The sequence below is a fragment of the Lacrimispora brassicae genome (assembly GCF_054772055.1).
Genome location: NZ_BRYH01000034.1, coordinates 115,343 through 173,013 on the forward strand (window position 1 = coordinate 115,343; position 57,671 = coordinate 173,013).

The window sequence follows — 57,671 nt, forward strand, 5'->3', positions numbered from 1 at the left end:
TTTTCTTTGCACAGTTTTCGGGAAGCCGGTGGCAGAAGCAGCCGCTTTTTTTTATATAGTAAGCTTATTGAACTCTATGAATTTCAACCTCCTCTGCCATATAAATGCCGTTTTCGGTTATTAGAAACTTTTTAAGCAACATCAAATCCTTAAGGCTGATGTCATTTTTTTCAATCGTCTTTTTTTCGATGATTTTTCCGTTTTGCTGTATATTAACCAACGTAATTTTGCAATTTTCCAAAAGTTCAACCTTAAACTGTTCGTTAGCTCCTGTTGCTGACCAGGTGGTTTTGTCTTCCGTATTGCGGGGGTATATACGGGACACCACAATGACGTTATCGTTTATTTCCTTAACGCCGCCCTGAAGAGCAGGCGCGGGACGATTAAAAAGAAATTTATAGTTATTAGAAGCATAAAATCCTGTACAGGTAAGTGCTATCATTAATCCACTTATTAAGATTGCGTATTTTTTAGGCTCTAAAGATCTTGAAATCAAAATATAAACCAAATAACCTGCCATTCCGCCCAGGACATTCAAAATCAAATCATCAATATCGGTTGAGCCACAGGCAAAAATATACTGGCAAACTTCTATAACCAAGCTGAAAACAAACGCTAATATCAATATTCTTGTTAGTTTGCGCATTTTAGGAAACAATAAAGCAGATATAAATCCAAGGGGGAAAAATATAATAAGATTCCCTAATATATTAGAAATTCCTATAATTTTATTCCCGCTTATTATAAACCGGAAATATTCGGAAATCGTAACAAAAGGGATTAAATTCAGGCTGCGAACCCCTGACAATTCACCTTTTAACATATTAGAAAACGTATTGGGATATTTGAATACCGTTATTTTGAAAAGCGCAATAAGGTATATCACAAAGAACCCTAATAAAATAATTGTCCTTGTCTTATGTTTTATTTTTCTCATAATTAATCCTCCAATAAAGAAAGCTTGTTCTTCGTAGTTATACGATACCTCAGAAGAGCAAGCCGTTTTTTAGTATTAACCTATTAATTTATTAAGATAAAATAAGATTATATTTAGATTTCACTAACCTCGTTTGCAGGCAGCTCAACTGTAAATATCGTATGGCCATTTTCACTGTCAGCGTAAATGCGCCCGCCGTGTAAAACGACGATTTCTTTCGCAACTGCTAACCCAAGACCCGCACCGCCGGTATTGGAGGAACGGGCAGCATCTAACCGATAGAATTTATCAAAAATGGTTGTGAGTTTATCCCCGGGAATACTTCCGGCATTTATGAAAACGATAGATACCATATCGCCTGAAACTGCTGCAGTTATGTCAATTACGCTGTTATCCGGGCTGTATGCTACAGCGTTTTTAAGAACATTGTTAAAGACCCGTGCCAGTTTATCAGGGTCGCCGTGTACCGTCAAATCCTCGGAAGCATGAATGACAGCCTGTTTTCCATTTGCGGAAAGCTGGGGGTAAAATTCATCAGCCATCTGTACCAGCATATAGTAAAGGTCTATGCTCTTTTTTGACAGCGTAATTGTTTGGAGGTTGTACCGCGTAATCTCGAAAAATTCGTCGATTAGCCCTTCAAGCCGATATGCTTTGTCCAGTGTAATATGCACATACTTTGCCTTTTGCTCCACCGGCATATCCGGGGCTTCATCAAGCAAGCTCAAATAACCGATAACAGAGGTAAGGGGTGTTTTAATATCGTGGGCCAGATACATTACCAGGTCATTTTTTCGCTGTTCGGCCAGCATTGCGTCCTGTTGGCGTTTTTCAAGGGTCTGTTTTAATGAATTTAGCTTTTGTTCCATATAAGCCATTTCCCCGGAAAGTTCAATCTGTTTTCCTTCGTTTTGAATCAGTGAGTCTATGCCGGCATTTACCTCATCAAAATATTTCATAAAGTTAGAGAGTAAGATACGGCATAAAATGAAAAAACAGAAAGCGACTGTAATGTATATGATAAGGTTGATATTGTTCCGTATGACGTTTTGATATATCATCATGGCGTCTTGATGTTCAAAGTGAAAGATTGCTTCCAGGACATCAACAATCCAATCCCCGGCAATTCCCCGCATAAGCTGGCGCAAAAACATTACAAATGCCACCGCTGCTATTACCGCAATCAGAACATAGGAGTAAAGTTTGCGCTCGATCCTGGAGTAATCAGCTTTTCTGTTTACCTTTTTACCTTTCAATTTTATAGCCAACCCCCCATACAGTTTTGATATACTTGGGATTATCAACGGTATCATTCATTTTTTCCCGCAAATGCCGGATATGCACGGTGATTGTATTATTGCTTTTGCTGTAATATTCGTCCTTCCAGATCTCGTGGAATAAATCCTCCGCGCTTACTACATTTCCCTTTTTTTCTAAGAGAATACGCAATATGGAAAACTCAGTTGGTGTCAATGTAAGTGGCTTCTCGTTTAAAAGACATTCATGGGTATTGACATTTAACACTAAACCGGAATGAATAATAACAGGTTCAGAAGGGGTTGTTGAATGTGCAGGATTGTACCTCTTATATCGCCGTAATTGTGCTTTTACTCTCGCTATCATTTCGAGAGGACGAAATGGTTTTGTTATATAATCGTCTGCACCTAATGACAATCCTGTGATTTTATCAATTTCTTCATCTTTTGCGGTTAGCATAATAACTGGATAAGTGTGCTTTTCTCTTATCCGTTGACATAATGTAAATCCGCTGATGTCCGGCATCATAACATCTAATATGGCCAGGTCCAGCTCGGTTGCTTCAATACATCCAAGTGCTTCGTTTGCAGAATAAAACTTAAAAACTGTATAATTTTCATTTTTCAAATACACTTCAATTAAATCGGCAATTTCGTGTTCATCATCTACAATAAGTATTTTATCTGACATGAATCCTATTCCTTTCCCCAAGGGTATCATTTATTATATCAAATCGAAAAACCCTGTTTATTATTTTTCGAATGAGATAGTATTAAGATTTTCCTAAGGCCGTAATTATCTGGGATTACCGATTGGCTTTTTTGCTTTTTTGGGTATCAGCCATACGCCAATCCTCTTTCTGTTTCATAGCATCAATTATATGCGGTCACCCCAACACTCGCAATAGGCAAACATTCTTTTATAATGCAGTACAGATTATATTAGATACTAATATTCTGCACAGCTTTTGCTCTATTTACCCGGTTTTTATCCCTTGCTTATATGGGGAATCTTATCACAAGTAACAGAACCTGTTTTAAAACGGAAAATAATCGGTATTTTATTGCAGAAAACATGAATATGGTTGTCAAACCGTGGTCTTTTTTATATAATTAACAGTAGAACTATGTTAATTTTTAAACAAGAAATTCAGGGGGTTTTACATGAACTTACCACAGTTATATTATTTCCTGAAATTGGCGGAACTTCAGCATTACACCAAGGCTGCAAAAGAGCTGTACATTGCCCAGCCCTCTTTAAGTGATTCCATTGCTTCCCTGGAACAGGAGTTGGGGATATCTTTGTTTCAGAAAAAAGGGCGTAATGTGAAGCTTACAAAATACGGACAGGAATTTTACGTTCATGTGTCACAGGCATTGAACGAATTGGAGCGCGGAATCGCTTCTATGAAGAGGCATTCCGGACAGGGCGGCGGTACGATTGATGTGGGTTGTATCCCCACACTTATAGGAGATTTTCTGCCCACTGCCATCCAGAATTATATGAAGAAAGATGCCCAGATAAAATTCAATATATTTCAGGGAATGTCCATAGAAGTGGCACATGGGGTGGCAGCCGGAAAATATGATCTGGGGTTCTGCTCCATGGTGGATGAAGAGCCGGAGCTGGTGTATGTACCGATCATGGCCCAGGAGCTGGTTTTGATTGTCAATGACGCTCATCCCCTTGCAGGCAGGCAGGAAGTCCGGCTGGGTGATTTAAAAGATTACAAGCTTACTACATATCGGGATTCCATCCCCATAGGAAAAGTGGTGAGGGGGCTTCTGAGTGAACATGGAGTGGAAGCTACCTTTTCCTACGATGATGAAATTTCCATCGGCGGCGTTATTTCCGAGAACCAGTTGGCTGCCATCGTTGCCCGGACTCCGTTTTTAAAACAGTTTGACAATCTGGTCCTCATTAAACTGACCGATGTTCCTCCGGACACGCGCCTGATTTATATGACCTACAGCAAAAAGAATTTTATATCGTCTGCCGTTGAGGCGTTTGCAGATTTTATTGTGGCACATGAAATGAATCTGCCATAAGCATCCGGTTGGATGCTTAAAGAGGGTGCTGCTTTAAGGCACACTCCCAATAAAGAAATATTTGTACAGCAAAGGGCATAGTCATTTTGGCTATGCTCTTTGCTGTTGGTTTCGGTTTTGTCCGGCAGTTCAATCACACCGACACAGTTGTAATGGATTTCCGCCCGCTGTATCTATTTTTGGCTAATTGGTATCCAAATCTCACTAAAGTTAGCTGGCATTATCCATATGATATTCATCCATTAATAAGAAGCAAGATGTAGGCCTTGCTTCTTTGTTTTGCATAAAATAGGTATTTCTGAAATTGAAAGTAATATGCAGTTAGCAGGTATTATCAGCTAAGATTAACTTCCGCTGATAAACATTTTCTACATTCATCCTTTTACAATAAGGTGAATCAAACAAATCTTATAACTGAGGCTATCAATTATGAAGAAATAATTCAAATATGACATACAGTTGACATATTTATTGATGTAAAATGAGTGGTAAATAATCAGAAAAGGAATTGATAAAGTGAACCCACAAGAAATTTTAGATTTTTGCCTTAGTAATTTAGACGGTACGGTTTTCGTAGAGAGCTGGGGTGAGAAGGGCGTTTTCTATAATCCTGAAGGCAAGTTAAAGAGAGGAGTCTATACTCTGACCATAAAAGAAAAAAACGGGGAAAATGATAAGGCATCGGATTTAGACCGTTCCGGCATTTTTCGCATAAATATTGGTTTAAAGAAGCAAACATTTTTAGACTTATTTAAATATATTCCCCATCGCCCTCAAGCAGGTGGAGTTGTAGATATGCCTTACGATTTTACTTGCTTAAATATAATGATTCCACATCCTGTTTATGGGTGGATGGGCTGGGTATGTATGCTGTCACCAGATCAAGATGGTTTTGAACGCCTTAAACCATATATCCAAGAATCTTATTTATTTGCCATTGAAAAATAACAAAAAAGAAATTATAATCACCTTATTACAATAAAGCGAAGGTACAAGTCCGGAATTGCTGGTAATTCTGGCCGATGCGCCTGTCCGGCCAGTCAAGGGCCGGGCAGCATTTTCCCGCAAAAGACGCGGGAAAATCTCTACCTGTAAACCCTTGACTGGCTGGATTTCTGCTGTGTCACCGCCTTACCGAAAACGGGGAAGAGAATAAGGAAAACCTTTAGAACACAATCCCTGCAGTAGCCAAAAGAGCAATGATGAAACCCGCTGCAAACGCCGGAATGGTGGTACCAAGGATGATATGCTTATAGCTTTCTTTCAGGCTGCAGCCGCAGATGGACATGGTCAGGATTGCAACAGAAGAGTTGGGCAGCTTATTTAAAATCAAGGCTGACTCTGTAACGATACGGTGCAACGCCTGGATATTGACGCCCATGTCTACAAACGCCTGGCCAAAACTCTCCATGAAGATCGTCTCACCGGATATGGCGGAGCCGGTCAGACCGGTCAGGACCGTGGTGCCAAAAAAGGCTTTTAAATATACCGGCATATTCATAGCCAGTACTGCCTGCTGGAGATTCTGAAAGGCAGGAGAAGCACCCAGGACCTTGGAAAGTCCCATGACTGCCGCTACCGTAAGCATGGAATTCAAGCCTGAGCTGCTTCCGGTCTTAATTGATGACTTCATATTTTTGATGCGCTTAAATTGTGTGCAGATAATCAAAAGAATACCAAGTACCAGAGAAAACATAATACTGGGTGATGTGCCCCAGCCGGAGGTGATGACTACTGATCCTAAAACCAGGATAAAAGGCAGAACAGAGATGAAAATCCCCGGCAGTTCCTCATCATTTATGGTGCTGCTGTTGTCCTTATACATAGCCAGAAGTTCCTCATCAGTATGGTTCTTATGGCTCTGCTTCTGGGCGTAATTAAAATATACGAAATAGCATACTGCCAGAATTCCGGTAAATATTATGGATAATAAGGGCGCAGAGCCAAGGGAAGTGCCTAAATAGTTGCTTGGTAATACATTACAGATATCCAGGGAATATGCAAAACCGTTGGCAGAGGCGCCGCCGCCCAGAAGAAGGAAGGGCAGCACGCGGCGGTCCATTTTATTCTGACGCAGGAGGTTATCTGCAATGGGATACAGGACAAACACCATGATATATCCGTTAATGCCAAGCAGGGTGATAAAAAAGGTACAGATCAGGATTACCAATCCCACCATTTTTGTTCCAAGTTTTTCTGTCAGGGTCTTGGCGATTTTTGTAGCAAGCCCAGTCTCCAAAACCAACTGCCCAAAGACTCCCCCAAGTCCCAGAATTAAAAACCACGACGCAACGAATGCACCTGCCCCGCCGGAGAAGGTGGTGAGAAGCCCTTCTTTAAAATTCAGTCCGCTGGTTACCAGAATAATAGATGCTGTGATCACCGTTGCAGTAATCATATCTATGCCTTTGATAATCATAATGACCAGAAGCGTGATGGCAATTATCAAACCAATCGTAGCTAACATAAACTTACCTCCAATTTTATATAGTTTTTTAGTGGTTAGAAAGGTGCTGTTTTATGCTTGATCTTTTGCTCCTGACTGCCAATGGGCCGTCATTTTATCAAGCGGAAGAGAAACCAGCCCGGTTCCCCTGGTATAGATATAGATCACAAATCCCCGTTTGCATCGGAAGACACATTCCAGGCATGGATCCTCATCGCAGTATGCGAATGCATCGGTGTCGGCCAGCGCAAATACCACAGGCGGCCGTTTGGTTTCAGCCACATATTTTAAATATCCGCCGGTGAATGTTTTTAAATAGATCCACTCCGGCGCGTATTTAAGTTTTTCTGCCTTCCAGAAAACCTGGACGGCATTGTCGTTGTAACCGCCGGTGATCTGGTAACTGACCTTAATTTTGTTTTCTGCCTGTTCCGGGGCGGACGGAGCCAGGCGTTCTGCTTTATGCTTGCAGCAAAGAATCTCTTTTTCCTCTAATGCCTTTTCTCCAGTGACCGGGAACAGGGTTTTGCATTCCCCGCAACGATAAAAAACAACCTCCGGGCATTGACCTGCCAGTGGTTTTCTTGTATCACGGCATCTTCTTGGTCCGAATTTCTGTTCTGTCATAGCCAGTCACCCCCTCATTCTCTTAATAAGTTCTTCCCTAAGCAGGTATTTCTTCACCTTACCGCTGCCTGTATGGGGGATTCTGTCAATTAGCTCCAGCCTTTCTGGCCAGAATCGTTTTGGTACGTTTTTTTCCTTTAAAAAAGCAATTACATCATGAAGAGTTAAATCCTTATGATCTGAAAGGGGAACCACGAATGCACAGATCCGTTCTCCCAGCCGTTCATCCGGCATGCCGATTACCGTATGCTCCGCCACCCCGGGACAACCCTCTAAATTGTCATTGATTTCATTGGAATTTAAGTTTTCTCCGCCACGGACAATGATATCTTTTTTCCGCCCGATGATTCGGATATTGCCGGCTTCATCCATTACGCAGATGTCTCCGCTGTGAAACCATCCATCGTCATCTAAGGCTTCATCTGTGATCTTCCGGTTTTTTAAATAACCCACAAAGACATTGGGACCTCTGGAAAGCTCCTCGCCCGGAGTGCCGGGAGGGACATCCCTTCCATCGTCATCAATCACCCGGATCTCTATGCCTTCCATGGCTCTTCCTGAAGACGTCCCGTTTAAGGCCAGGACCTGGTCAGGTCTTACATATACATGAGGAACACTTTCCGTGGAACCATACACCTCACAGAGAAGAATTCCGAAATTCCATGCTTTTTGTACCATATATCCGGGGACCGGAGCGCCGCCGCAGAGATAGAACCGAAGATAGGGCAGTGCTCCTCCGTTGGTCTCTAAGTCCCGCAGGATATCGTAAATAAAGGGGGTGGCTCCCATGGAATAGGTACATTTTTCTTGATTCATCAGGTTGATGGCTTCCCGGCAGCAGTATTTCTGCTGCAGCACCAGCTTCGCCCCAATGAGCATGGTTGCAATGATACCATGATGGAAGCCGGTGGCATGGTTTAAGGGTGCCGGCATAAACATGATGTCCTCTTTTGTCAGCCCCAGTTCTTTATTAAATGTTTCCTCACTGTATCTGACATTGTCATGGGTCAACAGTACTCCCTTTGTCCCGCAGGTAGTTCCGGAGGTGCCAAGAATCACGGCAATATCCTGACCGGTTAAGGGGAGGCTTTGCCCCGGTTTAAGCGGCTCATACTGCTTAAGGATTTCATTCATGGTAATATTGTTACTTGCTTTTTCCTTTGCATAGTCCAGCAAAATAATGGTTTCTAAACTGGGAATCTGATCTTTTACCGACAAAATCTGTTTTTCATAATCAGTTTTATAAAAGAACGTAGGTCCAAAGTATGCTTTGGATTCCGTCAGATTTATGCTGTGCACCAGTTCTTTCTCTTCATAGGACATTGCAATGGGGTGTGCCGCTGCACCGGCTTTGAAACAGGCAATGGTGATCATAACAAATTCACTCCAGACAGGGATCTGATAAGAGACTGTGTCCCGTGGTTTTATCCCTTTGCTCAGGAGAAAGGCTGCTACTTTTGAGGCTTCTTCGTCCATTTGCCTGTAGGTATATCGAAAGCCTCTGTCATCCACCACATATTCACGGTCCGGGTGACATTTCACCGACTCCTCCCAGCAGTCCAGTAAAGTTCTGTCCGTCCAGAAGCCTTTTTCCAGATACTGACGTTTCAGGTGGGGATTGATTTTAATTTCTTTAAACATAACCCGCCTCCTTTGGATTAAAGAGAAGCTGCATTCCCCATTACCCCTGTTTTTTCGCTTTTAATTCTTTTACCAGAGCGGGAATGATTTCGAATACATCTCCAACGATACAATAATCCGCAACTTCAAAAATCGGAGCTGTTTCATCTTTGTTAATCGCAATAATTGTCCCTGATTCGCTCATACCGGCCACATGCTGTACTGCTCCGGAAATTCCGCAGGCAAAGTAAATTTTTGGTGCCACGGTGGAACCGGTCTGGCCCACCTGCCTGGACTGGGGCATCCAGCCTGCGTCCACGGCTGCACGGGAGCAGCCAACGGTTCCGCACAATACATCAGCCAGTTCTCTTAAGATGGTGAAATTTTCTGCTGATTTCATGCCTCGTCCGCCGGATACGATGACCTCTGCGTCATCAAGCCGCAAATCATTGTCTTCGCAGGCACTTAAAAAATCAATGACTTTTGTACGGATTTCATGTTCCGGTGTCTTTATCACTTCCTGAATGATGACCGGCCGGTTATCCGGTGTTTTTTCCGGTTTTTTAAATGCGCCGGGCCTGCAGGTTCCCATCTGCGGTCTGGTTTCACTGCAGAGGATCTGAGCGTATAAGTTTCCGCCAAAGGCAGGACGTTCCCATACTACATTTCCTGTTGTCTCGTCAACGCTTAATGCAGTACAGTCTGCGGTCAGTCCGGTCCGGAGTCTGACTGCGATTTTAGAACCTAAATCCCTTCCGTTTGCGGTTGCGCCCACTAAAATGGTATTGGGATCATATTTCTTACATAATTCCAGGAACACGTGACCATAGGCATCCGCTGAATAATGCTCATACTCGTCACCCTGCACCACATAGATCTTATCGGCCCCATACTCACCGGCAGCTTTCACCGCCTCCTCTGTCTCTTTTCCAATGACAACGGCACATAATTCCTGTTTTAAACCAAGGGCAAGGTTTCTGCCCTGTCCCAGGAGTTCAAGTCCAACGCTTTTTGGCTGGCCGTTAAAGCACTCAATAAATACCCATACGTCTTTACATGTTTCAAAACTCATCACTTAAAACCTCCTTCTACAGTATTTTTGCATCGGCCAGTCTGCTGATCAATGAGCATGCGATTTCTCCGGGATTATTCCCTGTTATGGTCACGCCGTCCGCAGACCTTTTAGGGGTAAAGGTTGCCTTTACTTTGGTGGGAGAGCCCTTAAGTCCCATCTTGGTGGTATCGGAGCCGGGAAGGTCCGCCAGTGTGATTTCCGGAATCTCAGCTTTTAAGGAGGCAATTTTATTCCTGATGGTAGCATATCTGGGCTTGTTGCTTTCTTTGGTTGCCGTGCAGAGAACCGGAAGTCCGGCCTCAATGACTTCGATCCCCTCCTCCACCTGACGGCGTGCAATGACCTTGTCACCTTCCAGTTTTAGATCCAGGATATAGGTAAGCCTGGCCGCTCCAAGGTGCTCTGCAATGCTGGGAGCCGTCTGGCCGGTATCCCCGTCAATGGCTTGTTTGCCTCCCAGGATCACATCAAAGGTTCCCAGCTTCTGAATTGCCTGGGAAAGGATATAGCTGGTGGCATAAGTATCCGAGCCCCCGAATGCCCGGTCAGTGATGAGATAGGCCTCATCGGCGCCCATGGAAAGAGCTTCCCTTAACACGGCCTTTGCCTGGGGAGGCCCCATGGAAATCACCGTTACCCTGCCGCCGTACTGATCCTTTAACTGAAGTCCTGTCTCCAATGCATTTTTATCAAAAGGATTCATGATACTGGGGACTCCGGTACGGATCAGAGTGTTTTTTACCGGGTCGATCTTGATTTCCGTGGTATCAGGAACCTGTTTTATACAAACAACGATATTCATTTTTATTCCCCCTTATTTATATTCCTTATCCAGTACGCCTGCAATGGTCATTCTCTGAATCTGGTTTGCGCCTTCAAAGATCTGGAATACTTTGCAGTCTCTCATCAGCTTTTCAACCGGGTATTCCTTGCTGAATCCGTATCCGCCGAAAATCTGCACGGCATTGGAGGTCACTTCCTGGGCGCAGTCAGATACAAAGGTCTTGCAAATGGAGCCTTCCTTTTGAACCATGATTCCCTGATCCATCATCCTCATGGTGTTGTTGACCAGACATCTGGAGGCTTCCACCTTGATTGCCATATCCGCCAGCATGGCCTGAACCATCTGGAATTTAATAAGGGGAGAGCCGAACTGTTTCCGCTCCTTTGCATATTTTACAGATTCGTCAAGAGCTCTCTGCATGATACCTACGGCCAGAGTGGCAACAAAGGCACGGGATAAGTTCAGCGCATTTAATGCAAGCTTAAAGCCGGAGCCTTCCGGTCCTACCATGGCAGAGGCTTTTACCCGGACATTTTCAAAGATCAAGTCCGTTGTGTTGGAAAGCCGGAGTCCCATCTTATTTTCATGGGCACCTACCGTTACGCCGGGGGTATCCCCGTCAATGATAAATGCGGAGATTCCTTTGTGTCCTGCCCCAGGTGTTGTCTTAAAGAAGCCCACAAATACATCAGACAGGGCGCCATTGGTAATAAAAGTCTTTGTACCGTTTAATATGTATTCATCCCCGTCCAGCACAGCAGTTGCCCTCATGGCAGCCGGATCGGAGCCTGCGTTTGGCTCGGTTAAGGCAAAGCCTGCAAATCCGCCGGGAGCAATTTTGTCGGCAAAATACTGTCCCTGTTCCCTGGTTCCTGCCAGGATTACATTTCTTAAGGCAACAAAGGTAGTTACAAAGGTAATGGCATAACCGGCATCTACTTTTGCCAGCTCTTCAAAAATCATGGCGGTGGTTTCATAACTTAAACCGGTGCCGCCGTATTCTTCCGGAATCTCCAGCATATGAAGTCCCATGTCAAATCCCCATTTAAATAATTCTCTGGGACATTCGCCCTTTTCGTCTGCTTCCTGGACATGGGGTTTGATTTCGTTTTCCGCCATATCCCTTACAAGAGCCAGCAGTTCTTTTTGTTCTTCGGTGTATAATAAACTCATGTCATCTCACCTTTCCATTTGATTTATCAAAGCTTTTTCAGTTTTGTTTCGCCGGTGGCCGCACCGGAAGCCAGAATTTCTTCGATCTCCCCGTTGGCATAATCCAGATGCTTCAGGATCTCAACCGTATGAGCGCCCTGGGAGCCGCCGATGTGATATTCCGGTACACCAATGGAACTGAAATTTACCGGGTTTGTAGGCATGTAGCGTTCTCCGGAAGGATAGGGGATCTTTGTAATGATGTTGTTGGCCCAAACCTGTTGGTCGTCATACATATCAAGGGGCTCATATGCTGCTTCACAAGCCAGATCGTTTTCTTTGAACATGGTAAGGAGTTCTTTTCTTGTGAACGTGCCAATGGCTTCATCCAGGATGTCAATGACTTCATGGTTTAAGTTGTCAGCGTTTACCTGGGCACATTTCATATAACGTTCATTTCCCACCATGTCCGGTCTGCCAAGGAGGGTCATGATTTTTTCGTAATCCCGGTCATACTCCGGACAGCAGATGACCACCCACTTCTGATCGCTGGTGCGGTATACGTTATTAAATGGATTGGGGACTTCCTTCCGGCTCTTGGGATACTGGTTTCCGTACTGGGCGGAGATGACTCCCGTGCTCAGTGCATATACCGCAGAATGGTGAAGGCCTACGGTGACCTTGTCACCTGTACCGGATTTTTCCCGGGCGTAAAGAGCCGCACAGATTCCGGACGCAAGTCCTAAGGCCACCTGGAAATCACCAAAGCCGTTGGTGGGGATCATGGGCGCATCGCCCCTGTTTACGGTGGTACCGAATACGCCGCCTCTTGCCATATAGCAGGTGACATCAAAGCCAGCGGTATCTTTTTCCGGCCCGTTTTCTCCATAGCCCAGAACCTGTGCAAAGATCAGCCTTGGAAACTTCTCTTTTAAGGTATCGTAGTCAAGCCCCAGCTTTTTTAAGGATTTTGTTCTGGTATTGGTAACAAAAACGTCTGCTTCTCCTAAAAGCTTATAGGCTATTTCAATTCCCTTTTCTGCCCTTAAGTCCAGGGTAATGAACCGTTTGTTCATATTCGCCACGTCAAATGCCAGATTTTCATCGTCTTCATAGGGCATGTTGAACACGGCCCCCTGTGTTCTGGCCGGATCCCCCTTGGCAGACTCGATTTTGATGCAGTCGGCTCCCCATTCTCCAAGAACACGGACCGTGGTGGGGGCTGCTAAATAGGTGGTTAAGTCGACTACTTTTACTCCTTCTAATGGTTTCATCATTCTCCTCCTTTACAAAAACAGGGTCATTAGGTCCAGACCGAACCTGATGACCCCAAGTCAAATCAATATTAGATGATATATTCCATCTTAGCTCCATGCTTGATGGTGTTTTTTGAGATGGTGATGCGCTGTACGGTAGGAGCACCTTCTTCTAACCACATGGCGCGGCAGTCACGGTAAAGACGTTCCACCGGACCATATTTGCAATCCTCAAAGTAACCAACACCGCCGAAGATCTCCAGCATTTCGTCACTGACTTTTCTGGTGGTGTCAATGCTGAAAAGTTTACACATAGCTGCTTTCTCTTCGACGTACTCGCCGGTTGGGCTTTCTTCGTAAGATTTTGCAAAGTCATAGACCATACAGCGGAGTGCGTGTACCATCATGGACATATCAGCGATCTTACAGCGGATGGCCTGACGGGTTCCGATTGGTTTCCCAAAGGTTACGCGGTCAGCGGCATACTGGAGAGACAGTTCCAGCATTCTCTGTGCCATACCCAGATTGCTTGCTGCAATGTGTGCACGGGAAACGGATAAGGAATGCATTGCGATTTCAAGACCCTGGCCTTCTTTACCTAATAAATATTTCTTGTCGATTCTGCAATCCGTGAATTTAAGATCTCCATGTCCGGCTCCACGGCATCCCATCATATGAGGCATGTTGATGACTTCAAATCCCGGTGCATCCATTGGTACGAAGAATGCGGACAGTCTGTCATCTTTCTTGGAATCAGGGTTGGTGACTGCGATGACATAAGCGAATTCGCAGCAGTCCGTGTGGGAGATGAGTGTTTTTTCTCCGTTTAACACATAGGAATCGCCGTCTTTTACTGCCATGGTATGTAAATCAGCGCCTGTTCCTCCGGTTGCTTCTGTCAGTGCGAAGCAGGTAAATACGGATTTATCCTGGAACTTGTTCATATATTCTGCTTTCAGTTCCTCGTTACCATAGTCATCTAAGATTCTCCAGTTTAAATCCATTGCATAGTGAAGATGCATTCTCATCCCCCCTGGACCTCTGGAGAATTCTTCCTGTACTTGAAGAATCTCCAGCTCGGATAAACCGTAGCCGCCAAATTCTACCGGCAGTGAACAGCGGTATAAATCATTCTTTATGCCCAGATCGTAGAATTCCTGGGGGAACTTGTTGGTGACTTCCACTTCCTTCTGGATTTCCTCCAGCGGGCCTTCTGCCAGCTCACGGATTTGCATCAGATACGCCTGAAATTCTTCTTTGGATAACTTACTCATGTTTGATTCCTCCTAAAAATTTTACTTAATATTTTTTTAACAATCTTGATGCTTTAATTATAAACACCGGGTCTTCAAAAATCCAATCGGCTGTGTTCGGCTTTTTGTGCATGATTGATAGTTGTTGTCTATGTATTTATTTTTTATATCCAGGCATTATCTGTGATATGGGGATAGCCGGAGCTGGATCAATAATTTTTCACTTTGATCTTGTGTGACAATGGGACATATTCTGAAAGATATTGATGAACTTTATAATAGAAGAAGCAGTGGGATCGCAGCGGATGGGGCTGGAGGAGAGTGGTTTTTAAGACTGTGAAATAGGAGTGGAATAGATTTTTTGACAGGTATAAGTCCATGCTTTTTGTCAGACAGATCCTGGATGAAAAGAGGAGAGAGCACCGGTTTTTTACTTTGATAAAAAACCGGATACTCTCTCCTTATTGACTTTCTTATGTTTTTACAGCGCTTCCAGCAGATACATGGTAAAGTCCCCTGCTGCAATGATTTTCCCGTCTTCCGATTTTACTTCCACCCGGTTTACAACCGACCGGCTGCCTTTATGTATGGAATTGGCCTCCACATAGATCAGGCCCGCGTTTATTCCACGCATAAAGTCCATAGACCCGTGCTGAGTCACATTGGAATATTCATAGGCGTATGTGGCCATGCCTGCGGTAATGTCGCAAAGAGAAAATAAAAAACCTCCATGCAGATTGCCGTATAAGTTTAGGGCACTCTCCGGAATCTCCAGGGATATCTTTGAGTGGCCCGGCCATACTTCCAAAAGCTGTGCCTTTTCTAAGCCGCTTAAAGGAAGAATATGGCGTCGGATTCCTTCCATAATTTCTTCTCTCATTTCCATTCCCTCCCCGTATGACCAGATTGTTTTTCTGCACTATAACATAATTAGGCCGGATGATACAAGCTTTTAATAAATATATGGGAAAAAAACTATGAATCTGGGGAAAAAGCATAGAATCGGCCGATTGGATATTCTATCAGCCATGAACTATAATAAATCCATATTTTAAAAGCCGATAGCCATGACTGGTAAAAAAGAACGGGGATATTTTTATTTTTCACTTATTTGTTAAAAAAGTATCAAAATCACACAAGGAGGATCTTACAATGAGCGGTGGGGGAAATGTAAACAAAGCTGAAGTTAATGCAATTGACTGGAAAACGGTTGTCATATTCGTATCCATAGCGTTCAGCTCTCAATGCGGCGGCGGTTTTGCCGCCGGATCAACGCCCTGGTCTTATTTCTTTGCAAACACAGGGTTTTACGGGATTCTTCCCAAGGTAACCCAGCCCTATTTCTGTCTGTTCATGCCGCTGGTAGTTGCGGCCATCAACTGCTTTATGATCTATTTTTTTATGAAATTTGCTATGGATTTCAGAACCTTTGATTATGGGAACTTTCTTGGAGCCTATGGAGCACGTTTTCTGGGGGGAAAGCTGGCAAAACCAATGCAGATCGTATATGAATTTAATTTCAACTGGCTGCTCATTGTATGTATGGCTCTGGCTTATTCTTCCTCAGGTTCAGCCCTTGCGGAGATTTCAGGTATGCCTTATATCATAACCACTTTTGTTGTGGGTATTATTATGTTTATGCTTTGTATGAAAGGAAGCGATCTGGTACGTAAAAACGCAGTGTTCATGAGCGTGGTTATTTTTATCACCCTGGTTGTGATTCACGTGCCAAACATGATCTATAATCTGACAAGTGGAAACTTAAAAAATGAAATGCAGGTGATGGGGGACTTACTGAACCAGGAAGTTTCCTCCGGAGCCGGCAGCCTGTTAAAATACCTTTTGACTGCATTCTGCTGGGCCTATATTTTTTCCGGCCAGAATTTAGGCGGATTTGGGGCATATGTGAACCATGCCCAGCTTTTTACCAATAAAAGAACCCTCCGCTGGGCAGTGGTTCTTTCCGTTATTTTAAATTGGGTGTTTCTGGAAATGACAGTGGTGAATCTGGCAGCGAATTATTCCCAAGTATTTGATGGCTGGAAGGCCGGCAAAGCGGTTTATACCATTCTGGTAGTACAAAACGGAGTGGGGGCTTCCGCATTTAAAGCCGTACTTCTGACCCTGATAACCGTTTCCATCTTTTTTGCAACGATTTCAACAGCCATCAATTATGCACAGGGCTTCAATGACCGGGTTCTCAACTGGTATCAGGCGAAGACAGGTGAAAATCCTGATGTTTCCGCTGCAAAGCGGAACAAGAGAGGAGCAATGCTCACATTGCTTTATATCATACTTACCTGGGGAGTTTCCCAGGTGGGACTTACAAGCCTGGTATCCAAAGGGCTGACCCTTGTGTCTTATATTAATCTGTTTACACTGATCATGCCCACCATTGTAAACGTAATCATTGGATGGCAGGATCCGGCAGATTCCGTTTGAATTGTTAAAAGTACTTATCTATCACCAACAGCAGCCAGCAGCGTAACGGGTAAAGCCGTATTACCTGCATAGGCAAAGATCAGCAGCAGGCAGTATGAATGGCGTGTAATTATTCGGAAAATTTTGAAAATCTGATGCCGTGTTCAGTAACCGTACAGTCAGAGTGTAAGAAATAACTTTTGGAGTCGGTATTATAACCGACTCCGCAGACTATAGACAAAGTCAAATTATATCTCGTAGCAATATAGATTAAGGGAATAAATACACGTTGCTATAATTTTATACTCAACTCTGCTATAATTAAGTAAATCGGAATTTGAAAAGGAGAAGGTATGATCTTACAAATAATTGATAGGTGCTTTTCAATTTACAAGGTTAAAGAAATACCAATGAAATTTTTAAATAATGAGTTTACATTTATTAGCACAACGGACAACGAATTATCTATAATAAGCGAATCCCATCTTGTTCCGGATGATATTTTGAAAGTGGAGAATGGTTGGAAATGCCTGAGAATTGCAGAGGATGCTTCTTTTGAAAAGTATGGTATGATTGCATTTTTAGCAAATATCATTGCAGCACAAAAAACAAGCACATTGGTAGTTGGAACGTACGACACTGACTATTTGTTCATTAAGCAAGAAAAATTTGAACAAGTGATCCAGGCTTTAAAAGATAATGACTGCAAATTTATCTAAATACCAGTTTCGTAACTTGCATAGTAATTAATTGAATACTTAGTTTGTCCACAGTCTATGGAGCCGGTATTATAACCGGCTCCGTTTTGACGTTCAAGGTACTTTACTATTGATCTTTTCCCCTGAATGTGTAGAATATCAACCTTTTTTATAGATACATCCCCTTATAACATTTCCAGCCGTTTGTTATAATTTTCATAAATAACGAAGCAAGTTCCAAGTAAAAAGGAGGATTATTCTTATGAGAAACAAAATTTGGATGCGGCTGGCCAGCCTGGCCTGTGCCGGGATCATGGGGGTCACAATGACAGGGTGCGGACAGAAAGCGCCGGAGGCGGCTGGTGAGAAAGTGGAGATTTCCATGCTGGATTTCTTTATTCCTGGGGAAGGAGTTACAAAAGCCATGAAACCGCTGCTGGATAAGTACCTGGCGGAGCATCCCAATGTAACCATCGACGAAGAGTCGGTTTCCAACTCTGATCTGGCAACAAAGGTACAGACCCTGGCTGCAGGAGAGGAGCTGCCTGACATTTTTATGATCAAGGGGCAGATGGCAGAGACGTTTGTGGAAAACGGCAAAGTATATTCCTTAAGTGAAGCTTTAGACGGTGATGCTGCCTGGAAGGATAATTTTAAAGAGGGTGTATTTTCCAACTTTACAATCGGAGAGAACATCTATGCCGTGCCGTTTCAGGTGACAAATACCTGTGTGTTTTATAACACGGACTTATTGAAACAGGCAGGGATTGAGGAGTTTCCGAAAACATGGTCTGAGCTGCTGGATATCATTCCAAAGCTTAAGGAAACTGGCGTAACTCCCATTGTACTTGGCAATAAGGAGAAATGGAATGCGGAATCCGTTATCATGAGCACCCTTGGCAACCGGTGTACAGGAGATGAGTGGTATCAGAGCATCCGTGACCGCAGCGGAGCGAAGTTTACTGATCCGGAGTTTGTGCAGTCCTTACAGGCTTTAAGTGACCTGGCCGCTGCCGGGGCATTCAATGAAGATGTAAACAGCATTGACGGCGCCCAGCAGAGACAGTTATACATGAACGGAAAAGCGGCCATCACCATTGACGGAAGCTGGGCCATTGCAAACTTCGATGAGAACTGCCCGGACGAAGTGAAAAATGTAACGGAAATGGCGGCTCTTCCAATGGTAGACGGGGGAAAAGGAAATCCGGAAACGATTACCGGCGGCGCCGGCTGGGCCTTAGCGGTAAACTCCAAGATATCAGAAGAAAAAAAGGCAGTAGTCATTGATATCTTAAAAGCAATGACAGGACCGGAATACGGTACGGCTGCCATAAAAGAAGGAACTCTCACCGCTGTTAAGCCGGGAGAGGAAGTTAAGATCGAAAAAACCGTGGCTGCTAAGTTTGATGTATTTGCAAAGGACAGGCCATTCATTCCTGTTTATGATCATCAGTTAAGTTCAGGTGTGATTGATGTGATGCAAAGCGGGCTTCAGGAATTGCTCATTGGAAGGGTTACTCCTGAGGAACTGGCCCAGCGGATCCAGACGGAATATGAAAACAGCGGAAAGTGAGTGACAGGAAATGAGTAAGGCATTAAGACCTAAAAACATAGTAATCTATGGTTTGCTTGCACCTGGACTGGCAGTCTTCGTACTCTGCTGCATTGCTCCACTGTTTGTGGCAGTTTATAACAGCTTCTTTGACTGGGATGGAGGTCCGGTGAAACGATTTGTCGGGTTTCAGAATTATGTGGAGCTGGTACAGGACAGGGCATTTTGGAGCGCATTTAAAAACAACCTGACCTTTATCTTCTGGACGGTGCTGGGACAGATCGGAATTGCCTTTCTCATTGCCATGCTTCTCCAGTCCAGGATTTTAAAATTTAAAAATTTTCATAGAACAGTGATCTTTTTCCCGGTGGTATTGTCGGCTGTGGTAGTAGGTTTTTTATGGAGGATCATGTATAATTCCGAATATGGTATCGTGAATACTCTGATGCGTGCTGCAGGCCTGGGGAATTTCATACAGCTATGGCTGGATGACCCGGATATCGTAATCGGCTCCCTGGCCATTCCAAAGGTGTGGCAGTTTATCGGATACTACTTAATCATTTTGCTGGCGGCCATCCAGGGAATTGACCAGAGCGTTCTGGAGGTGGCGGAATTAGACGGAGCCACCGGATGGAAAAAGTCCAGGTACATTGTAGTGCCTCTCATCAAAAACACCTTGATGGTGACCATTATGCTCTGCATATCCGGTAATATGAAGACCTTTGACCAGATCTTTGTAATGACAGGCGGCGGTCCGGGAACCAGCTCGGAGGTAGTAGCCCTGTATGCCTATAACGTGTCAATGAACCGCATGCGTTACGGCTACGGCAGCACGGCGGCTATTGGAATCCTGATCCTGAGTTTGGGGCTGATCCTGCTCAGCAGGCTGGCAGGAAGAAGAAAGGAGGAATCTTGATGAAAAAGGCTTGGGGCATTTTTCAAGGGGTTATGGCAAATGCGTTTGTAGCGCTGTTTTCCGTCACCTGTATTTTCCCGATCATCTGGATGCTTTACTCCTCCTTAAAAACGGACAAGGAGTTTTCCTTAAACATATTAAGCTTACCTGCCAGGCCGGAGTTTGGAAATTTTGCCAGAGCCATCTCTGAAGGCAAAATTGGTTCCTACTTCATAAACAGCATGTTCAATACCCTGTCAGCCTTAGTAGTAGTTCTGGTAATTTCCTTTGTCACAGGGTATTGTCTTTCCAGATTCCGGTTTAAGGGGAGAACCTTTATTTACTATATGTTTCTTTCCGGCATGCTCATTCCCATCTATGCCTTGCTGATCCCTATCTTTGTGGAGTTTAAAACTCTGGGATTGCTCAACAAGAAATTTACACTGATCCTTCCCTACATTGCATTTTCTCTGCCTACGGGGGTGTTCCTTGTGGAAAGTTCCATTGAGAGCGTTCCCATTGAAGTGGAAGAGGCGGCATGTATAGACGGGAGCTCTTTCTTAAATACTATGTTTCAGATCGTTATGCCCATGTGCAAGCCGGTTTTGTCTACCTGTGCCATTTTAACATTCCTGCATACATGGAATGAATTTCCTCTGGCATTGGTGCTTATAAGAAGCAACGCGCTGAAGACAATGCCCATTGGCCTGACTAATTTTGTGGGAACCTATACCGTCAATTATCCGCTGATGCTGGCGGCGCTGGTGGTTTCCACCTTACCGGTTGTAATTATGTATTTGCTGTTTTATAATCAGATCATGAAAGGCATGACCGCAGGGGCGGTGAAAGGGTAATCACGTGGGAAGAATGTTTAGGCAAGCCAGAAGGAGGCTTGTCTAAACTTGTTTGGGGGAGCAATGAGCCGAAGGAATATGTTTTCAAAAGGAGACCAGGTATGAAGATTTGGTGTAAAAATATATTTGGAAGCTTGCAGATGGCTATATTTGTCATGGTCCTGGTGCTGATACTGATTCCAACCGTGATTCTGGGAGTGATCTCTTACGGCCAGTACCGAAAGATCATCAGGGAGAATGCAACGACCCTGAATCAGAATAATACCACCCAGATCGCTGCCAACATGGAAGGAATCATGAAAAACGTCGGGAATACTTCTCTTTCCTTTTTTCAAAATGAACGGGTGAGGAACTTTCTTCTTGCCCAAGGGGAAGAACAGGTGGAAAGCGCAGCCTATGATCTGGACCGTTATGTCAGGAACCAGCTTTGCTATGAGGAGTATGTTTATGGGGTGGATTTTGTCCGCATGGATGGAAAACGGTACGGCTCCAGCTCCATTACCGATGGAATCAGCAAAGATCTTCAGAAAAAGCTGCTGGAAGAAAACGGACATGCCGTTTTTCTGACGGATATTAAAGTCAGCCCGGATTGGGGAAGCAACCAGGAAGAGCTGTACGGATATGCCAGAAGTATCAATGACATCAATGACATTGGGACAACCATTGGATTCCAGAAAATCTATATAAAAAAGAGTGGGCTTAAACGGCTGCTTTCTGACCAGCTTTCAGAGGGGGAAGCTTACTATGTCATAGAAGATGGGCTCATCCGGATTTCTACGGAGCCGGAAGCAGAGGGCTTGGAGATCACCAGAAGATTTCCGGGCCTGAAACTGGAATCTGCCGAAAACCACAATGGTGACCTGGTCTATGCCAGGGTAAAGTACCCGGGCTGGTATGTGATAAAGAAGATTTCCCCCCTTCAGGTGGAGGATGATGCATCGGTGGTGCGCCAGCTTCTGATTTCTACAAGCATTTTAGCGGTAGTACTTTGCGGAATCATGGGCTTTTTCCTGTCCAGGTTCGTCATAAAGCCCCTGGGAGATTTGGAGTCTTCCATGCGGCATCTGGAAGAGGATGATTTTAAAAGGAAGCTGCCGGAACATGGCTACAGAGAGATATCCGTCCTGTCCATGGCCTTTAACCGGATGACCCTTCGCTTAGATGAGCTGGTAAACCGGGTATACCGGGCGGAAATCCGGGAAAAGGATGCCCAGATCCGCGCCATGCAGGCATACATCAACCCTCATTTTCTTTATAATACCCTGGATACCATCTGCTGGATGAGCCGGATGGAGCAGGCATTTGAAACCTGCAGCCTGATTGAGGCATTGTCCAAGCTGTTCCGTACCTCTGTGAAGGATACCAGTAAAACCACCACTGTGGCCGAGGAGATGGAGCATATACGGAATTACATCAAGATTCAGGGGTGCAGGTATACGGACACCATTGAATTTGAGATTTTAATGGAACCTGGAACAGAGGAGTGTGAGACGGTGCGGTTTGTTCTGCAGCCCCTTGTGGAAAATGCCATTGTTCACGGAATGGGGGAACAGGAGCTTCCAGGCATGGTCATGATCCGGGCGTATAAACAGGGGGAGGATCTGGTTTTATCTGTGGAGGATGAAGGAAAAGGCGCCGATGTGGAGGAATTGAACCGGCTTTTGGAGGGAGAAGTGGAGGGCCTTCGGGGAATGGCTTTATTTAATGTTCACGAGAGGGTGAAGCTGTGCTTTGGAGCCGGCTATGGAATTCATTTTCTGGAAAGAGAAGGCAAAGGACTGGCGGTAGAAGTAATTCAGCCGTTTCGAAAAAGGGGAGAAGTGATATGATCCGACTGATGATCGTGGATGATGAACCCATCATCCGGGAAGGGATGATGACCATCATTGATTGGGAGAGTTTGGGTGTTATAGTAGTTGGTACCGTGGGGAATGGACGGGATGGACTTGCCAGAGCCATGGTGGAAAAGCCGGATATCGTAATTACGGATATCCGGATGCCGGTAGTGGATGGAATCAAATTTTCTGAGGAATTGCGTAAGAAATTTCCCAAGATCCGGATCGTATTTCTCACCGGGTACAGTGATTTTGAATACACCCGCCATGCCGTAAGGATAAGGGCGGCGGATTATCTTTTAAAGCCCATTAACACAGCGGAGCTGACCGGGCTGATTCAAAGGCTGGTGAATGAGATCAGCAGGGAAAACAGGGAGTTTAAAAACCATAGCCAAAGGGCTGTCCTGTTAAAAGAAAACCTGCCCCTCATGCGCAGCCGCTGTGTCCATGATTATATGTGGGGAAAGACGGAGGAAAAAAGGTTTCTGGAACGGGCCGGATTTCTGGGCATCCCTTTAGAGGAAAAAAATCTCCGGGTCGTCATTTTTTGTATTGACTATTATTTCCAGCTTCTTGCCAATGGGGAACGGGAAGCGGATTTGCTTAAGTACGCTTTGTCCAATGTGGCCGAAGAGCTTGTTGGGCGGCTGGGAAATGTCTGTGTCTGCGATGAGGGAGAAGCCAGGATCATGGTTCTGCTGTGTTCCGGGGAAGACACCAAAGAGGTGGCAAGAAGCGCCAGAGAGGTACAGTTTTATTTAAGAAAGCATTATGGACTTTCCGTTTCCGTGGGGATCGGAAAGCTGGTTTTAAAATGGCGGGACTTAAAGTTTTCCTACCAGAATGCAGATGAAGCCCTGGAAGAACGTATGAAGCAGGGCAGCAGCCAGATCATCGCCAGGGAAGAGCCCCAGGGAAGTCTTCGGGGGGAAAAGATATTCATAACTTCAGAGGAAGAAACAGAATTAAAAAATGCTGTCACACTTCTGGACAGGCGAAAGATTTATGATACACTGGAAGAGATCTTTCAAAAATATGTCATGGAACAGGAGGTGGGACGAAAGGCCGTGGAACAGCTCTGCATGTACCTGGTGCTCATGGCCATGCGGGAGGTCCAGCGTTTCCAACTGGCTCCGGAGCAGGTTCTGGGAAAAAATTATTACTATTACGAAGAAATTTCCAAATATGAAACAGCAGAGGATTTGGAAATGTGGCTGAAGGATATTTATGGTTCCGTACTTCGGGCAGTGGAAGACCGGCGCAGCAGCAAATACAAGGGGATCGTAACCAATGGAATTGCTTATGCCCGGGATCATTTTTCAGAAAGCCTGCAGGTGGCGGATGTGGCGAAAGCGGTCTTTGTGACACCAAACTATTTCAGCAAGATTTTTAAAGAGGAGACAGGAGAGAACTTTACCGACTGGTTAAACAAGTTTCGCATTGAAATGGCTAAAAGGCGGATGGAAAAGGAGCCGGAAACAAAGATTTACACCATTGCAGAGGAATGTGGCTTCAGCGATTACAAATACTTTGCTTTTATTTTCAAAAAACACACCGGATATACGCCTACCTCTTACCGGAATATGATCGTGTAGAATATTCAGCCTTAATGTAGAATATCAGGTTTATAGTTTTCAGATGGCCTTTATAATGGAAGATATTCTGATTAAAAAGGATGAATAAGGAGGACATCATGGAACAATTTTTATTTGGTGCGGTCTATATTATTGAGCAGGATTATACCCGGGAGGAGATCCGGAGAGATTTGACTTACATGAAAGACTGCGGCTTCAATTTGATTACTCTCTGGCCGGTTTGCAATCCATGGCTTGCCCAGGACAGCCATCAGTGGATATTTACCCAGACCAGACAGGTGCTTGATGAGTGTGAAAGTCTGGGAATGAAAGCCATTCTGCAGCTCTTTGGACAGAATCAGGCGCAGGAATTTATGCCGGACAGTGCCTTGACGGAGGATATGCTGGTCTATGATGAAAGGGGAGAGCATATCAATGAAAATTGTTTCTGGGCGAACTTAAATCATCCGGTGGTACGGGATTATATGGACCGGTATTTCCGGGAAGCCATCACATCCTTTCGGGATCACAAGGCGGTTTACGGCTACGATGTATTTAATGAAGCTCATTTTAGAAGTGACGACCCTTATACCATTCAAAAGTATCAGGAATGGTTGAAGGAAAAATACCATACCATCGAAAACTTAAACCGGGTGTGGTATAGAAGATATGAAAGCTTTGGGCAGGTTTCCCCCAAAAGAAGGAGATCCCCCTACAGCATCTGGAGCAGCATTATGCCGGATCTGGAATACGAAAGGTTCCGGAGCGTGACTTTGACCCAGATCTGCAGCTTTCTGTATGAAACCGCAAGGAAATACGATACAAGCCATCCCATCATTATTGATGGGACCAGCGGGCAGATCCTGTCAGGGGATGTGACCCTTCGTAACAACGATGAATTTGCCACGGCAAAGATCCCCGATGTGTACGGCTCCACCTTTTATCCCAAGAGCTGGGGAAGAAATTACCGCAACACCCCCTGGACCATGTCCATGTACTATTCCGTTCCTGCAGGTGCGGCAAGGAAAGCCGGAAAACCGTACATGGTCAATGAGCTTCAGACCCATACCCAGTCGGTGCTGACTCCAGGCTCCGAGGTGACGCCCCAGGAACTGTATGACTGGATTCTTATGTGTATATTCACCGGTGCCAATGGAATGCAGCTATGGCGCTGGAGGCCGTTTTTACACGGATACCAGTCTACCGGGCGGGGACTTACCAGAATGGATGGAACTCCCAATGAGCGGGCAGCGAGGGTGAAAGAGCTGATGGACCTGATCCGGGAAAACGGGGATTTGTTTGACCGCTTCCAGGTGGAAGGCCAGGACGTGAAGATTGCTGTTTCCTATTCTTCCAGACTTTATTTTGATGCGTTCTTAAAATGGAACAACAGCTTCTGGAGCGAGGACGTGGAAGGCTGGTACCGGCTTTTCTGGAACAGAGGCTTAAACCCGGAATTTACCGATATTGAAGACTTAGAAGGCGAGGAGGCAAAGGTTCTGGTGCTGCCGTCCGCCTTAAGCATCAGCCAGGATATGGCAGAAAAGCTTACGGCCTATGTGGAACGAGGGGGCATCCTGATCGCTGACGGCAGAATGGGCAGTGTAAATGAATATGGGGAGGTACCGGCGGAAGGAATCCCAGGCAGGCATTTAACCAGTCTCTTTGGCCTGGGGGAAGTGGATGTGGATTCCGGCCATTCCTTTTTTATCAGGAATCAATGGGACAGGGCGGAAAGGGATTCACCGGAAACCAAAATTCCATGTAATTTCATGGAACAGTACATGGAAGTGACTGAAAATGCCCGGATTCTTGGAACCATGGAAGACGGAAGTCCTGCCGTTGTGCTCCATCCCTATGGGAAAGGCTGTACCCTGTATTTCAATTCCTTTATGGGTGTGGAACTGAAAAAACAGAATATTCCCCAGGTGGAGCAGTTGGTGATGGAGGTGATCACCAGCCGTCATGCTTCTCTGTTTACCGCACAAAAGGACAGCAGGGTGCATGTGGCCTGCATCCGGTCAGAGTCCTGCCGGGCAGTTTTGATCATTAACTTTAATGAAAGAGTTGAAGATGTGGTGCTTCATGGGCTGGGGGATAGGACAGAGCTTTTGAATCTTATGACAGGTGATACCGTAAAGGTCTTCGGACAGGCAAAGCTCCTGATACCGGAGAATACGGCTTACGTATATAAATTTCAGGAGGAATCTGAATGAAATTGGTATTTGATGTAGGAGGAACGTCGGTGAAATACGGCGTTTCAGATGAGGAGGGTAATTTTTCTTTCACAGATTCGGTATCTACGCCGGAGTCAGATGTGAAGGGATTTTTGCAGGTGACCGGAAGTATTTTTGAAAAGGCCGTAAAGGAATATGCCCTTGACGGGGTGGCTTTCAGCTTTCCGGGAGAGGTGCACAGCAGGGAAGGCGTAATAAAAGGCATCAGTGCCGTAGAATATCTTCATGAAATCCCCTTAAAAGAGATTCTCACAGAACGGTTTGGCGGCCTTCCTGTGACCATGGCCAATGATGCCAACTGCGCTGCCATGGGGGAGCTATGGAAAGGCGTGGCAAGGGAATGCCAGAATGTGGTGTTTGTGATCTGCGGAACAGGTATCGGCGGGGCGGTGGTGGAACGGGGGAAACTGGACAATGGAGTGACCATGAACCGGGGAGAATTCGGAAATTTCCCCATGGGAGGCTTTAGGGATGGAGTCTTTCTTTCATGGAGCGATTATACCCTGGAAAAGCAGGCCAGAAAATACAACAGGAAAAAGCAGGAGACAGAGAATCCCATCAATGGAGTAAGGCTGTACCAGCTTGCAGAGGAAGGGGACCTTCTGGCAGAAGAGCTGATGGAGGAATTTTACTACTGGATGGCAGTTGGGTGCATCACCCTGGAATTTGCCTTTGACCCGGAGATCATTGCCATTGGCGGCGGAATCAGCGGCAATCAGGGAATTATCCACCGGATCCAGAAGACTGTGGTTTCCCTGCTGGAAGGACAGAGGCAGGGCTATTTAATGCCAAGGATCACAGCCTGCACCAACGGCAGCAGGGCCAACCTGTATGGGGCCCTGTATTACCACCTGTATGGAGAAAAGATTGAGATAGAATAGGAGAAATGAAGATGAATTATGTATTTCCAAAAGGATTTTTATGGGGAGGAGCCTCTTCAGGCCCACAGTCAGAAGGTGGAAGCAGGGAAGGCGGACGTGTAAAATCGGAATGGGATTACTGGTTTGAAAGGGAACCGGAACGGTTTTTCCATGGAGTAGGGCCGGCAGTCACCTCTGATTTTTATCACAAATACAAGGAATATATCCAGAAAATGAAGCAGGCAGGTGTGACCTCTTACCGGACCTCCATTCAGTGGAGCAGAGTGATTAAGGACTGCCAGGGAACTGTGAATGAAGAAGGAGTGACGTTCTACAATGACGTGATCAATGAAATGATTGCAAAAGGAATAGAGCCCATGATGTGTCTTCATCATTTTGACCTGCCGGAGTATTGGGTGGAAAAAGGCGGTTTTGAGAACCGGGAAACGGTTTTTGCATTTGCAAAGTTTGCGGCTGTTTGCTTTGAGCGGTTTGGGGACCGGGTAAAATACTGGACCACTTTTAATGAGCCAATCATCATTCCGGAAACAGGATACTTATACCAGAGACATTATCCTGCAGTTTGCGATGGAAAAAAAGCGGCACAGGTTGGATTTCATGTCCAACTGGCCAGCAGCCTCGCAGTGGAAGCGTTCCGGAAAAGCGGCTGCAGCGGTAAAATAGGCATTATCATCAACTTAACACCAACCTACTGTGAAAATCCCCTTAAGGTGGAAGACCGGAAAGCAGCGGATATTCTGGATCTGATCTTTAACCGTTCCTTCCTGGATCCATCTGTAAAGGGAGAATATCCGGAGGCATTGACAAAGCTGCTGAAAGAAGAGGGAATTCTTCCCCAGGTAATGGAAGGGGATCTGGAGATTATCCGGAATAATACCGTAGATTATCTGGGGGTAAATTATTATCACCCAAGGCGGGCCAAAGCCAGGACCACCGCTTATGAGGGACCGCTTATGCCGGAAAAATATTATGAGCCTTATACCTTTGAGGGACAGAAGATGAACACCTCCAGAGGCTGGGAGATCTATGAGCCGGCCATCTATGATATTGCAAAAAATATTAAAGATAATTACGGAAACCTTCCATGGTACATATCAGAAAACGGCATGGGGATTCAGGGAGAAGAGGAATTTATGGATGAGAACGGTGTGGTGGCAGATGATTACCGGATCGAATTCATCAAGGGTCATTTAAAATACCTGCACAAGGCCATAGAGGAAGGCTGCAATTGTTTTGGATATCATTTATGGGCACCTTTTGACTGCTGGTCCTGGATCAATGCTTATAAGAACCGGTATGGCCTGTTAAGGGTAGATATTTATGACAACTGTAAGATTACCATGAAGAAATCTGGCACCTGGTTTAAGGAACTGTCAGACCGGAATGGATTTTAAATGATTTTTTAGGGGAATTGCGGAGGGAGATCATGGAAACAAGAAAAGACTGCCCCATTCGCCTGACAGGCTCCAGGGCCTGGCGGACCTATTTTGGGGGAAAACTGCTGGAACAATTTCATGGGGCAAAGACAGGGGAAGACGATCATTTCCCGGAAGAATGGATTGCCTCCCTTGTGGCGGCCAGGAACGCGGGAAGGGAAGAGCTGACTGAGGGCTTAAGCATGATGGCTGACCGGCCGTCGGTGTCATTGAAAGAGCTGATCGAATCAGATCCTGCCGGTTACTTAGGAGAGAACCATGCCGCACATCTGGGAGCAACCCTGGGAGTGCTGGTGAAGCTGATTGATTCCGCAGAGCGGCTGGCCGTTCAGGTGCATCCGGATAAAAAGAAGGCCAGAGAGCTGTTTCATTCTGATTATGGGAAAACAGAATGCTGGCACATACTGGGCGGAAGGGAGATCCAGGGAGAAAAGCCTTATGTTTATTTAGGATTTCGTCCCGGTGTGACACAGTCGTATTGGAAGGACTGCTTTCTTCGTCAGGATATGAAGGCCATACTGGAGTGCCTGCACCGGTTTGAAGTACAGGAGGGGGATACCATTCTGATCGAAGGCGGTGTTCCTCATGCCATTGGTGCCGGCTGCTTTCTGGTGGAAATCCAGGAGCCTACGGATTATACCATACGGGTGGAAAGGGTGACGCCATCAGGGTATCAGGTGGCGGATTCCATGTGCCACCAGGGGCTGGGTTTTGAGAAGATGTTTGAATGCTTCCATTATGAGAATTTTTCTGAGGAGGAAGCAAGGAAACGGTGGTTCATTCCGCCAAAGGTTTTAGAAGAAGAGGGGAAAAACCGCCGGATCTCTCTGGTAGGATATGAAGAAACTCCATGCTTTTGTATGGAAATGATGGAAGTAAACGATGTCATGAGCTTAAAACAGAATGGCTGCAGTGCGGTTTGTGTTCTGGAGGGCAATGGAAAACTGTTTTTGGGAGGCAGGAATGATTTGCAGGGATCCGGTGATCAGGAGAGGGTCTGGCAGGAAGAGGTCAAGCAGGGGGATCAGTTCTTTCTGCCTGCCGGAATAGAGGAGCTTCAGTGGAAGGCTGAAGAAGGAAGCTGTTTGAAGCTGATCCAGTGCTTTGGGCCGGAGACAGGCTGTTAATCAGATTAGTATACCATACCTTGCTGACTCCTTGGACAAATCAGCCATCAGACCTTCAACTTAAGTTCATGGATTTTTAATATTTACTTTGTTTGTGGTGTATGCTATGATGAAAAAAATTCGTTATTATTGACTGAAACCCAGTGTTTTCGTTTTAAGGCTGATGTCCCCCAGTGCTGCATCAACTCTTCCAGCGAAACGTGCTGTATCCTGAACATTATTTTTTACCCGATGATGACATAATGGAGTATATAACAAAAATATGAAAAAAGCACTTATATTTGGTATTGCCGGATCTTTCTTTTTTGCGTTTTCATTTGTGCTGAATCGCAGCATGCATTTATCCGGAGGAAGCTGGATATGGAGCGCAAGCCTCCGCTACCTGTTTACCTTTCCCATTCTGGCTCTGATTGTGGGAAAACACCAGGGGTTTCAGCAGGTCCATAAAGTCATAAGAAAGGATCTGTTCAATTGGCTTATTTGGAGTACCGTTGGATTTGGTCTTTTTTATGCACCCCTCTCTTTTGCGGCTGATTACGGGGAATCCTGGTTGATTGCGGCATCCTGGCAGGTAACAATCGTCATGGGTATACTATTGTCTCCTGTATTCCACAAACGTGTACCAATAAAAAATCTATGTATATCAGGATTTATCTTACTCGGAGTTTTTCTTTTACAAGTACATAATATTGCAGATTTGGATATTAAGACAACCCTTATGACACTGCTTCCCATCCTTGTGGGGGCGGTCTCTTATCCTTTGGGAAACAGAAAAATCATGGAGGCAAGCGGGGATCAGCTATCTACAATCCAACGAACCTACGGTATGACGTTATGCAGCCTCCCTTTTTGGTTCCTGTTATCTGTATTTGGTCTGGTAAATGCCGGGGTTCCTTCTGTAAACCAGACCCTGCAGTCCTTGTGTGTCGCAGTCTTTTCCGGAGTGATCGCAACGTTACTGTTTTTTAAAGCCACCGATTTGGTCAAGTCAAACCATAAGCAGCTTGCTGTAATAGAATCCACACAGTCAGGGGAGGTGATATTTACCTTGCTGGGGAGCATCTGGCTCCTTGGGGATTCCCTGCCCGATGAGCTGGGAATGATGGGCATATCATTTATTGTGTTCGGTATGATCCTTAACAGTATGATTGTAACCTTTTCCAAAAAATCAGAGGTGAATAACCCTTAACAGAACGGTCCATACCTGTCAGGGGGTGGTGATTTCCCCGGCAGTTATATCTTCATATGCGGCGGCTTTGAAATTATAGAATTTCAAGGCCGCCGCGTTTTCAGTTTTTCTTATCTTGTCACAAGTCCGTAGCAGTGTAAACCGGGGAACCGCTGTGGGCTGAATGATATGGGCGGCAGTGGGAGAGGCAAGTATGTGAGCCAATCATATGGCACCTGCCGGATTTAAAAAGAAAACAATAAGTTTATAATTGTTTTGCTTCCTATGAACTTGAAAGTCCCTTAATAGTCTGGTAATATTAGGAACAGATCATTTTGTATGCAGCCATCAGATCATATAGAGGCTGAAATATAAAAGACGGCCAGGCATGTGTAAGGAACAACAGAAGGGGATGCCGTTAAGATAAAAAAAGATGAGAAAGGAAAGGGTATATGAACCAGAAACTTCTTACCCCCATCCTTCCGGATACAATGGATTTTGTTCTGGAAGATATAGATGAATTATCCCGCAGAAAAAACCAGGAGGAAGCGGTAACAGATGTTCTCATAAGAAATCTTCATGTAACCGGGGAAGACTTCTCCCACATGCGTTTTTCTGCTGTGATATTTGAAAACTGTATATTCCAGGACTGCACCTTTGAAAAAGGGGAGTTTACTGACGTGGTGTTTCGCGCCTGTGACATATCCAACTGCAATTTTGAAGACAGCTATTTTAACCGGACGGAATTTAGCTCTTCAAAGGGCATGGGAGCAAAGTTCTGCGGGAACACTATGCTACATACCGTGATCCTTGACTGTAACCTCAACTATGCAAATTTTGATTCTTCCAAGCTGGAACACATCCGCTTTTCCGATTCTCAGATCAGGGGCGGTTCCCTGACCCAATGCCGCTGCAAGGCGGTGGAATGGAACCGGGCAAATCTGGAAAGCGCCAGTTTTTTTAAAACTATGATGAAAGGAATGGATCTTACCAGCAGCACCATACAGGGACTGACCCTGTCCGACGGCTGCGGGGAGATCAGAGGCGCTGTGGTGGATTTATACCAGGCGGCAGAGCTGGCAAAATATCTGGGCGTTGTCATAAAAAGCTGACCCTTTAAGGCTCCAACACGTTTCTGAATCAAATATGAGGTTTTCAATGATCCCTCATATGATAGAATGATTATAATTATGTTGCAAGATAAGCGTTTATTTAAGGAGGCGAGCTTTTTATGATGGAACCCTCAAAGACTGCATAGCACGGGTTATGCAGTTAAAATAAATAAGTAATTGTATAGCCTTTGCTATTCCTTACAGTAAAAAATGTTTGGGAGGCAGCAATGCGCTATCAGAAAGCCAATGAAATTTTACCGGAAGAGCTGGTGGGATTAATTCAGAATTATATAGACGGGGAATATGTTTATATCCCCAGAAAACAGGAAAATAAACGAATCTGGGGCCAGAGGACAGGAGCCAGAGAGGAAAGAAAGCTCCGGGACTTATCCATTTATGAGGATTATTCTGCCGGCATATGCGTGAAGCTTTTGGCAGAGCGCTATTACCTGTCTGAGAAAAGCATCCAGAGGATCGTGCTTCAGGAAAAGAAAAATAAGAAAGTAGAATAGGGCGGTGCATCAGAAAGAAAATGGTGCGCCGCCTTTTCTTTGTTTCATAAGAGAGTATGAGGTGGGATAAAGAAAGGTGGCGTGTTACAGTTGTCTAAAGAAACAATTGTAAAAATGGAGAAAGAACAATGAATCGAAATTTACGGAAACAATGGATCGTCACGCCGGACCAGCTTCCAGCCATTATAAGAAGGTGTCCCAAATGCGGGAAAAAGACGGAATTTATAAACAGCGGTAAATTCAGAGTCAATGCCAATGGCTGCCTCATAGACGTGTGGCTGATCTACCGGTGCGGACAATGTGAGACCTCCTGGAACATGACCCTATGGGAAAGAAGGCCGGCAGGACGGCTGGAGAAAAACGAGTATGAGGGATTTTTGAAAAATGATCCTGATCTGGCGTCAAAATACGGAAATGACAGGGATATATTCGCCAGGAATAAGGCAGAACCGGCCGTCTCAAAAGGGGAATATCACGTAACGTCTGTGGACACTGCCTTTCCCTGCGGGAAGGACCATGCCATGGAAATCGAAATAAGGATCCCAGCCGGATTTGATTTAAGGGCAGATGTTTTTTTAATGCAGCAGCTAGCTGTATCCAGAAGCAGAATAAAGAAATGGTGTGAGGACGGGCTGATTTTAAGCGGAAGCCAGGTTTTGTCTCCAAAAGGGAAAGTGAAAAACGGGATGATTTTGCAGATAAGAAAGGAAGCCTTTCAGCCAGAACCGGAAGTGGAGTGGGAGTATTCTTTCTGTCAAAATAGCCGGGGGTGTTGATTCCTGATGAAAAATCAAGTTGGCCGGGAGTGTTGATTCTTGATGAAAAATCAAGTGATTATATATCTGCTTTAAGGGTAGCGGAGCCTATATTGGGCAACACTGCCTTTTCTTTTTACTCCCAAATCAGGAATACTGTTTTTCCCGTTAAAGGGTAAACTTTTATTTGGTATGACAACAGTATGAAACATCAATCGTGATTTACTCTGTTCCTATCCTTATATATTAATAAGGCGGTTAAAAATAATCACTATTTTGGAAAAAGCTGCTTGACAATCAGAAGAAATTATTGTACTATAATAATATCAGTAATTATTACTATTATTGATAAGGAATATCAATAAGATCCGCTGATATTCCTATCCGGTTTCACTGCATGTTTCAAACACGCCACGCAGCCATGCTGCTGTTTTCACGGAGGTTTGCCTCCGGGGGAAAGGAAAGCCGGTTTCCGCCATAATACGGTGGACATCACTGATAATTTTAAATTATAAATATAAAAAATCACAGGAGGTAATTATTATGTCATTAATCGGAACAGAAGTAAAATCATTCAAAGCCCAGGCTTATCATAACGGTGCATTTGTAGAGGTTACAGAAGCAGATTTTAAGGGTAAGTGGAGCATCATCTGCTTTTATCCCGCAGATTTCACATTTGTTTGCCCGACAGAGCTGGAAGACTTACAGAATAATTATGAGACATTTAAGAAACTGGGGGCAGAGGTTTATTCCGTTTCTACGGATACTCACTTTACCCACAAGGCATGGCATGACAATTCGGAAGCTATCCGCAAATTGACCTATGTTATGATCGGAGATCCCTCTCATACATTATCCCGCAATTTCGACGTATTGATTGAAGCAGACGGACTTGCTGACAGGGGTACTTTTATTGTTGATCCCGACGGCATCATTCAGTCAGTAGAGATCAATGCCGGAAACATTGGCCGTGATGCAAACGTTCTTATTGATAAGATCAAGGCTGCCCAGTATGTAAGAAATAACCCCGGCGAGGTTTGCCCGGCAAAATGGAAAGAGGGCGGAGCCACACTGAAACCAAGCCTTGACCTGGTAGGGAAAATCTAAGGAGTAACGATTATGATGCTGGATACCGAAATTAAGAACCAACTGGCTGAGTATCTCCAGCTTCTGGAAAATGATGTGCTGATTAAAGTCAGTGCAGGATCCGACAGTATATCAAAGGATATGATGGATTTGATCCATGAACTGACCGCCCTGTCCCCAAGAATTAAGACAGAGGAGGGAAAGCTGCCCAGAACACCCAGCTTTAGCATTAACCGTATGGGAGAAGACACCGGAGTCACTTTTGCAGGGATTCCCTTGGGCCATGAATTTACTTCCCTGGTACTGGCTCTTTTGCAGGTCAGCGGAAGAGCTCCCAAGGTCGATGGTAAATTAATTGACCAGGTGAAAAACATTCAGGGAGAATACCGCTTTGAGACCTACATCAGCTTAAGCTGCCATAATTGTCCGGAGGTGGTGCAGGCTCTTAACTTAATGAGCATTTTAAATCCCGGTATTACCCATACAATGATTGACGGTGCAGCTTTTAAGGAAGAAGTAGAAAGTAAAAATATCATGGCTGTGCCTACGGTCTACTTAAACGGTGAGGTTTTCGGCAGCGGGCGAATGATCCTGGAAGAGATTCTGGGGAAGTTAGGCAGTGCGCCTGATGTATCAGAGTTTGAGAAAAAAGAACCTTTTGATATACTTGTCATCGGAGGCGGCCCGGCGGGAGCCAGTGCAGCTATTTATGCGGCGCGTAAAGGCATTCGTACCGGTATTGTTGCCCAACGCTTCGGCGGTCAGGTAAGAGAGACACTGGGGATCGAGAATCTCATCAGTGTGGCATATACGGAAGGGCCTGAATTTGCAGAAATCCTGGAGCAGCATGTTAAAAATTATGATGTGGATATTATGAATTCCCAGAGTGTCAGACGCCTGGAAAGAAAAGAACTTTTCCAGGTGGAACTGGAAAACGGAGCTGTCTTGAAAAGCAAGGCAGTAATCCTTTCTACAGGAGCCCGCTGGAGAAATGTAGGCGTACCGGGAGAACTGGAATTTAAGAACAAAGGAGTTGCTTATTGTCCCCATTGTGACGGTCCTCTTTATAAAGGAAAACAGGTGGCAGTCATTGGAGGCGGTAATTCCGGCATTGAAGCGGCAATTGATCTTGCAGGAATTGCAAGTCATGTAACAGTGCTTGAATTTATGCCTGAGCTGAAAGCGGATGCCGTACTGCAGAAGCGTCTTTACAGTCTGCCTAATGTGACAGTCGTAAAGAATGTTCAGACAAAAGAAATTACCGGCACAGATAAGGTAAACGGTATTACCTATATGGAACGTGAATCAGGAGCAGTCCATCATGTGGAACTGCAAGGGGTATTTGTTCAGATCGGCCTTGCAGCCAATACGGACTGGCTGGGAGACACCGTTGAACGCAACCGTATGGGAGAGATTATTGTAGATAACCGCAATGCTACCAGTGTACCCGGAGTTTTTGCCGCAGGAGACTGCACGGACAGTGTTTATAAACAGATTGTCATTGCAATGGGATCTGGGGCCAGTGCTGCCTTAAGTGCTTTTGATTATTTAATAAGAAATTGATTTTCAGATGCTGTTTCCTGCCGGTCTTTCCGCGGGAAACAGCATCTTTTTGAGAAAAAAGGTGTTTCCCGGAACCTTGACATGTCCCGCCTGTAACAGTATAATTTAACTGGGTACTATTGGAAAATGACTGGAGTGATGAATATGCAGTATGGTGCGCTGGAGCAGATGCTCATTAACTCAATAAAAGAAGTACAGATAAAATTAGGATATGAAAAAGAACCTATCCGCTTTTACTATCCCCAACATGCATTGATGAAGATACTGAAGATTTCCCAAGACTCTGCCAAGGAAACAAAAGCGGCAATGGAAGGTTTTAAGGAATCTGTTAAAGAACGTCTGGGAGACATCAGGATCACAAAAAGCCAGGAACGTTTTTGCTTTGAGATTCCGCCGGAAGGGGTAGAATACGTATATTATCATGGAAAAGACAACGGTTTTTTAAAGGAATTCATTGAAACCGTAGAAAGACCCCATACCACCTTAGAGGATCTGTTGAAAGTCTTTCATAAATTTGGGGAGGGTAAGGTTATCTGCGTAAAATCCCAGGAAGAAGATTATGATTATATTATATTTTTTGAGGATCCTTCCATGGATAATTATCGGTATTATATCAAGTTTCATGAAAATCACGTCACTTACCACAGATTCTTATCCGAGGATGCAGCGGATATGGGCATATAACGATATCATATCAGGAGAAAAGAACAATGCAGAGAAAAAGATGGATCGTAACCCTGCTTACAGGTCTGGTATTTATGACCGCTAATCATTTTACAGCCAAAGCGGATACTGCCTCTGACATGGCGGTTCCTCTTGTGGCTCCTCCGCCCCTTGAGTGGCAGACAGGCCCCGGAGCCGGTCCGGGGAAAGGATTTTCCCAGACAGCACCGGATATTCAGACAGGAACGGGAGAACAGGCAGTGGTTTATGCAAAGCAGTTTCTTGGAAATCCTTATGTATATGGAGGGACAAGCCTTACATCAGGCGCCGACTGCTCCGGATTTGTACTGAGTGTTTATAAACAATTCGGTGTCAACCTGCCCAGGACCTCCGAGGCCCAGGGAAAAGCAGGCGTTGACGTGGGCGGAATCGAATATGCCCAGCCAGGGGATTTGATTTCATACATAGGCCATATCGGCATTTACGTGGGACAGAATCAGTTGATTCATGCAAGCGGACCAGAGGACGGGATTAAAATATCCAATGTGGATTTCAGGCCTGTGGTTTCAGTCAGAAGAGTATTGGGGAATTAAATAAACGAAGGTTATTTTTGAGCTTATTTGGATGTTTCGTTAAGATCATCCGGGATAAGCTCTTTTTTTATTCCCGGACTGCACAAGGAATATCCGGTCACATGCCCTTAAAGAAGCCAAAAGTTTTTCAGTCATAATTTGTCCCACCCCACATATATTGAGGTAAGAGGAGGGATGAAGGTGGAAAGGAAAGACGAGCTTATCAATATATTTTCCAGGAGCATAAGAGAAATTTTAACCAGGGTGACAATTGATTTTGATGAGGTTCAGGAAATCAGGCTCCGTGTGGCGGCCCCTCTTTTAATGATATACCGGAATGAGGAGTATTATGTTACTCCCAGAGGTTCTCTGAGCATGGAAGGAAAGGACGCCTATACAGTCTCTAAAAATGAGCTTAAGGAAACCATGGAGTACATGAGCAACTATTCTCTGTATGCCTTTGAAGAAGAGATGAAGCAGGGGTTTATTACCATTCAGGGAGGCCACCGGATCGGAATCGCCGGAAAGACCATTTTAGACGAATCCGGGATTAAAGCCATGAAATACATATCCTTTATCAATGTCCGGCTGTCCCATCAGGTAAGGGGCTGTGCCTCAGAAGTTTTGCCCTATCTTTATGAGGAAGGAAGAGAGATCTATCACACGCTGATCATTTCCCCTCCCAGATGCGGGAAGACCACCCTGTTAAGAGATTTAATCCGTCAGGTTTCCAATGGTTCTGAGGATCATCCAGGCCTTACTGTAGGTGTGGTTGATGAACGTTCTGAGATTGGGGCCTGTTATCAGGGGATACCTCAGAATGAATTGGGAATCCGTACCGATATTTTAGACTGCTGTCCAAAGGCAAAAGGGATGATGATGCTGATACGGACCATGTCCCCCAGAGTGATCGCCGTGGATGAGATCGGAAGCCGGGAGGATTTAGATGCAATGGAATACGTGATGAACTGCGGCTGTAAACTGGTCGCCACGGTTCACGGAGCTTCCATCGATGATTTAAAGCAGAAGCCGGTCTTAAGAAAGCTGGTGGAGGAGCGGATCTTTGAAAGATATATTGTTTTAAACAACTTAGGACGGATCGGAAACATCGATCAGATCTATGACTCCAGAGGAACTCAGCTCTACAAAGCCCAGGTGCATCAGATGGGAATTCGATGGGACAGGCGGGAGTGCATTGCTTATGGATAATACGTGGCTGAGGATTTTAGGGGCTGTTCTGGTCATTCTGTCATGCTCCGGCCTTGGTTTTTTTATGGCGGCCCAATGGAGCGAGCATTTAAAGACCGTGGAAAAGCTTCGGAAGATGATTTTTTTGCTGAAAGGCGAGATTGTTTATGCCAATTCTCCCTTGCCAGAGGCCTTTGAGCGCACCGGCAAAAAGGCTGTGGGAGAGTTGGGAGCTTTGTTTGAAAAGGTGTCGGAGCGGCTTTCCGGACAACAGGGAGAAACCTTTTATACCATCTGGCAGGAGGAGATCGACAAGCTTCCCAGAGAAGTCTGCCTGTCCAAAGAGGACAAACAGAATCTAAAGGGTCTGGGAGAACATCTGGGATACTTAGATATGGACATGCAGGAGCGGAATATCCTTTTATACCTGGAACAGTTGGACTTGACGATCGGTTACTTGAGAAAACATAAGCAGGAAAAAAGCCGCCTTTATACCAGCCTGGGTATCATGGGCGGTTTATTCCTAACAATCGTAATGTATTAAGGAGGATAGCATGGGGGTCAATTTGATTTTTAAAATTGCAGCAGTTGGAATCCTGGTTTCCGTCATCTGCCAGGTATTAAAACACAGCGGACGGGAAGAACAGGCATTCTTAACAAGCCTTGCGGGGCTGATCCTGGTGCTGTTCTGGCTGGTGCCTTATATTTATCAGTTGTTTGAATCCATTAAAAATCTGTTTGCATTGTAGGTAAGCGCCTTACAGGCATACCTTTATGTTCTGAAAGGAAGGACAGGGGAAAACATGACCGTAGTGACCATAGCCATAACAGGGATCGTGGCAGTGCTTTTAGCGGTTTCCTTAAAAGGGATGAAGGGAGAATATGGGACCTATCTGGTCATGGCGGCAGGCTTTTTTATCTTCTTTTACGGAATGGGAAAGCTTACCACCATTCTGGATACCATGAAGGAGATCCAGACCTATATTAAGATCAACAGCATTTATTTAACCACGCTGATCAAGATGATAGGAATTACCTATATCGCGGAATTTGCAGCCGGGATATGCAAGGATGCCGGATACGGAGCCGTGGGGACCCAGATCGAAATATTCGCAAAGCTGTCTGTTCTGGCTGTCAGCATGCCCATCCTCCTTGCACTCATTGAGACGCTGCAGGTATTTTTATCATGACGGAAGGGGGAAGGACCATGAAAAGAACCGCCTTTTTCCTGCTGTTCCTTTTGATTGTGCTGTTTCTTTCTACGGACAGCCTTGGAGCAGAAGCAGCCTCCGGGCAGGAGGCAGGTGCTCCGGCGGCCAGCTTAGACTTGGATCAGTATGATTTAACGGATATCCAGAATTTTCTGGACCGGACCAAGGGGGAACAGGACATGAACCTTTCCTTTAGAGAGCTGATGAAGGATCTGATGGACGGAAACTTAAACCAGGTCATGGGACAGGCCGGAAAAGCGCTGAAAGACCTGCTGATGGGTGAGATAAGAAACAGCGGGCATATGATGGGGCAGATTATGGTCCTTGGGATCATTGGAGCGGTATTTTCTAATTTTTCCAGCGTGTTTACAGGGAGCCAGATATCGGAAACCGGTTTTTTTGTCACCTATCTGCTGCTGTTTACCTATCTGGCGGCCAGCTTTTTTACCAGCGTAACTATTACAGGAAGTGTGCTGAGGCAGGTCTTTGATTTTACCAAGGTATTGATGCCTGCCTATTTCCTGGCGGCGGCATTTGCAGGGAGCAGCGCGTCTGCGGCGGCCTCCTATGAATTTACATTATTTATCATCGCTGCCGCCCAGTGGCTTTTAGGGCAGGTGCTTTTAGCCCTCATAAGGGTCTATGCCCTTTTGGTCATGGCAGGCCACATTGCCAAAGAGGATATGCTCTCAAAGCTTACAGAGCTTTTGGAGCAGGTAGTTTCCTGGAGCTTAAAGACTCTGGTAGGGGTTGTGCTTGGGTTTCATCTCATTCAGTCCATGGTACTTCCCTATGTGGATTCCATGAAAACAGGAGCCATTCAGAAGCTGATCGGAGCCATTCCGGGAGTAGGACAGGGAGTTAACTCCGTTGCCCAGATGGTGCTGGGATCAGGGGTGCTTATTAAAAATACCATTGGGGCAGCCGGCATTATCATACTTCTTGTCATTTCCGTGATCCCCCTGATAAAGCTGGTGGTGCTGATGGTTTTATACCAGTGCGTTGCCGCCCTCCTTCAGCCTGTCTGTGATAAAAGAATCGTTTCCTGTATTTCCGACATTGCAAAAGGCCACAGGATGCTGCTTTCCGTAGCGGCATCAGGAGTGATCCTCTTTGTTGTTACCATAGCGCTTGTATGCGCTTCCACCAATGTGACCTATTATACCGGGTGAGTGACATGGAAGAATTGTTTAGCTGGATACGCAATATAACCTATTACCTGATTTTTATAACCGTAGTGAGCAACCTTCTGCCAGATAAAAAATATGAAAAGTATATAAAATTATTTGCCGGCATGGTATTGATCCTTTTGGTATTAAAGCCAATTACAGGAGGCTTAAGGCTTGATGATACCCTGGCTTACTATTTTGAGGCCATCAGCCTTAAAAAGGAAGCAGGAGAGCTGACAGGAAAGCTGTCAGACATGGAAGGAAAACGGCTTGAAGCCATGATTGCCAGATACGAGGAGGCGGTGGAAACGGATTTAAAATCCATGGCTGAGACCGACGGATTCGGATGCAGGACATCCATGGCAGAGATTGACCAGGATCAGGAAAGCAGTACCTTTGGCCATGTGGTGCGGGTGACCATGATTCTGGTGCCGGGGGGACCGGGAGAAGAGGCAAAAGACATTACCGTTTCCGGAAAAGGGACGGATCCGGTAAAAAAGGTACAGGACGTGGAAGAGGTGAAAATAGCCGGGTCAGAGCCGGAAATAAGTGACTATAAGGAACCGGAGGACGTGAGAAAACAGAAGCAGGCAGAAAATTCACGGCTTTCTGGTCTTAGAAGGCGGATTGCGGAATATTATGATTTGGAGGAACAGGATATTGAAATTCAAATGGAAGATGGGAAAGGATAAATGGCTGATTTTATTGGCTGTTGGAATGATTATCCTGATCCTTACATTTCCCTCCGGTTCGGGTATGGCTGCCAAAGTAGAGCGGACAGCAGAAAGCAAAAACCAGACAGCCTTGCAGAAAGGGATCGTAACAGAGCCTGCGGATGGGGAGGCGGCTGTGGCAGCAGGAGCAGACAGGACCTATGAGGAGCAGTTGGAGACCAGGGTAAGGAAAATCCTGAAAACCGTGGATGGGGTCGGTCAGGTAGAGGTGATGATCGTGCTGAAATCCTCAGAGGAGAAGGTACTGCGGGTCGATAAAGACAGCTCGGATTCCTCCACCGATGAGAAGGACAGCTCTGGCGGGACCAGAAAGGTCACCAGTGCAGAACTTAAAGAAAGCACCATTCTGACCGGTTCAGGAGAAAACACATCTCCCATTGTGGAGAAGGAGATACGACCGGAAATAGAAGGAATCATCATCAGTGCCCAGGGCGGAGGCAGCCCTACGGTAAAAGCTGAAATTTCCGGTGCCATGGAAGCATTATTTAACCTGCCCCCACATAAAATAAAAGTATTAAAGAGGGTGGAATAAAAAGGAGTGTCATGTATGAGAAGTTGGAAAACAAGCAATGAGCCCAAAGTCCCTAGAACCCCAAAGAAAATGGATATGAAGAAACTGTTCCGAAGAAATCAGATTATTATCACCACATTAGCCGTTATGATAGCTGCTGCTGGATATTTAAACTATGCCGGAAAGCAGGAGGCCGCTTCAGGGACAGACGTCTATGAGGCAGGAATGACTGATATTTCTGAGGAAGATATTTTTGCGGAAAACCAATCCCTTACGGGCAGTGACGTAAGCCAGGAAATCGCAAGCCTTGACCAGGATGCAGAGGATATCGATAAGCTGGCGGCAGGAAACACGGAAGCAGCGGCGGAAAGCGACGGATCCGTAGACCTGGCGGCAAATGAGACACAGGCGGCCCAAACCGGCCTTGACAACCCTGGGGAAGCGGTGCTTACCAGCGGAATGAACGTATCAGAATACATATCCAGCGTACAGTTAAACAGGGAGCAGGTAAGGGCAAAGAACAAGGAAACCTTAATGAACTTAATCAACAATCCAAACATTGAGGAAGCGGCAAAACAGCAGGCCATTCAGGAAATGATCGAAATGACGGCTGTTTCTGAGAAGGAAAATGCGGCAGAAACCTTATTGCTTGCCAAAGGCTTTGCAGATCCGGTGGTCAGCATTTCCAGCGGGAAAGTGGATGTGGTCATCAATGCTTCCAACATCACAGACCCTCAGCGGGCCCAGATTGAGGACATCGTAAAGAGGAAAACAGAAGTAGGGGCGGAAAATATTGTGATCACCCTTATGAAGCTGGAAGAGTAAAAAGCCACGGCAAATGTTACGTTTCAGCCATGCCATTCATAATTTGGCGGATGGAATGTATTTTCAAAAGGTTACAGATATGCAGCCAAATTATTCATGCCGGGCATTCGCCCTATAGAAGCATTTGCGCAATTTATGCTTAGTGAGCAAGCTCCCACCCACAAACTGTGCAAACGCTTCTGCATGGCTAACTGTAACTTGCAAACTGTGGACAGTTTTGCTATAATGATTCCAGAACCCAGAATATGAGTACAGGAGGGAATTGCTGTGGCAGAAGTGGAAAGCAGAAATACTCACAAAGTATATGAAAAAGATAAAATTGGCGAAGTACAGATTGCAGACGATGTGGTGGCCATTATTGCAGGTCTTGCCGCAACCGAGGTAGAAGGCGTAGATTCCATGGCAGGCAACATCACCAATGAACTGGTGGCGAAGCTGGGCATGAAAAATTTATCCAAGGGCGTTAAAGTGGAACTGACGGAAGAACATGTATCTGTGGACTTATCCTTAAACATCAAATACGGTTACAGCATACCTGCTGTCAGCGAGAAGGTTCAGGAAAAGGTACAGAACGCCATTGAGAACATGACAGGATTAACGGTCCTGGATGTAAACATTCGGATTGCCGGTGTTGCAATGGAAGAGAATAAATAGATTTTAAAAGGTCTATCGCGGGGGGCGAACCAGGAAAAAGGTTCATACCCCCGCTTTTCTTTATGCATAAATGCGTAAAATTTTATTGTAATGAGATGGCGCAGGATTTATAATAAACCCGGAATATATCAAACGCTTCTTAAGGGACAGGTGTTTACATGTATGATGACTGATAGGGAGAAGAACCACTACTCATTAAAGGTGATGATTTTGTTTGGTCTGGTGGCTTCAGTAATTATGGGAGCATTCGCTTTAAACATTTATTATTTTAAGGAGGTGGAAAAAAGCCTCATAGAACAGACCCGCCAGGATTTAAAGAAGGAAAATAACGAAACAGTGATTTACCTTCAGAGAATGATCCAGGAGAGGTTTGGCATGCTGGAGGTATTTTCCGCATACTGCAATCTGCCGGAAGGACGGGAAAAGGAAAAATGGCAGAAAGACTTAGAGCCGTTTGAAAGGGAGGGGGTGCGGTTCGGGGTTTCTGATAGCCAGGGGATCATGTATTACGGAAACCATGAACCCAGGGATGTTTCCGCACGCAGCGATTATCAAGGGGCGTTAAGCGGAGAAAACAGCGTTTCCAAACTGCCTTCGGAGGAGTTTGACGGTCAGGGGGGGATCGTTCTGACGGTTCCTGTGATACGGGATGGTCAGGTAAAGGGAGTGGCCTGTATGGAGTATACAGGAGCGGAACTGGGGAAATATTTAAACAATACGGGATTAAGTAAGTATGGGGCCAACCTGGTTTTTACAAAGTCAGGAGAACTGGTGGTTTCCAGTCCCGGTTATGAAAAATACACTACCATTTATGATATGCTGAAATCTGTGGAATTTAGGGACGGGCAGTCTCTGGAGCAGATGGAACAGGCGGTGGAGAACGGGGATTCCGGATATGTTGCCTATGATCACAATGGCAGCAGGGAGTTTCTTTATTACCAGCCAGGGGGAATCGGGGACTGGATGGTGGCTTCTCTGGTGGAAACGGAAGGCTATAAGAGCACTTTTCACAGGATCGGAAGACTGTCGGAAAACTTTATTACGGGCACTACGTCCATGCTGGCCTGTACGTTTTTACTGATTGTTTATATCCTTTATCTGCGGAAAAAGGAATCCAAACGGGCGCAAAAGGATTATTTAACAGGTGTTTATACCAGAGAGACGGCGAGAAAGCTGGTGGAACAAGGGTTAAAAGGCGGCGGCAAGAAGCGGTTCTATGCCTGCATGTTCCTTGACATTGATGATTTTAAGAAGATCAACGACACCTTCGGCCATCACAAGGGAGATCTGGTCCTGACCCAGGCAGGGCAGATTTTAAATGACTGTACAAGGCAAGAGGATGTGATCGTCCGCTTCGGCGGGGATGAATTCTGCATCTGGCTCTACGGCGCAAGCGGAAGGAAGCAGCCGGAGGCCATTGCAAAACGGATATTGAATGCGTTTCATGTCTCAGGAACCATACATGCAAGCATTGGAATCACTCTGGTAGAAGAAGATGAAACCGAATACGATGCCATTTTAAAACGGGCGGATCAGGCATTGTACCAGGCAAAGAGAAAAGGAAAGAATCAGTTTGCAGTCCAGCTTTAATGTCCTTGAAAGGGACATGGCTTTACCTCTCCTTGAAAGTCCTGTGGATTTCAGGTATAATGAAATTTAAATGTTTTAAAACCACGAAAAGGAGAAAAGCATGAATAAGCTTAGACTTGGTATTATTGGAAACGGTTATCTTGGAGGGATCATTGCCGGTGCATGGAAAGACGGTTTACTGCCGGAATATGAGCTGGTGGGGATTGTTGGCAGGACAAAGGAACGGTCAGATGCCCTGGCAGCGGAAATGGGATGCAGATCCTGTGCCGGGATCCATGAACTGCTGGAATTAAAGCCGGATTACATCGCAGAGGCAGCGTCTGTAGGGTCGGTTAAGGATATGGCGGAAAAGATCCTGGCAAAGGGTTCCAATCTTATCGTATTGTCCATCGGTGCTTTTGCGGATAAAGAATTTTATGAAAAGGTAAAGGAAACGGCCAAAAAGCATAATACCAAAGTGTACATTGCTTCCGGAGCTGTAGGCGGATTTGATGTGCTCCGCACGGTTTCTCTCATGGGAGAGTCCACAGCCGGGATCGAGACCAGGAAGGGGTCCAAGTCCTTAGGGAATACCCCTCTTTTTGAGGAGCATCTCATGACTGACAAAGAAAGCTCCATGGTATTTGAGGGCAATGCAAAAGAGGCCATTGGGCTTCTTCCTACAAAGGTAAACGTTGCAGTGGCAACTTCCCTGGCAACAGTGGGGCCGGAGAAAACAAAGGTGAACATTCACAGCGTTCCGGGTATGGTGGGCGACGACCATAAGATCACTGCGGAAATTGACGGAGTGAAGGCGGTGGTGGATATTTATTCAAGCACCAGCGCCATTGCCGGCTGGAGCGTGGTGGCTGTGCTGCAGAATATTGTGTCACCGGTAGTGTTTTAAAGGAGGATAAGAGGATGTTTGAAAAGTTGGTTGCCATTGAACCGGTAAGCCTGGTGGAAGAAGCGGAGAAGGAACTTTTCCATTATGCAAAACAGGTGGTGATGTATGAGGATATTCCCAGGGACGACGAGGAGATTATTGAAAGAATCGGAGATGCGGATGGGGTGCTTTTAAGCTACACCTCCAGAATCAGCCGGTTTGTCTTTGAAAGATGCCCTAATATCAGGTATGTAGGGATGTGCTGCAGCCTTTATTCTAAGGAAAGTGCAAACGTGGATATTGCTTACGCACAAGAGCACGGGATCACAGTCTTAGGGATCCGTGATTACGGCGACGTGGGAGTGGTGGAATATGCGGTCTGTGAACTGGTACGGTTCCTTCACGGGTATGACAGGCCCATGTGGAAAGACATGCCTGTGGAGATCACCGGTTTAAAGGCCGGGATCATAGGTATGGGCGTTTCCGGAGGAATGGTCGCTCATGCTTTAAAGTTTCTGGGGGCGGATGTTTCCTATTACAGCAGAAGCAGAAAACCGGACCATGAGGAAAAGGGAATCAGTTACCTTCCCATGGGAGAACTTTTGGAGAGCAGCGAGGTGGTGTTTACCTGTCTGAACAAGAACGTGATCCTGCTTCATGAGGAGGAATTTCAGAGGCTTGGAAATGGAAAGATCCTTTTTAATACGTCTATTGGGCCGTCCTTTGAGCCGGAGGCTTTGAAAAACTGGCTGGATGCCGGGGACAACCGGTTTGCCTGTGATACGGCGGGAGCTGTTGGGGATGCCACCGGGGAGCTTTTAAAGCATCCCAAGGTATTCTGTGTAAATGCTTCGGCCGGCAGAACCAGGCAGGCCTTTGGTCTCTTAAGTGAAAAGGTGCTTGATAATATCAGGAGGTTTTTGTAGAATAGGAAAGTTTCTATTGTATAAAAAACCCTGTTAAGGTATAATAATTCCAAATGTCCAGAAAATTACCAATAGGAGGACCATGGGAAATGACCAGAAGTAAAATGCGCGAACACTGCTTTAAAATGATCTTTTGTGCGGATTTTTATCCCGCAGAGGAAAAGGCCGGGCAGCTTATCCAATATTTTGACGAACCGAAAGAGGATGACTTAAACGCCGATGGCGTGGAGGAGATCATCCATGATGTGGACATGAGTGAAGAGAATGCTGCTTATTTAAGAGAAAGGGCAGAGTCCGTAATGGCCAGGATCCCGGAACTGGATAGAAAGATCAACGAAGTGGCTGAAGGGTGGAAGACCAAACGTATGGGTAAGGCAGAACTTACCATTCTCCGCCTGGCCTTGTATGAGATTTTATTTGATGAAGATGTGCCGGAAAAGGTAGCCATCAATGAGGCTGTTGAACTGGCTAAGAAGTACGGCGGGAATGAATCTCCGGCATTTATTAACGGAGTCCTTGCAAAGCTGGTGTAACATGGCAGGAGTGTATTCCGTTACCCAGGTCAATGCCTATATAAAGAATATGTTTGCCCAGGATTTTGCCTTGAACCGGATCTCCGTTAAGGGCGAGGTATCCAACTGCAAGTACCATACTTCCGGCCATATTTACTTTACCTTAAAGGATGGAACTTCCTCCATGGCAGCAGTGATGTTTGCCGGGCACAGGAAAGGGCTTGCTTTTAAGCTGGAGGAAGGGCAGCAGGTGGTGGCAAAGGGCAGTGTGGAGGTTTATGAGCGGGACGGAAGATATCAGCTCTACGCTCAGGAGATCACAAAAGAAGGAATCGGCGATCTGTTTGAACGGTTCCAGAAGCTGCGTGATGAACTGGAAGAGATGGGGATGTTTTCCCCTGATTATAAGAAACCAATTCCAAAGTATGCAAAAACCGTAGGGATCGTGACGGCTCCTACGGGAGCGGCCATCCGGGATATTATGAACATCTCGGCCAGACGAAATCCCTTTGTGCAGCTTTATCTCTACCCAGCCCTGGTACAGGGGGAGAATGCAAAGGAAAGTATTGTAAAGGGAATCGAGACCCTGGATAAAATGGGACTTGATGTTCTGATTGTAGGGCGGGGCGGCGGTTCCATTGAGGATTTGTGGGCATTTAATGAGGAAATCGTGGCAAGAGCTGTTTTCAACTGCAGCACTCCGGTGATCTCTGCCGTAGGCCATGAAACCGATGTGACCATTGCCGATTATGTGGCTGATATGCGTGCCCCCACCCCTTCTGCGGCGGCTGAACTGGCTGTATTTGATTACGGTCTGTTTAAAGAACAGGCAGGGCTGTATGGCCACACCCTTTTAAGGACCATGGAAAGAAAGCTGGAACGCTGCCGCTTCCATGGAAACCAGTATGCTTTAAAACTGAAGCTGTATGACCCAAAGCGCCGCATCCATGAGAGCCGGCAAAGGCTTGCGGACATAGAGGACAAGCTTAAAAATCTGATTCTGTCAAAGACGGCCTCAGACCGGGCAAGGGCAGAAGAGGGAAGGCTTTGCATGCAGCGGCTCATAGAAAAACAGGCAGTACGGGACAGGCACAGGCTGGAGCTTATCATCAGCCGTCTGGAAGCAGGATCTCCTTTAAAGAGGATCGGCGGCGGGTACGGCTTTGTGACCGATGAAAAAGACAGGCGGATCAATTCCGTAAAGCAGGTAAAAGCCGGAGACAGGATAGGGCTAAGGCTTCAGGATGGCAGCATGGAGGCAGTAGTTTCCCACATTGCCCCGGCAGAATCCGGTTTATCAGACAGCCATTAAGGCGAAGGAGCTGGAGACCGGAAGGAAGCCCCTTCCAGGAATACTTCTATGCCCTCAGAAGCCGGGCAAGAACAAGGAAACTGAATAAGGAGAACCGGATTTATGGCGGTAAAAAAAGAAAAGACCATTGAAGAAACATTTGGAGAGCTGGAAGAGCTCATTAAGAAACTGGAAAGCGGAGAAAGCTCCCTGGAGGAATCCTTCCAGTATTATGAGACAGGTATGAAGCTGGTAAAGTTCTGCAATGAAAAAATAGATAAGGTTGAAAAAAAGATTATCGTGTTAGAGGAAAATGGTGAGGAACATGAACTTTAAAGAAATGTTTTCTGCCCGCACAGAGGAAGTAGGGCTTGTTGTGGAAACATACCTTCCTCCTGTGGAAGGCTATCAGAGTACGGTACTGGCGGCAATGGATTACAGCGTCCGGGCCGGGGGAAAGAGACTTCGCCCCATGCTGATGGAGGAAACCTACCGCTTATTCGGCGGCAGCGGAAAAGAGATTGAGCCTTTTATGGCGGCGATTGAGATGATTCACACCTCCTCCCTGATCCACGATGATCTTCCATGTATGGATAACGATACCCTGCGCCGGGGACTTCCTACGGCATGGGTGAAATTCGGCTATGACATGGCGGTGCTGGCAGGAGACGGTCTTCTGATCTATTCCATGGAGACCGCCGCAAAAGCCATTTCCATGTCGGACAGGCCGGATCTGGTGGCCAGGTGCATGGGGATTTTAGCCGAAAAAACAGGAATCTATGGAATGATAGGCGGACAGACCGTTGATGTGGAGCTGGCAGGAAAGCCCATTCCAAAGGAAAAGCTTGATTTCATTTACCGGCTGAAAACCGGGGCGCTTTTAGAGGCTTCCATGATGATCGGAGCTGTTCTTGGAGGAGCGGATGAAAAACAGCTAAAGCTGGTGGAGAACATGGCTTCCTGCCTGGGAATGGCGTTTCAGATCCAGGATGATATCCTGGATTTAACCAGCAGTGAGGAGGTTCTTGGAAAGTCTGTACTCAGCGATGAAAAGAACCATAAGACCACCTATGTAACCCTTGAGGGAATGAAAAAGGCGAAGCAGGATGTGGAGATGATTTCGGAAGAGGCGATTTCCTGCCTCCATGAGCTTCCAGGGCAGAATGAATTTTTAGAAGCCCTGATCCGGATGCTGGTGAACCGGGAAAAATAAAGGATCTGATAAAATATGATACTGGAATTAATAAATGGGCCCGAGGATATCAAAAAGCTGACAAAGCAGGAGCTTGATATTTTAAGCCAGGAAATTCGTGACTTTTTAGTAGGAAAGATAAGCGTCACAGGCGGTCATCTGGCCTCCAACTTAGGAGTGGTGGAACTGACCATGGCCATCTATCTGGCTTTTGACCTTCCAAAGGATAAGGTTATCTGGGATGTAGGACATCAGTCCTATACCCACAAAATATTAAGCGGCAGAAGAGAAGAATTTGACGATCTGCGGCAGTACGGCGGTATAAGCGGCTTTCCAAAGAGAAAGGAAAGTCCTTGTGATGCATTTGATACCGGCCACAGTTCCACCTCCATTTCCGCCGGACTGGGACTGGCCCAGGCAAGGGATGTGCTGGGAGAGGATCATTTTGTGGTATCCGTCATCGGAGACGGGGCCTTAACCGGCGGTATGGCCTATGAGGCTTTAAACAATGCGGCCAGAATGAACAAGAATTTTATTATCATTCTCAACGATAATAACATGTCCATCTCAGAAAATGTGGGAGGAATGTCTACGTATTTAAATAGCATCCGTACCGGAGAAGGATATCTGGATTTAAAAAAATATGTGACCAGCGTACTGTCCAGAATTCCGGTCATTGGAGAACAGATCATCGATAAGATCAGCAGGACAAAGAATGGCATCAAGCAGCTTCTCATTCCTGGAATGCTGTTTGAAAACATGGGGATTACTTATCTTGGCCCTGTGGATGGCCATAACGTAAAGGCACTGTCCAGGGCCTTGATGGAGGCGAAGAAGCTTTCCCACACTGTACTGGTCCATGTGATCACTCAGAAAGGTAAGGGGTATGCCCCAGCGGAGAGGAATCCCTCCAAGTTCCACTCTATGGAACCTTTTAATATTATCACCGGAGAATCGAAAAAAAAGAAGAAAAATCCCAGCTATACAGATGTGTTTTCCAAAACCATCTGCCGTCTGGCTGAACAGGATAAAAAAATCGTGGCAGTAACGGCGGCCATGCCGGATGGAACAGGCTTAAAGCGGTTCTCCAGCCTGTATCCTGACCGCTTTTTTGACGTAGGAATTGCAGAGCAGCATGGGGTGACTTCAGCAGCCGGAATGGCGGCAGGCGGCTTAAAGCCGGTTGTGGCCGTTTATTCCTCCTTTTTGCAGCGTGGCTTTGATCAGATCCTTCATGATGTGTGCATCCAGAACCTGCCTGTGGTCTTTGCCATAGACCGTGCAGGGCTTGTGGGCAGCGACGGGGAGACTCATCAGGGGATTTTTGACTTATCTTATTTGACGGCAATTCCTAACATGAGTGTATTTGCCCCGAAAAATTTATGGGAGCTTATGGATGGACTGGAATTTGCCCTGGCCTTTAACGGTCCCTTTGCGGTGCGCTATCCAAGAGGAGAGGCATACCAGGGCTTAAAGAGCTTTCGTGCTCCCATTGAATACGGCAAGGGAGAGATGCTTTATGAGGAAAGCGATATCGCCCTACTGGCAGTAGGAAGCATGGTGAGCACGGGAGAGCATGTAAGGCAGAAGCTGAAAGCAGAAGGCTGGAACTGCACTTTGGCCAATGGCCGTTTTGTAAAGCCTTTTGACAGAGAACTGGTGGACCAACTGGCAAAGAATCACTGGCTTATTGTGATCATGGAAGAAAATGTCCTTCAGGGAGGGTATGGTCCGGAAGTTTCCGGCTATATTCATGAGCATTATCCTCATGTAAAGGTCATAAATATCGCACTGCCTGATTCCTATGTGGAGCATGGCAACGTATCCCTGCTCCGTAAGGGACTGGGAATTGACAGCGATTCCATCGTATGGAGGCTAAAAAAGGAATATCTGGATATGGAACGCCAGAACGCAGAATGGAAAAGGCTGAAATAAAACATCTTTCAACCTTGCCGCGGCAACTGAGAAAAACTTGCAATGCACATTTTTCTTGGTTCATCGGGGACAAATTATAAAGAAAAACAGGGGAAATGGAAAAGGAATGAAAGAACGGTTGGATGTGCTTTTAGTAAAGCAGGGACTGGCTGAATCCAGGGAAAAGGCCAAAGCGGTCATTATGTCCGGGATCGTCTATGTAGACGGGGAGAAAGAGGACAAAGCCGGCACCACATTTGATGAAAATGCAAATATCGAGGTAAGAGGAAACACGTTGCGGTATGTGAGTCGGGGCGGTTTAAAGCTTGAAAAGGCCATGACCCATTTCGGCTTGACCATGGAAGGCAGGGTGTGCATGGATGTGGGCTCCTCCACAGGAGGTTTTACAGACTGCATGCTCCAGAACGGAGCAGCCAAGGTTTACGCGGTGGATGTGGGCCATGGCCAGCTTGCGTGGAAGCTGCGGAACGATGAGCGGGTGGTATGCATGGAAAAGACCAATATCCGTTATGTTACTCCTGTGGACCTGGCTGACCCCATTGAATTTTCCTCCATCGATGTTTCCTTTATTTCCCTGACAAAGGTATTGGGACCTGTAAAAGCCCTTCTTACAGAAGAAGGAGAGATCGTTTGCCTTATAAAGCCTCAGTTTGAGGCCGGCCGGGAAAAGGTGGGGAAAAAAGGCGTTGTAAGAGAGAAGTCTGTCCATTTAGAGGTGATCCAGATGGTGATTTCCCATGCACAAACCATTGGGTTTGAAGTGCTTCATCTGGAATACTCCCCTATTAAGGGCCCGGAAGGGAACATTGAGTATCTCCTGCACTTGAAAAACCACTGTCAGGGAGAAGCCTGTCCGGAATGTGGCCTTGATCCGGAAATGGTCGTAAAAGAGGCTCATGGGGAGTTGACAGGACGTGAAAGCGGCCTGTTACGAGCAAGCAGCGAAGCGAATTGCGAGTATTCTTGCAGGTAAGGAGTTTTTATTATGAAGTATTTTTATGTGATCATGAACCCTGACAAAGAGGGGGCCAGAGAAACTGCAAAAGCCATTCGCGATTACCTTACCGGCCATGGGGCGGTTTGCTTCATTGGGGGAGAAGGCCAGGACAAACGGCATGAGAAAAGCCATTATACGGATGCTGCCATGGTGCCCCAGGAAACGGATTGCCTCATCACCTTAGGCGGCGACGGGACCCTGATACAGGCGGCCAGAGACTTGGCAGGACGGAATATCCCCATGATCGGGATCAACCGGGGCACCCTTGGGTACCTGACCCAGGTATCCCGCACAGAGGACATCAATGACGCTCTATCCGCCCTTCTTGCCAATGATTATAAGCTGGAAGAACGGATGATGCTGGACGGCAGTATTTACCGGAATGGAAGGGCTGTCTGCCAGGATATCGCCTTAAATGAGATCGTCATAATCAGAAGCGAGCAGATGAAGATGCTGCGGTTTAAGGTTTATGTAAATCAGGAATTTTTAAATGAATACCGGGCAGATGGACTTATAGCGGCAACACCCACCGGTTCCACCGCCTACAATCTTTCCGCAGGAGGGCCGATCATTGTCCCGGATTCTAAAATGGTGGTTCTGACTCCAATCTGTTCTCATGCTCTGGGGGCAAGGAGCATCGTACTTTCCGCCGAAGACTGGATACAGATCGAGATGACAGGGAAAAAAGGGGTATGCCAGGCTGCGGTATTTGACGGAGATACCACGACGGAGCTTTATCCAGGCGATTGTATCGAGATACGACGGTCAGATGTTAAGACCATTCTGATAAAGCTGAAAAACATATCATTTTTAGATAACCTGCGCAACAAGATGGCTGGTATATAGGGAGGGGCACTATGAAACTGGAACGACACAGCAAAATTGTGGAACTCATCGGAAAATACGAGATCGAAACCCAGGAGGAACTGGCGGATTATTTGAATCAGTCAGGCTTTGCAGTCACTCAGGCAACGGTTTCCAGAGACATCAGGGAGCTGAAGCTGACCAAGGTTCAGTCTGAATCAGGAAAACAGCGGTATGTGGTGCTTCAAAACCAGGGCTCCTTTAGTGATAAATACATCCGCATCCTGCGGGATGGTTTTTTATCCATGGACATGGCACAGAACATCCTGGTCATAAAGACCGTATCCGGCATGGCCATGGCAGTTGCCGCAGCCCTTGACGCCCTTCATTTCAGTGAAATGGTGGGCTGCATTGCAGGGGATGATACCATTATGTGCGCCATTCGAACCACCGATGACACCATACTCATGATGGACAAACTAAAAAAACTCATTACGGGATAAAGGAGGCCACCATGCTTTCAGAATTACACGTAAGAAACTTAGCCCTGATCGAAAAGGCCGATGTGGAGTTTGGACAGGGCTTTAATGTCCTCACCGGCGAAACCGGAGCCGGTAAATCCATTATTATCGGCTCAGTAACCATTGCCCTGGGGGGAAAAACGCCAAAGGATATCATTAGAAAAGGTGCGGAATACGCCTATATTGAACTGATCTTTACAGTCAGGGACCGGGCGAAGGTCCACCTGTTAAAAGAGATGGACGTCTATCCTGACGGAGACGGTATTGTGATTATTTCAAAAAAGATCATGCCCTCCAGAAGCTTGAGCAAAATCAACGATGAAACCGTGACCGCAGGGAAGCTGCGGGATATTACAGGCCTTCTCATCGATATTCATGGACAGCATGAACATCAGTCTTTACTCTACAAATCAAAACATCTTGAGATTCTGGACCGCTACCAGGAGAAAAAGTCCCATGAGCTAAAAGAGAATATTGGAGATACATATGGGGAATATGTCCGGTTAAAGGGCCGCCTTTCCTCCTTCCGCCTGGACGAAGAGGTCAGGCTCAGGGAAATGGATTTTATCCGCTACGAGATAGAGGAGATCGAGAATGCCCAGCTAAAGGAGGGGGAAAAGGAGGAACTGTCGTCCGGATACCGGCTTTTTTTGAATACAAAAAAAATAACCGAAAGCCTTTCCACCGCCTATTCCGCCGTTGATTCGGATTTCATCAGCCGTGCTTTAAAAGAAGTGGAAGCAGTCGCTTCTTATGATGACAGGCTTTCTGCCATAAGGGATCAGCTTTTTGATGCGGACTCCATTTTAAACGATATCAACCGGGAAATAACCTCTTACATGGATGACATGTCCTTTGACGAAGAAGAATACCGTCAGATGGAGGAGCGGCTTGATGTCATTAACAACCTGGAAGCAAAGTACGGGGGAAGTCTGGACCAGATTTTTATAAATCTGGAAGAAAAGCAGAGACGCCTGGAAGAGTTGGAAGATTACGACGGGGCTAAAAAAAGGACGGAAGAGGAGCTTCAAAGGGTTACGGACCGTCTGGAGGATTTTTCGGGGCAATTATCCGAAATGAGAAAACATACGGCTAAGGAGCTGACAGAAAAGATAAGGGAAGGGCTGAAGGATTTAAATTTCATTGACGTGGAATTTTCCATGGAGTTTTCACGCCTTAGCCATTATACGTCAGGAGGTTTTGACGAGGCGGAGTTTTTGATTTCCACCAATCCTGGAGAGCCATTAAAGCCCTTGGGAATGGTGGCTTCCGGCGGCGAGCTGTCCAGGATCATGCTGGCCATTAAAACGGTGCTGGCGGATACTGACGACATTCCTACCTTGATTTTTGATGAGATCGACACCGGCATCAGCGGGCGTACGGCCCAGAAGGTGTCGGAAAAACTGGCTTACATTGCCGGGAACCATCAGGTGGTCTGCATCACTCATCTGCCCCAGATCGCCGCCATGGCTGACTGCCATTACGAGATCGCAAAAACGGTGGAAGAGGGCCGGACGGCTACATCCATACACCGGTTAAGAGGGGAAGAGGTGGTAGAGGAGCTGGCAAGGCTTTTGGGAGGCGCGGAAATCACCCAGGCGGTGAGAGCCAATGCAAGGGAAATGAAGCGGCTGGCAAAAGAAGGCAGGTAAGGCTGTAGATTTTTACAAATGACAATGATAACTGGGAGTATGAAAGCATGATTGGACTTGGGACGCTGATAAATGTGGCGGGAATTGCGGCAGGAGGCCTGGGAGGCCTTCTCTTTGGAAAGAGGATGGAGGAGCGGTACCAGAGAACGCTGATGAATGCGGCCGGTATCTGCGTAGTGTTTCTTGGAATTCAGGGTGTTATGGGGGAAATGCTGGTCATCAAGCAGGGAGAGCTTACAGGCAGGGGAACGATGATGCTGATCCTTTCCTTTTTCATAGGGGCACTGCTTGGGGAGTGGATGGACATTGAATCAGCCATGGAACGGTTTGGGGAATGGCTTAAGATAAAAACCAACAGCAAGGGTGATACAAGATTTGTAGAGGGATTTGTAACAGCCTCCTTAACGGTCTGCATCGGAGCCATGGCAGTGGTAGGCTCCATCAAGGATGGGATTTCCGGAGATTATACGGTCCTTGCCGCCAAAGCGCTTCTGGATCTGATCATTATCCTTGTCATGACGGCTTCCCTGGGAAAAGGCTGCGTGTTTTCGGCGATTCCCGTTGCCCTGTTTCAGGGAACCATAACCCTTCTGGCAAGGCTGATCGAACCTCTTATGACGGAGCAGGCTTTGTCAAATTTATCCCTCACCGGTTCGGTTTTGATTTTTTGTGTGGGCGTAAATCTCATTTGGGGGAAGATGATAAAGGTGGCTAATTTGCTTCCAGCCATCTTTTTGGCTGTTGTCTTTGCTTTTCTTCCTTAAAGCCTTTTCACCGGTTGGCAGAACCTATGGTCATTGGATTTTTTCATAGTCTTCCTGAAAAGAGCTGATTGAGGTTTACACTGCAAAGCAGAATGGAGACCGGTTTCCTGGTATGGAGCCGGAGAGAAAGTATGAGCGGCATACAAGATAAAGACAGGCATCTGGCGCATCTGTTTCTTGCGACAGCCGCCTGTTTTTTATCTTTTCGCCTTTTGAGAAAAGGCGGCGGCACATGGCTGTGTTAATCCGCCCCCTTCTTTTTTCCTCAACAAAAAAATCCTGCTTCCCTTCAGGGCCAGTATGGCGTAATGTGAACAACTAAAATATGTCAATGATCGGACAGAATATTACACAATAAGGAGAAATCTTGTTATGCCACAAACAAAAAGAAAGAGGGATATTACCCCAGAGCTGATAAAACGCTTTGCTGTTTATCTGCGGGAACAGGAAAAAAGCATTTCCACCATTGAAAAATATAAGCGCGACCTTGCTGTTCTATGTAAATTCCTGGGAGACGTGCCGCTGACCAAAAGCGCTCTGATCGATTGGAAGGAATATCTGACAAGACAATATGCCGCAGCCAGCGTCAATACCATGCTGGCAGCAGTGAATACATTTTTGAACTTTGCCGGCTGGGTTGATTTAAAGGTCAAGCCGCTGAAAATACAGCGGAATTTATTTTGCCGGGAGGAGAAGGAGCTTACCCGCAAAGAATATCTTCGCCTGGTGCAGGCGGCAGAGAGAGAGGGCAATGAGCGCCTTTCCCTGGTTCTCCAATCCATCTGTGCTACAGGCATCCGTGTGTCAGAGCTGCAATTCATCACCATAGAAGCAGTACATGCAGGGCGTGCGGTGGTGAACTGCAAGGGCAAGACGCGTACCATATTTCTGCCCGAAAAGCTCCGGCGCGCACTGGTTCTATATGCCCGGAAAC

56 protein-coding genes (1 of these 56 cut by a window edge) are annotated in these 57,671 nt (G+C 45.9%); 44 read left to right on the forward strand and 12 right to left on the reverse strand.

Going from position 1 to position 57,671, the window contains the following annotated elements:
• Positions 1–64 precede the first annotated feature (64 nt).
• The 3 genes from ACYVD3_RS16890 to vanR form a co-directional block, all read right to left on the reverse strand.
• Complete coding sequence (locus ACYVD3_RS16890; protein ID WP_460643652.1) at positions 65–937, reverse strand: VanZ family protein; 873 nt, start codon at positions 935–937, stop codon at positions 65–67.
• Between the two features lie 113 nt (positions 938–1,050).
• Positions 1,051–2,205 (reverse strand): vancomycin resistance histidine kinase VanS, encoded by a 1,155-nt coding sequence (gene vanS, locus ACYVD3_RS16895; RefSeq protein ID WP_460643653.1) that lies wholly within the window; start codon positions 2,203–2,205, stop codon positions 1,051–1,053.
• Positions 2,183–2,884, reverse strand: a complete 702-nt coding sequence (gene vanR, locus ACYVD3_RS16900) for a VanR-ABDEGLN family response regulator transcription factor (RefSeq protein WP_460643654.1) — start codon at positions 2,882–2,884, stop codon at positions 2,183–2,185. Before vanR ends, vanS begins: the two co-directional genes overlap by 23 nt.
• A 473-nt stretch (positions 2,885–3,357) precedes the next feature.
• Between vanR and ACYVD3_RS16905 the strand changes: the two genes are divergently transcribed.
• Together ACYVD3_RS16905 and ACYVD3_RS16910 are read left to right on the forward strand one after the other, a co-directional pair.
• On the forward strand, positions 3,358–4,242 hold the full coding sequence (locus ACYVD3_RS16905) for a LysR family transcriptional regulator (protein WP_460643655.1): 885 nt from the start codon (positions 3,358–3,360) through the stop codon (positions 4,240–4,242).
• Between the two features lie 516 nt (positions 4,243–4,758).
• A complete protein-coding gene (locus tag ACYVD3_RS16910) occupies positions 4,759–5,190 on the forward strand; it encodes a DUF6194 family protein (RefSeq protein WP_460643656.1) in 432 nt (143 codons plus the stop codon).
• 217 nt (positions 5,191–5,407) lie between these two features.
• Here ACYVD3_RS16910 and ACYVD3_RS16915 read toward each other — a convergent pair whose 3' ends face one another.
• The 9 genes from ACYVD3_RS16915 to ACYVD3_RS16955 form a co-directional block, all read right to left on the reverse strand.
• Positions 5,408–6,709 carry a GntP family permease gene (locus ACYVD3_RS16915; protein WP_460643657.1) on the reverse strand — a complete coding sequence of 434 codons (1,302 nt, stop codon included), beginning with the start codon at positions 6,707–6,709 and terminating at the stop codon, positions 5,408–5,410.
• Between the two features lie 51 nt (positions 6,710–6,760).
• Positions 6,761–7,315: a hypothetical protein gene (locus tag ACYVD3_RS16920; protein WP_460643658.1), complete on the reverse strand. Its 555-nt coding sequence runs from the start codon at positions 7,313–7,315 to the stop codon at positions 6,761–6,763.
• A 6-nt stretch (positions 7,316–7,321) separates the two neighbouring features.
• Positions 7,322–8,956: a medium-chain fatty-acid--CoA ligase gene (gene fadK, locus ACYVD3_RS16925; RefSeq protein WP_460643659.1), complete on the reverse strand. Its 1,635-nt coding sequence runs from the start codon at positions 8,954–8,956 to the stop codon at positions 7,322–7,324.
• A 40-nt stretch (positions 8,957–8,996) separates the two neighbouring features.
• Positions 8,997–10,007: an electron transfer flavoprotein subunit alpha/FixB family protein gene (locus ACYVD3_RS16930; protein WP_460643660.1), complete on the reverse strand. Its 1,011-nt coding sequence runs from the start codon at positions 10,005–10,007 to the stop codon at positions 8,997–8,999.
• Positions 10,008–10,023: 16 nt separating this feature from the next.
• The gene (locus tag ACYVD3_RS16935; protein WP_460643661.1) at positions 10,024–10,812 is read right to left on the reverse strand and encodes an electron transfer flavoprotein subunit beta/FixA family protein; all 789 of its coding nucleotides are present in this window, start codon (positions 10,810–10,812) and stop codon (positions 10,024–10,026) included.
• Positions 10,813–10,824: 12 nt separating this feature from the next.
• Positions 10,825–11,967 (reverse strand): acyl-CoA dehydrogenase family protein, encoded by a 1,143-nt coding sequence (locus tag ACYVD3_RS16940; protein ID WP_460643662.1) that lies wholly within the window; start codon positions 11,965–11,967, stop codon positions 10,825–10,827.
• A gap of 26 nt (positions 11,968–11,993) precedes the next feature.
• Positions 11,994–13,220, reverse strand: a complete 1,227-nt coding sequence (locus tag ACYVD3_RS16945; protein ID WP_460643663.1) for a CaiB/BaiF CoA transferase family protein — start codon at positions 13,218–13,220, stop codon at positions 11,994–11,996.
• A 71-nt stretch (positions 13,221–13,291) separates the two neighbouring features.
• A complete protein-coding gene (locus ACYVD3_RS16950) occupies positions 13,292–14,476 on the reverse strand; it encodes an acyl-CoA dehydrogenase family protein (RefSeq protein WP_460643664.1) in 1,185 nt (394 codons plus the stop codon).
• Positions 14,477–14,936: 460 nt separating this feature from the next.
• Positions 14,937–15,335: a PaaI family thioesterase gene (locus ACYVD3_RS16955; RefSeq protein WP_460643665.1), complete on the reverse strand. Its 399-nt coding sequence runs from the start codon at positions 15,333–15,335 to the stop codon at positions 14,937–14,939.
• 272 nt (positions 15,336–15,607) lie between these two features.
• Between ACYVD3_RS16955 and ACYVD3_RS16960 the strand changes: the two genes are divergently transcribed.
• The 42 genes from ACYVD3_RS16960 to ACYVD3_RS17165 all read left to right on the forward strand — a co-directional run.
• Positions 15,608–16,897, forward strand: coding sequence for a hypothetical protein (locus ACYVD3_RS16960; RefSeq protein ID WP_460643666.1), 1,290 nt, complete (start codon positions 15,608–15,610; stop codon positions 16,895–16,897).
• A gap of 332 nt (positions 16,898–17,229) precedes the next feature.
• Entirely contained in the window at positions 17,230–17,595 is a 366-nt protein-coding gene (locus ACYVD3_RS16965) for an ACT domain-containing protein (protein ID WP_460643667.1), read from the forward strand.
• 241 nt (positions 17,596–17,836) lie between these two features.
• Positions 17,837–19,147 (forward strand): extracellular solute-binding protein, encoded by a 1,311-nt coding sequence (locus tag ACYVD3_RS16970; protein WP_460643668.1) that lies wholly within the window; start codon positions 17,837–17,839, stop codon positions 19,145–19,147.
• Positions 19,148–19,157: 10 nt separating this feature from the next.
• Positions 19,158–20,042: a carbohydrate ABC transporter permease gene (locus tag ACYVD3_RS16975; protein WP_460643669.1), complete on the forward strand. Its 885-nt coding sequence runs from the start codon at positions 19,158–19,160 to the stop codon at positions 20,040–20,042.
• On the forward strand, positions 20,042–20,875 hold the full coding sequence (locus ACYVD3_RS16980; protein ID WP_460643670.1) for a carbohydrate ABC transporter permease: 834 nt from the start codon (positions 20,042–20,044) through the stop codon (positions 20,873–20,875). The genes ACYVD3_RS16975 and ACYVD3_RS16980 overlap by 1 nt, the downstream gene beginning before the upstream one ends.
• A gap of 101 nt (positions 20,876–20,976) precedes the next feature.
• Positions 20,977–22,704, forward strand: a complete 1,728-nt coding sequence (locus ACYVD3_RS16985; RefSeq protein ID WP_460643671.1) for a cache domain-containing sensor histidine kinase — start codon at positions 20,977–20,979, stop codon at positions 22,702–22,704.
• Positions 22,701–24,305, forward strand: a complete 1,605-nt coding sequence (locus tag ACYVD3_RS16990) for a response regulator (protein ID WP_460643672.1) — start codon at positions 22,701–22,703, stop codon at positions 24,303–24,305. Before ACYVD3_RS16985 ends, ACYVD3_RS16990 begins: the two co-directional genes overlap by 4 nt.
• A gap of 98 nt (positions 24,306–24,403) precedes the next feature.
• On the forward strand, positions 24,404–26,500 hold the full coding sequence (locus ACYVD3_RS16995) for a beta-galactosidase (RefSeq protein WP_460643673.1): 2,097 nt from the start codon (positions 24,404–24,406) through the stop codon (positions 26,498–26,500).
• The gene (locus ACYVD3_RS17000; RefSeq protein WP_460643674.1) at positions 26,497–27,402 is read left to right on the forward strand and encodes an ROK family protein; all 906 of its coding nucleotides are present in this window, start codon (positions 26,497–26,499) and stop codon (positions 27,400–27,402) included. The genes ACYVD3_RS16995 and ACYVD3_RS17000 overlap by 4 nt, the downstream gene beginning before the upstream one ends.
• Positions 27,403–27,413: 11 nt before the next feature.
• Positions 27,414–28,796 carry a glycoside hydrolase family 1 protein gene (locus ACYVD3_RS17005; RefSeq protein WP_460643675.1) on the forward strand — a complete coding sequence of 461 codons (1,383 nt, stop codon included), beginning with the start codon at positions 27,414–27,416 and terminating at the stop codon, positions 28,794–28,796.
• A gap of 32 nt (positions 28,797–28,828) precedes the next feature.
• Positions 28,829–29,965: a type I phosphomannose isomerase catalytic subunit gene (locus tag ACYVD3_RS17010; RefSeq protein WP_460643676.1), complete on the forward strand. Its 1,137-nt coding sequence runs from the start codon at positions 28,829–28,831 to the stop codon at positions 29,963–29,965.
• A gap of 262 nt (positions 29,966–30,227) precedes the next feature.
• Entirely contained in the window at positions 30,228–31,154 is a 927-nt protein-coding gene (locus ACYVD3_RS17015; RefSeq protein WP_460643677.1) for a DMT family transporter, read from the forward strand.
• Positions 31,155–31,585: 431 nt separating this feature from the next.
• On the forward strand, positions 31,586–32,245 hold the full coding sequence (locus ACYVD3_RS17020) for a pentapeptide repeat-containing protein (RefSeq protein WP_460643678.1): 660 nt from the start codon (positions 31,586–31,588) through the stop codon (positions 32,243–32,245).
• Between the two features lie 227 nt (positions 32,246–32,472).
• Positions 32,473–32,757 carry a CD3324 family protein gene (locus tag ACYVD3_RS17025; protein ID WP_460643679.1) on the forward strand — a complete coding sequence of 95 codons (285 nt, stop codon included), beginning with the start codon at positions 32,473–32,475 and terminating at the stop codon, positions 32,755–32,757.
• A 128-nt stretch (positions 32,758–32,885) separates the two neighbouring features.
• The gene (locus ACYVD3_RS17030; protein WP_460643680.1) at positions 32,886–33,533 is read left to right on the forward strand and encodes a DUF1062 domain-containing protein; all 648 of its coding nucleotides are present in this window, start codon (positions 32,886–32,888) and stop codon (positions 33,531–33,533) included.
• A gap of 522 nt (positions 33,534–34,055) precedes the next feature.
• Complete coding sequence (ahpC, locus tag ACYVD3_RS17035; RefSeq protein ID WP_460643681.1) at positions 34,056–34,619, forward strand: alkyl hydroperoxide reductase subunit C; 564 nt, start codon at positions 34,056–34,058, stop codon at positions 34,617–34,619.
• A gap of 12 nt (positions 34,620–34,631) precedes the next feature.
• Entirely contained in the window at positions 34,632–36,161 is a 1,530-nt protein-coding gene (ahpF, locus tag ACYVD3_RS17040; protein WP_460643682.1) for an alkyl hydroperoxide reductase subunit F, read from the forward strand.
• A 144-nt stretch (positions 36,162–36,305) separates the two neighbouring features.
• On the forward strand, positions 36,306–36,845 hold the full coding sequence (locus ACYVD3_RS17045; RefSeq protein WP_460643683.1) for a DUF3877 family protein: 540 nt from the start codon (positions 36,306–36,308) through the stop codon (positions 36,843–36,845).
• Positions 36,846–36,871: 26 nt separating this feature from the next.
• Entirely contained in the window at positions 36,872–37,417 is a 546-nt protein-coding gene (locus tag ACYVD3_RS17050; RefSeq protein WP_460643684.1) for a C40 family peptidase, read from the forward strand.
• A 180-nt stretch (positions 37,418–37,597) separates the two neighbouring features.
• Positions 37,598–38,605, forward strand: a complete 1,008-nt coding sequence (gene spoIIIAA / locus ACYVD3_RS17055) for a stage III sporulation protein AA (protein WP_460643685.1) — start codon at positions 37,598–37,600, stop codon at positions 38,603–38,605.
• A complete protein-coding gene (locus ACYVD3_RS17060; protein WP_460643686.1) occupies positions 38,598–39,128 on the forward strand; it encodes a stage III sporulation protein AB in 531 nt (176 codons plus the stop codon). Before spoIIIAA ends, ACYVD3_RS17060 begins: the two co-directional genes overlap by 8 nt.
• Positions 39,129–39,138: 10 nt before the next feature.
• A complete protein-coding gene (spoIIIAC, locus tag ACYVD3_RS17065) occupies positions 39,139–39,333 on the forward strand; it encodes a stage III sporulation protein AC (protein WP_013273849.1) in 195 nt (64 codons plus the stop codon).
• A gap of 54 nt (positions 39,334–39,387) precedes the next feature.
• Positions 39,388–39,774 carry a SpoIIIAC/SpoIIIAD family protein gene (locus ACYVD3_RS17070; protein ID WP_460643687.1) on the forward strand — a complete coding sequence of 129 codons (387 nt, stop codon included), beginning with the start codon at positions 39,388–39,390 and terminating at the stop codon, positions 39,772–39,774.
• Between the two features lie 17 nt (positions 39,775–39,791).
• The gene (locus tag ACYVD3_RS17075; RefSeq protein ID WP_460643688.1) at positions 39,792–40,967 is read left to right on the forward strand and encodes a stage III sporulation protein AE; all 1,176 of its coding nucleotides are present in this window, start codon (positions 39,792–39,794) and stop codon (positions 40,965–40,967) included.
• Positions 40,968–40,972: 5 nt separating this feature from the next.
• The gene (locus tag ACYVD3_RS17080) at positions 40,973–41,656 is read left to right on the forward strand and encodes a stage III sporulation protein AF (RefSeq protein WP_460643689.1); all 684 of its coding nucleotides are present in this window, start codon (positions 40,973–40,975) and stop codon (positions 41,654–41,656) included.
• On the forward strand, positions 41,604–42,230 hold the full coding sequence (locus ACYVD3_RS17085) for a stage III sporulation protein AG (RefSeq protein ID WP_460643690.1): 627 nt from the start codon (positions 41,604–41,606) through the stop codon (positions 42,228–42,230). Before ACYVD3_RS17080 ends, ACYVD3_RS17085 begins: the two co-directional genes overlap by 53 nt.
• 15 nt (positions 42,231–42,245) lie before the next feature.
• Positions 42,246–43,034: a SpoIIIAH-like family protein gene (locus ACYVD3_RS17090; protein ID WP_460643691.1), complete on the forward strand. Its 789-nt coding sequence runs from the start codon at positions 42,246–42,248 to the stop codon at positions 43,032–43,034.
• 267 nt (positions 43,035–43,301) lie between these two features.
• Entirely contained in the window at positions 43,302–43,688 is a 387-nt protein-coding gene (locus ACYVD3_RS17095) for an Asp23/Gls24 family envelope stress response protein (protein WP_013273843.1), read from the forward strand.
• 162 nt (positions 43,689–43,850) lie between these two features.
• Entirely contained in the window at positions 43,851–45,278 is a 1,428-nt protein-coding gene (locus ACYVD3_RS17100; protein ID WP_460643692.1) for a diguanylate cyclase, read from the forward strand.
• Positions 45,279–45,378: 100 nt separating this feature from the next.
• Positions 45,379–46,164 (forward strand): aspartate dehydrogenase domain-containing protein, encoded by a 786-nt coding sequence (locus ACYVD3_RS17105; RefSeq protein ID WP_460643693.1) that lies wholly within the window; start codon positions 45,379–45,381, stop codon positions 46,162–46,164.
• Between the two features lie 14 nt (positions 46,165–46,178).
• The gene (locus ACYVD3_RS17110; protein ID WP_460643694.1) at positions 46,179–47,069 is read left to right on the forward strand and encodes a D-isomer specific 2-hydroxyacid dehydrogenase family protein; all 891 of its coding nucleotides are present in this window, start codon (positions 46,179–46,181) and stop codon (positions 47,067–47,069) included.
• Between the two features lie 89 nt (positions 47,070–47,158).
• Positions 47,159–47,602: a transcription antitermination factor NusB gene (nusB, locus tag ACYVD3_RS17115; RefSeq protein WP_460643695.1), complete on the forward strand. Its 444-nt coding sequence runs from the start codon at positions 47,159–47,161 to the stop codon at positions 47,600–47,602.
• A gap of 1 nt (position 47,603) precedes the next feature.
• Positions 47,604–48,893, forward strand: a complete 1,290-nt coding sequence (gene xseA, locus ACYVD3_RS17120) for an exodeoxyribonuclease VII large subunit (protein WP_460643696.1) — start codon at positions 47,604–47,606, stop codon at positions 48,891–48,893.
• A 102-nt stretch (positions 48,894–48,995) separates the two neighbouring features.
• Positions 48,996–49,208, forward strand: a complete 213-nt coding sequence (gene xseB, locus ACYVD3_RS17125; RefSeq protein ID WP_460643697.1) for an exodeoxyribonuclease VII small subunit — start codon at positions 48,996–48,998, stop codon at positions 49,206–49,208.
• A complete protein-coding gene (locus ACYVD3_RS17130) occupies positions 49,198–50,085 on the forward strand; it encodes a polyprenyl synthetase family protein (RefSeq protein WP_460643698.1) in 888 nt (295 codons plus the stop codon). Before xseB ends, ACYVD3_RS17130 begins: the two co-directional genes overlap by 11 nt.
• A 15-nt stretch (positions 50,086–50,100) precedes the next feature.
• A complete protein-coding gene (dxs, locus tag ACYVD3_RS17135) occupies positions 50,101–51,999 on the forward strand; it encodes a 1-deoxy-D-xylulose-5-phosphate synthase (protein ID WP_460643699.1) in 1,899 nt (632 codons plus the stop codon).
• A gap of 106 nt (positions 52,000–52,105) precedes the next feature.
• Positions 52,106–52,972 carry a TlyA family RNA methyltransferase gene (locus ACYVD3_RS17140; protein WP_460643700.1) on the forward strand — a complete coding sequence of 289 codons (867 nt, stop codon included), beginning with the start codon at positions 52,106–52,108 and terminating at the stop codon, positions 52,970–52,972.
• 12 nt (positions 52,973–52,984) lie between these two features.
• Positions 52,985–53,842, forward strand: a complete 858-nt coding sequence (locus ACYVD3_RS17145) for an NAD(+)/NADH kinase (RefSeq protein WP_460643701.1) — start codon at positions 52,985–52,987, stop codon at positions 53,840–53,842.
• Between the two features lie 11 nt (positions 53,843–53,853).
• A complete protein-coding gene (gene argR / locus ACYVD3_RS17150; RefSeq protein ID WP_460643702.1) occupies positions 53,854–54,303 on the forward strand; it encodes an arginine repressor in 450 nt (149 codons plus the stop codon).
• Between the two features lie 11 nt (positions 54,304–54,314).
• On the forward strand, positions 54,315–55,973 hold the full coding sequence (recN, locus tag ACYVD3_RS17155) for a DNA repair protein RecN (RefSeq protein WP_460643703.1): 1,659 nt from the start codon (positions 54,315–54,317) through the stop codon (positions 55,971–55,973).
• 47 nt (positions 55,974–56,020) lie between these two features.
• Entirely contained in the window at positions 56,021–56,737 is a 717-nt protein-coding gene (locus tag ACYVD3_RS17160) for a DUF554 domain-containing protein (protein ID WP_460643704.1), read from the forward strand.
• A gap of 372 nt (positions 56,738–57,109) precedes the next feature.
• Positions 57,110–57,671: the 5' portion of a tyrosine-type recombinase/integrase gene (locus ACYVD3_RS17165; RefSeq protein WP_460643705.1), read on the forward strand. The gene runs 296 nt beyond the window's last position; only the first 562 of its 858 coding nucleotides appear in the window; its start codon is at positions 57,110–57,112; its stop codon lies beyond the right edge, outside the window.

What these genes read in the sequence shown, in the direction of transcription:
- ACYVD3_RS16890 (WP_460643652.1), bottom strand. Translation starts at nt 937, where the DNA reads ATGAGAAAAATAAAACATAAGACAAGGACAATTATTTTATTAGGGTTC.
- vanR (WP_460643654.1), bottom strand. Translation starts at nt 2,884, where the DNA reads ATGTCAGATAAAATACTTATTGTAGATGATGAACACGAAATTGCCGAT.
- ACYVD3_RS16905 (WP_460643655.1), top strand. Translation starts at nt 3,358, where the DNA reads ATGAACTTACCACAGTTATATTATTTCCTGAAATTGGCGGAACTTCAG.
- ACYVD3_RS16915 (WP_460643657.1), bottom strand. Translation starts at nt 6,709, where the DNA reads ATGTTAGCTACGATTGGTTTGATAATTGCCATCACGCTTCTGGTCATT.
- ACYVD3_RS16920 (WP_460643658.1), bottom strand. Translation starts at nt 7,315, where the DNA reads ATGACAGAACAGAAATTCGGACCAAGAAGATGCCGTGATACAAGAAAA.
- fadK (WP_460643659.1), bottom strand. Translation starts at nt 8,956, where the DNA reads ATGTTTAAAGAAATTAAAATCAATCCCCACCTGAAACGTCAGTATCTG.
- ACYVD3_RS16930 (WP_460643660.1), bottom strand. Translation starts at nt 10,007, where the DNA reads ATGAGTTTTGAAACATGTAAAGACGTATGGGTATTTATTGAGTGCTTT.
- ACYVD3_RS16935 (WP_460643661.1), bottom strand. Translation starts at nt 10,812, where the DNA reads ATGAATATCGTTGTTTGTATAAAACAGGTTCCTGATACCACGGAAATC.
- ACYVD3_RS16940 (WP_460643662.1), bottom strand. Translation starts at nt 11,967, where the DNA reads ATGAGTTTATTATACACCGAAGAACAAAAAGAACTGCTGGCTCTTGTA.
- ACYVD3_RS16945 (WP_460643663.1), bottom strand. Translation starts at nt 13,220, where the DNA reads ATGAAACCATTAGAAGGAGTAAAAGTAGTCGACTTAACCACCTATTTA.
- ACYVD3_RS16950 (WP_460643664.1), bottom strand. Translation starts at nt 14,476, where the DNA reads ATGAGTAAGTTATCCAAAGAAGAATTTCAGGCGTATCTGATGCAAATC.
- ACYVD3_RS16955 (WP_460643665.1), bottom strand. Translation starts at nt 15,335, where the DNA reads ATGAGAGAAGAAATTATGGAAGGAATCCGACGCCATATTCTTCCTTTA.
- ACYVD3_RS16960 (WP_460643666.1), top strand. Translation starts at nt 15,608, where the DNA reads ATGAGCGGTGGGGGAAATGTAAACAAAGCTGAAGTTAATGCAATTGAC.
- ACYVD3_RS16965 (WP_460643667.1), top strand. Translation starts at nt 17,230, where the DNA reads ATGATCTTACAAATAATTGATAGGTGCTTTTCAATTTACAAGGTTAAA.
- ACYVD3_RS16970 (WP_460643668.1), top strand. Translation starts at nt 17,837, where the DNA reads ATGAGAAACAAAATTTGGATGCGGCTGGCCAGCCTGGCCTGTGCCGGG.
- ACYVD3_RS16975 (WP_460643669.1), top strand. Translation starts at nt 19,158, where the DNA reads ATGAGTAAGGCATTAAGACCTAAAAACATAGTAATCTATGGTTTGCTT.
- ACYVD3_RS16980 (WP_460643670.1), top strand. Translation starts at nt 20,042, where the DNA reads ATGAAAAAGGCTTGGGGCATTTTTCAAGGGGTTATGGCAAATGCGTTT.
- ACYVD3_RS16985 (WP_460643671.1), top strand. Translation starts at nt 20,977, where the DNA reads ATGAAGATTTGGTGTAAAAATATATTTGGAAGCTTGCAGATGGCTATA.
- ACYVD3_RS16990 (WP_460643672.1), top strand. Translation starts at nt 22,701, where the DNA reads ATGATCCGACTGATGATCGTGGATGATGAACCCATCATCCGGGAAGGG.
- ACYVD3_RS16995 (WP_460643673.1), top strand. Translation starts at nt 24,404, where the DNA reads ATGGAACAATTTTTATTTGGTGCGGTCTATATTATTGAGCAGGATTAT.
- ACYVD3_RS17000 (WP_460643674.1), top strand. Translation starts at nt 26,497, where the DNA reads ATGAAATTGGTATTTGATGTAGGAGGAACGTCGGTGAAATACGGCGTT.
- ACYVD3_RS17005 (WP_460643675.1), top strand. Translation starts at nt 27,414, where the DNA reads ATGAATTATGTATTTCCAAAAGGATTTTTATGGGGAGGAGCCTCTTCA.
- ACYVD3_RS17010 (WP_460643676.1), top strand. Translation starts at nt 28,829, where the DNA reads ATGGAAACAAGAAAAGACTGCCCCATTCGCCTGACAGGCTCCAGGGCC.
- ACYVD3_RS17015 (WP_460643677.1), top strand. Translation starts at nt 30,228, where the DNA reads ATGAAAAAAGCACTTATATTTGGTATTGCCGGATCTTTCTTTTTTGCG.
- ACYVD3_RS17020 (WP_460643678.1), top strand. Translation starts at nt 31,586, where the DNA reads ATGAACCAGAAACTTCTTACCCCCATCCTTCCGGATACAATGGATTTT.
- ACYVD3_RS17025 (WP_460643679.1), top strand. Translation starts at nt 32,473, where the DNA reads ATGCGCTATCAGAAAGCCAATGAAATTTTACCGGAAGAGCTGGTGGGA.
- ACYVD3_RS17030 (WP_460643680.1), top strand. Translation starts at nt 32,886, where the DNA reads ATGAATCGAAATTTACGGAAACAATGGATCGTCACGCCGGACCAGCTT.
- ahpC (WP_460643681.1), top strand. Translation starts at nt 34,056, where the DNA reads ATGTCATTAATCGGAACAGAAGTAAAATCATTCAAAGCCCAGGCTTAT.
- ahpF (WP_460643682.1), top strand. Translation starts at nt 34,632, where the DNA reads ATGATGCTGGATACCGAAATTAAGAACCAACTGGCTGAGTATCTCCAG.
- ACYVD3_RS17045 (WP_460643683.1), top strand. Translation starts at nt 36,306, where the DNA reads ATGCAGTATGGTGCGCTGGAGCAGATGCTCATTAACTCAATAAAAGAA.
- ACYVD3_RS17050 (WP_460643684.1), top strand. Translation starts at nt 36,872, where the DNA reads ATGCAGAGAAAAAGATGGATCGTAACCCTGCTTACAGGTCTGGTATTT.
- ACYVD3_RS17060 (WP_460643686.1), top strand. Translation starts at nt 38,598, where the DNA reads ATGGATAATACGTGGCTGAGGATTTTAGGGGCTGTTCTGGTCATTCTG.
- spoIIIAC (WP_013273849.1), top strand. Translation starts at nt 39,139, where the DNA reads ATGGGGGTCAATTTGATTTTTAAAATTGCAGCAGTTGGAATCCTGGTT.
- ACYVD3_RS17070 (WP_460643687.1), top strand. Translation starts at nt 39,388, where the DNA reads ATGACCGTAGTGACCATAGCCATAACAGGGATCGTGGCAGTGCTTTTA.
- ACYVD3_RS17075 (WP_460643688.1), top strand. Translation starts at nt 39,792, where the DNA reads ATGAAAAGAACCGCCTTTTTCCTGCTGTTCCTTTTGATTGTGCTGTTT.
- ACYVD3_RS17080 (WP_460643689.1), top strand. Translation starts at nt 40,973, where the DNA reads ATGGAAGAATTGTTTAGCTGGATACGCAATATAACCTATTACCTGATT.
- ACYVD3_RS17085 (WP_460643690.1), top strand. Translation starts at nt 41,604, where the DNA reads ATGATTTGGAGGAACAGGATATTGAAATTCAAATGGAAGATGGGAAAG.
- ACYVD3_RS17090 (WP_460643691.1), top strand. Translation starts at nt 42,246, where the DNA reads ATGAGAAGTTGGAAAACAAGCAATGAGCCCAAAGTCCCTAGAACCCCA.
- ACYVD3_RS17100 (WP_460643692.1), top strand. Translation starts at nt 43,851, where the DNA reads ATGATGACTGATAGGGAGAAGAACCACTACTCATTAAAGGTGATGATT.
- ACYVD3_RS17105 (WP_460643693.1), top strand. Translation starts at nt 45,379, where the DNA reads ATGAATAAGCTTAGACTTGGTATTATTGGAAACGGTTATCTTGGAGGG.
- ACYVD3_RS17110 (WP_460643694.1), top strand. Translation starts at nt 46,179, where the DNA reads ATGTTTGAAAAGTTGGTTGCCATTGAACCGGTAAGCCTGGTGGAAGAA.
- nusB (WP_460643695.1), top strand. Translation starts at nt 47,159, where the DNA reads ATGACCAGAAGTAAAATGCGCGAACACTGCTTTAAAATGATCTTTTGT.
- xseA (WP_460643696.1), top strand. Translation starts at nt 47,604, where the DNA reads ATGGCAGGAGTGTATTCCGTTACCCAGGTCAATGCCTATATAAAGAAT.
- xseB (WP_460643697.1), top strand. Translation starts at nt 48,996, where the DNA reads ATGGCGGTAAAAAAAGAAAAGACCATTGAAGAAACATTTGGAGAGCTG.
- ACYVD3_RS17130 (WP_460643698.1), top strand. Translation starts at nt 49,198, where the DNA reads ATGAACTTTAAAGAAATGTTTTCTGCCCGCACAGAGGAAGTAGGGCTT.
- dxs (WP_460643699.1), top strand. Translation starts at nt 50,101, where the DNA reads ATGATACTGGAATTAATAAATGGGCCCGAGGATATCAAAAAGCTGACA.
- ACYVD3_RS17140 (WP_460643700.1), top strand. Translation starts at nt 52,106, where the DNA reads ATGAAAGAACGGTTGGATGTGCTTTTAGTAAAGCAGGGACTGGCTGAA.
- ACYVD3_RS17145 (WP_460643701.1), top strand. Translation starts at nt 52,985, where the DNA reads ATGAAGTATTTTTATGTGATCATGAACCCTGACAAAGAGGGGGCCAGA.
- argR (WP_460643702.1), top strand. Translation starts at nt 53,854, where the DNA reads ATGAAACTGGAACGACACAGCAAAATTGTGGAACTCATCGGAAAATAC.
- recN (WP_460643703.1), top strand. Translation starts at nt 54,315, where the DNA reads ATGCTTTCAGAATTACACGTAAGAAACTTAGCCCTGATCGAAAAGGCC.
- ACYVD3_RS17160 (WP_460643704.1), top strand. Translation starts at nt 56,021, where the DNA reads ATGATTGGACTTGGGACGCTGATAAATGTGGCGGGAATTGCGGCAGGA.